This window comes from Streptacidiphilus anmyonensis, assembly GCF_000787855.1.
In the GTDB taxonomy this organism is placed as follows: domain Bacteria; phylum Actinomycetota; class Actinomycetes; order Streptomycetales; family Streptomycetaceae; genus Streptacidiphilus; species Streptacidiphilus anmyonensis.
Map to the genome: position 1 here is coordinate 55,656 of NZ_BBPQ01000018.1, position 50,108 is coordinate 105,763.

Below are 50,108 nucleotides of genomic sequence, written 5' to 3' on the forward strand. Positions count from 1 at the left end.
GCCCACGCTGCAAGCCGTCAGCCCCCCGCCACCTGCACCAGGCGCGGAGCTGATGGCGTGCTGGCCATCCGGGCGATGCCTTCGACCTCGGATTGCAGGCCCGCCTCGATGCGCCCCGACTCGGCCGGTCCGCTGTGGCGTCGCGGTCGCCGTTCCCGTCGACCGCTGTGGGGCTCCGACGCCAAGACCACCAACGAGATGCATCGGACGGACCTGCTCCCCCACAGCCCGACCGACCACCTGGAGCAACTGATGGACGCCTCCGACGTCCTCGTCCTGGACGGCTTCCTCGATGAGGAGACCGTGCCCGGAGACGCGGGCTGCACGACCGCCCGCTTCCGCATCGAGATCGAGCCCACGGACGAGCGCACCGACCAGATGGTGCTGCCGTGCAGCGTCAGCGACCCGGTCCTGGCCCGCCAGGTCGTCACCGACCTGCGGCCCGGCGACCTGCTCCGCGTCACCGGCTACCTGCGGCTCCCCAGCACCCCGGACGACCCGATCTGGCTCCACGTCCTCGCCCTGGAGCTCCGCGCCCCGGCCCCCGACCCCGCCGACCAGGCCGAGCTGCTCACCGCACAGCCCACCATCTCCGAGGACGGACTGATCGAGCGCTACGGCCGCTACCTGCTCTTCCACGACCCCATCGGCGTCAGCCTCGTGTGGACCGAGACCGGCGCCTGGGTCGGCGAGACCGAAGACCTGGACGCCCTGGCCGACCTGATCCGCGCCTTCGAGCACGCGCACCCGGGCACACCCTGACCCGCACCCTCCAGCCCGCCGACGCGACCGTCCCGGCCGCCCGGCACCGCCCACCGAATCCAGAGAGGCTCCCTCATGTTCGCAGCCGTCTTCGTGCTGCTCTACATCGCACACCTCGCCGCGGACTACCCCTTGCAGACCGATGCGCAAAGCGCCCACAAGGCGGGGCCCGGGCTCACCGGATGGCGTGCCAACCTCACCCACGCGTCCATCCACGCCGCCAGCTACCTCGTCTTGCTCTTCGGCGGCGGGGCGCTGCTCCACCTCCACCTGGGCGTAGGCCTGGTACTCGGGGCTGTCGCCTGGGTCAGTGGACTCCACGCGTTCATCGACCGCCGCTGGCCAATCACCTGGTGGATGGACCACACCGGCCAGGCCGGCTTCCGGGCCAACGGCGGCGCCCAGCACGTCGACCAGGTCGCACACCTCGCCCTGGGTATCCTGCCCGCCGCCCTGGCCATGGCCGCACTCACCTGACGGCTGAGACCGCAGCAGGCACAGGCCCCGCACGCCTCCTCCGCGAGGTGTGCGGGGCCTTTTTGCGTTCCTGCCCCCCTCGACCGCCTGGGGGAATCAATGGGTGCCGATGATGTCCTCGTGTCGGCCAGTTCCGTGCGCGATGATGCCCGGGGTACGGCCGCTCGCTTCGCATTGAGAGGGAGTCCACGGATCAGCGCACCAACGAGATAGCCCTGCCGTGCGGCGTTCGCGATCCGATTCTGGTCCGCGAGGTCGACCCCGACTTGGGTCCAGTGCTCAGCCGCAGCTCAAGGTCTCCGCTGTCGGCAGATCCAGCGCGACAATCAGGGCGTCCAAGCGCAGTTGCTGCTCAGCAGTCAAGGCCAGCGCGGAATCGCGGGACACCGCATCCAGAGCTGCGGCCGCGAATCCCCGGGAGACTCGCCCCAGCGCGGCGGCCATCGCCTCTCGGAGAGCATCCGACTCGTTCTCATCGCTGGCGTAGTTGAGTGCGATCCCGTAGCTGTCCACGGCTCTGTCCACCAGGCCCATGAAGGCTCGCGTGCGCTTCATGCAGCCAGCGTCGTAGTCCAGCGCGATGCCTGTGGCTACGCTATCGGCCGCTGAAATGGTGTCGGTGTCCACACGGACTCAACGAGCCCTGACTGGCGCACGTCACCAGCACCCTGGCAGCGGGTCGTCGCGATCCGGCGCTCCGCAAATTGCTGTCCAGGGAGTCTCCAAGGGAAGACGTGCCCGGCATCCGGGGCCGAGGCCCCATGTTCGCGATCCCGCCTAGGGTTCGCTTGAGGTAGGTGTTTCCGTCGGAAACACCGATCCTGATCAAGCAGCGCCATTCCGCCAGGTCGAAACGCTAACCTTCCGGGAAGCGGCTGAGCCCCGGTCAGTGCGCGGGAGTTGAGGTCTTCCGCGACCTGGCCGGGGCTCATGTCGTCACGCTGCTATTCGAGGTCGGGGAAGCCCCAGGCCGTGGCGAGCTTGCGGTAGTCCTCCACCGCGGGGCTGTTCGGTGCCTGGATGGGCAGGGGAAGGTGGTCACGGAAGCTGGTCTTTGCGGTCGCTGAGTACCGGATGTATGGCCAGTCCTTCACCAGCTCCGGGTACAGCTCCTCCATCTCCAGGACGGACTTCCGGTTGTCCGCCTCAGCGCGGCTTCCGGTCTGCACGCCGATCAGTGGAATGCGCTTTACGGTCGGACGGCCCGGGATCGCCTTCGACTTCGAGAACTGCTCCCGCAGGCGGGACAGCTCCTTGATCAGGGAGGGGATTCCCTCTACCGCCTTCGAGCTGGCCAAGCAGGTCGGAATGACTTCGTCGTGCTCGTCCATCATCATCGCGACGGTGCCGACCAGCTTGCCGTAGTTGGCGGGGTTGTCGATGAAGAACATGTCGTCGTCGCCGTCGTACTCGTCGCGCAGGAAGTCCTTGAACCACGAGTAGCGGTGGGCATGCTCGGTCTGTGTCAGCAGCGTGTCGGCGTTCGTCAGGAACTCGGTTGCTGGCATGAGGTACAGGTTCGGAATGTCCATCCACTCCACGAATTCGTTGCCTTCGTGGTCTACGCCCTGGGCCAGCTTGTAGCGCGCCTGAACCCGGACCTCCTCGTAGGAGGCATCGCCGAGGATGAAGTCGAGGATGGTCGGACGGGAGCCGATCTCCTGGGGACCCCAGCCCAGTCCGGAGCTCGCGTTGCACTGCTGGTCCAGATCCCAGACCGTGATCTGGTAGCCGCGCAGCGCCAGCGTGACGGTCATGGAGGTCGTGAACGCGGTCTTGCCGATCCCACCGCGGGCGAGCAGGGACGACCAGATCTGCGGATACGTCCGGCCGGCGGGGCGAAAGCGCGGATCAACAGTCCGCACAAGAGCATCGGTCAAGGGAGCCTCTCTTCATACACAGGGATCGCACCGGGCCTACTGGCCGGATGCCGGAAGACCGAGCTGATGGTTCTCCCAGTCGGTCTTGGGAATGTAGGCGCCGTGCTCGCGCAGGAACTGCACGTACCACTTGTCCTGGGCGTCGTAGGTGGGTCGGCGCCGGTCCGCAGCTCGGATCTCGGCACCAGCGAGAGCGACTGTGAATGTCGCCCGGTCGATCAGCGCTTGGCGCCCCGACTGGAGCACCGCCTGAAAATACGCGCTCGCGGGAGTGAGGTCTAGCTCGGCCACTCCCTCGGCCGTGAGCCACGCATGCGCGGTGTTCTGCGCCGCTGCCTGGTTGAACTGAGCCAGGACGGTCCGCGACACAATGCTCCAACGCACCGGGTCGTCGAGCTCAGCACTCGTGGCGACGAGCGCTCGACATGCCTGCACACGCTCCGAGGCCGCGACGCGCCGGTCGACAGCCGCCTGGTCCTCCGCCGACGCGGGTTTCGCCGCCGACGCGGACTCCGAGGAGTTGCCGCGACCGGATGCTGGCTCCTGTGCCCCAGCAGACGGCGAGCCGTCTGCATCGCCTCCGGCGTCATGCTCGCGCTCAACCGTGGAGTTGTGCTCCTGGGTGGTGGTGTTTCCGCCGGAAACACCCGCAGGAGAAGACCGGTTCGCCTGGTGCGGCAGCTGCGCATCCACCCCCACGCGCTCGCCGGCCAGGACCCGCGTGATGGCCTCCTGCAGCGAGCCTGCCCCGGCAGCCAAGAACCCCAAAACGGCAGCCTGGTCGCCGTGGTCCGGCAGCGCGTCCCCGATCTTCATCGCGCCATCCGGCCCGATCAGCCGCTCCGTCAGTGCCTGCTGGACCTCAGGTGCGTACTCCAGCAGCTTCAGTCGCTTGGAGATGTGGCCGACGCTGCGCCCGGCAACAAGCTGGATCTCCCGGTACGACAGGTCGCGCTTGTCCCTGAGGCGCTGAAACGCGCGCGCCTCCTCAAGCGGGCTCGGATTCTTCCGAAGGAGGTTCTCGCTGGTGATGATCTCCTGCGACTCGCCAACAAGATCATTGCGGACGATCGCGTCGATGGTCTTGAGCTCGGCCTCCCGCGACGCAAGCCAGCGCCGCTCACCGAAGAGGATGACCCACGGCCGTGCCTCGACCGTCGGGACGAGTTCCGCAGTCTCCGGATCGGCCAGGAGCTCCTCGCGCCAGCGGGCCAGATACCGGTCTGATCGCATCACCGAGATGGGCTGCAGCACGCCCTTGGCCTTGATGTGCTCGGCCTCGGCCGACACATCGCCAGGGTCTCGATCGTTGTGCGGATTCGGGGCGATGTGCTCGAGCTCAAGGGTCAGGATGTCGCCGTCCGAAGCGTCCACGGTGTAGATCGCAGTCGAACGCTCGGCCTGAGCAGGAGCAGGAACGCCGGGAGTTGCAGGTTCGACCGCCCCTGGCGCAACGGGCGCCGCGCCTTCGCTCGGCGCAGCAGGCGCCGCCGGCGGCTTCCCCGCCGCCTTCTTTGACGGTCGTGGCATGAGAACAGCCATAGTCTCTCCTCGTCGGCAATCACATCGGCATCGGCGAGACTATCGGCTCGATATCGCACCGCCCGCCATCTCCCTTGGATTTCACCGCCCCGTGACGCCTCGGCGGCGTTTCCGGCGGAAACAGCGCCACGCGCGATGCGCACGGATGCGGCCCGCGTGAGCCCACGAGACGCTGGCGATGCAACCGGCGAACTTCAGAATGAGGTGGCTGGTGCGCGGGGGCGGCATCTCGAGACTGCGACGGTTTCCGCCGGATCTGCAGCATCAGCTCGGCTGTGTCCTCGGGTACGCGTTTCCGCCGGAAACACCGAGCCGCGGCCTCCGAATCTCACCGAGCTCGCCGTCGTCGGATGCGTGCGCGCTGTCCCGAGGCGCTCGGCTGCTGGCATCGACGGGGCGGAGTACGCCTGATGTCTGCGGTTGCTGCTGTTTCCGACGGAAACGGGCAACTCCAAGAGGGCGAGCGCCCGCACTCACTGGGAGACGCAGGCGCTCAGATCTCTGAACATCGGTATTGCAACGAGACGCGCAAAATGCCGCTGTGCGCACCATCTGCGCAGTCAAGACACGTGCGCGCGCGCACCTGCCCCACATGCCCGGCCGACGTCGAGGGACGCCACAGCAGGGCATGCATCGGCACGGCGGACTGTTTCCGCCGGAAACAGGACGAGCAGCTGGTGGTGCGCACATGCCCCGAGGCGGCTCTTGGGCCCGCTGGCTACTCGAGACCGTGTGCCTTCGCCCGCGTGCCGCGAGCCATCTCCGACGGCTCAGCAGTCGCCCCGTTCCCGTGGATCGGCCAGCCGCTCGCCGCCCAGGAGCTGGGACCCGTCCGCTGGTGCGGTGGCGCGCTCGTCCGTCGGCCCCTCTCCGAGGCGCCCTCAAAGGCCGGCCGCGACGACGAGGCCCACGTGGCTTCGGGTCTGTTTCCGCCGGAAACACGCAGCGAGAGAAGCGCGCGGCCGTTGGAGTCGGCAGGTGCGCAGGCCCTGCGCGTCCAGGGCTGCGCAACGCGGTGTGCGCATTCTGTCTTGCGCACGAACGCTGCGCAGGAGCCCGCTCTGCGCAACCGTCTCGCTGGCGAATGCGCAGACGCGCTCGGGCTGAGTCCATGCGCACCTTAAGCGATGAACTCGGTGCGCCTCGCGGATGGCAGGAGTGGATGCGTCCCGCGTTTCGGTCGGAAGCGTTCGGCGACGCGCTGCCCGTGGACCCTTGGCGAGTAGCCTCGCTTGCCCGCGGGCGCTACCGGCTGACCGACGCGCCCGCTTCCAGTGCCGCCGCAGCCTCCGCTGTGTCCGCGGCCTGGCGGGCGCTCACCTCCGCCAAGGCCCTGATCCGTCGGGAGACCTGCGACAGACACGCCGATAGCGACGACACCTGTGCCTCCGTCGGTGCCCCGATCTCGTCGACCTCGGCCAGCACGGCCTCCATCTCGCCGAACCAGAAGTCGATCTCTCCCTCGCCGTCGTCCGTGAGCAAGTCGGCTGCGTGGGCTCTCATCGAGCGCGCAGCCGCCAGAACAGCTCCCGCTCGTGCCAGGGCGACCTGTGTGCGTACCCGCGCCTCCGCCTCCTCTGCCGCGCGCGCAGCGAGCGCGGCGCTGACAGCCTCCGGAGTTCTGCGCACAGGAACCCCGTCAGCCCCAACGGCCTCGTCCGCGCGCATCCGGCGAACCTTGTTGTGCGCACCCGGCACCGACTCGACACCGAGCGGTCTCACCAGCCGTGCCCACTCCACATCCGACGCGCGCGCATCGTCCACCGCCCGAAGCTGGTGCGCGTCGATCTGCTCGCGCAGCCACTGCCACAGCAGCACGCGCTGGACCGCAGCCTCGCCGCGCAGCCTGGCGTCGCCTATGCGGCGAGAGGCGCGCTCCGCGAACACGAGCAGGGCGTACAGCTCTTCCGCGGCCGGCAGGGAGGACGTCTCGCTCAGCTGTTGCTCCAGCAGATCTCGCAGCTGCGTGGACACCTGGGGCACCGCGACGTGGCCGAGCCGCGGCCGCGGCCGGGTCAGGGGAGCGGCCGGGTCGGGGGAAGGGGGGCGGCGCTTCGGCATGCCTTCATGATCGGGCATCCCGGGCTTTCCATAATGGAAATCTCAAGGGACCGGATACGATCACCCCCGCACTCGCCAGCGCCCGCGAGCCGGATTCCCGGCATGCAGGCATCGACACGACAGGCGCGTGTGAAGCTAGGGACTCAGGTCAACAGGACAGGACGAGGGGAACGGGATGAACCGTCGCCAGTTGAGCAGCGGCCAGAAGGCACTGGTGCTGATCGTGGTGATCGGAACGATCGTCATCTCCCTCATCGGGTTCGTCGGGTCCTACGACGCCGTCCTCAAGCTGGCCCAACGCAACGGCTTCGGCTGGTTCTCCTACCTCCTGCCGATCGGCATCGATGTCGGCATCACCGTCTTCCTCGCGCTCGACCTGCTGCTGACGTGGATGCGGATCCCGCTGCCGATCCTGCGTCAGCTGGCCTGGGTGCTCACCGGCGCGACGATCGTCTTCAACGCGGCATCAGCCTGGCCCCGGCCGCTCGCCAGCGGCATGCACGGAGTAGTCCCCCTTCTCTTCGTCGCCGCGATCGAAGCTGCCCGCCACACCGTCGGCCGCCTCGCGCAGATCGAAGCCAACCAGCTCTTCGAGCGCACCCGCCTCGGCCGCTGGATTTTCGCCCCGATCGCGACGATGCGGCTCTTCCGCCGCCGCATGCTGTGGGAGCTGCGTTCCTACGAAGAAGCCCTCGAGCACGAGCGTCGCCGCCTGGTCTACCGAGCCCGACTCCGTGCTTCCTACGGGCGGCTGTGGCGCTACAAGGCTCCGGTGGACATGATCCTGCTTCTCAAGCTGGCGAACCTCGGTGAGGCGCTGCCCGAGTTCAAGCTGGACGTCGTCCCCGTCCTGCCGGGCACTGCGACCATCAGCCTGCCTGCCACGGAGGCCGGAGTGAAGGCCCTGCTGCCGCAGCCCCGTGAGGAACAGCCCTTGTCGAACGCTGCTCCCGCCCCTGCCGCAGCGCCCGAAGCCCACTCCGACGTGTCCGGCCTTCCCGAGGCTCAGCCCGCGCCCGGCGCCGCTCTGGCCGAGCAGCCTGCGCCTGCCCCCGCTCCGGCTGCCGCCCCAGTACAGGCCGTCGTCGAGGTGACACCGACTCCGGCGACCATGCCCGAGCAGCAGGTCGAGCAGGCAGTCCCTGCGGCAGAGCCCACGCCCCTGGTGGAGGCGGCACCACAGCTTCCTGACACCTCAGTGTTCGCACCCCAGCACTCGTCGGGCGCTGCACAGACGTCTCCCGCGCCCTCCCAGGGAAGCGCTGTGGACCAGTACCGCCTCGCCTTCAACGACTACACGCAACGCCACGGAGCCTTCCCCGACGGCGAGCAGCTCGCAAAGTGGCTCTTCGAGCAGTACGGAATCACCGGCCGTTCCGGCGAGGCCCTCAGCCCGGGACACCTTCGCCGCTACCTTCCCCGCTTCAAGTCCGCGTGGGACGCCGACCAGGAAGCGCTACTGAACACCCCTCAGTGAGGCGATGGCCGTGACCCGCGTTCGGCACAACCAGGCACGACCAGGGTTGGCTCGGCCGCAGTTGCCCGAGTGCAGGACTTCCTGAGCCGTGCGACGGTGGGAACGCGGTACGTGCCGCACGCTCGACGAATCGCACGCGGTGAGCGCAGCCCGGGTGGACAGGCTCCGGACACACGAGACGCCCCTGGCCCGAGCCAGGGGCGTCGTGCCGTTCCAGGCGTCGATCAGGCGCTGCCCTTCATGTGCTGCTCGAAGATCGCCTCGATGAGTTCCTCGGTGGCGTGGTCCATCTCGACGTCCAAGGTCCGCAGTTCTTCCTGGAGGCGGGAGATGATGCGATGGACCTCGGCGGTGTTTCCGCAGGCTGCCTCCAGGGCGAGCCAGTCCCGGTAGAGCATCTCGGCCGCCGGTTCGACATCGATCCCGACGGCGATGGCCGCGCGGGCCTGGTCGTAGTGGCCGGTGTCTGTGCGGTACCGGGCGATGGTGTGAGCGGTGTCGACGATGCGGGAGACCATCTCCTGCGCGTCGGGCATGCTCCACCGGGCTGTGCTGCCGGCGAACGGCCGGGCCCGCACCAGGGCGAGGGCCGCTTCGAGGTCATCGACGCCCGCGGGGCCCGCGAGGAGCCCGCGTTCGGCGAGCTTGCAGAACCGCGCCCAGTCGCTGCGCACCCCCGTCATCGTCGGCAAAACGCCGTCCCGCGCGTTGCGGGCGAGCCGCGGTGTGCCGTCCGGGGCGTTCCCCAGCAGGTTGCGCAGGTCGTGGATGCGCTGCGTCACGCTCTTCTCCGTCCATGGTGCGTTGGGGCTCATCGCTTCGGCGAGGTTGTCTCGGGTGCGGTTCGGGCGGAGGTAGAGGAAGGCGGCGACCTCCGCCAGGCGCCTTCCACGGCCACTGCTGCCCAGCCCGGTGACGTCGACCGGTCCGAGCAGGCGGATCTCCGGAGCATGCAAGTCGGCGGGCTCGATGACCGGCGTGGACTGCGTCGGCACGTCCACGGTCAACGCCGTGGCGTCCGCGGCTTCGTCGGCGGCCAGCGCTACCGGGCTGGGAAGCGCCACTCCACCGGACGGGGCCGACGTGAGAAGCACGGGCATCGGCGTGGCCTGTGTGGGGGAGTTGCCGCTCTGCCCGGCGAAGGCAAGGAACGGGGTGACGGTCCCGGTCGGTGCGCCATCTGTCTCGGCCGGACCGGACTCGTCGGCTGCCGCCGTCTGATCGGTGGGCGGCTGCGCGGGGGTGCGGGTGTCGTCGGGGACCCGGGTCCAGGCACCCGTCGCCTTGTTGGCGGGCTGCTCGGTGGTGCGCAGGTCCTCGGTCAGGATCTGGTACTCGGCCTCGGTGACGCGCTGCAGTTGTACGGGCGCCGTGTTGTGAGGGAGTGGCTGTGGCTCGGTGATGGCGCAGTCGAGGCGCAGTGCGTCCGGGAACAACGCGTCGAGTCCCTCCCCGGGCAGGGCGAGGGCGACTGGCGCGTTGGGGGAGCGGGAGACCAGGCCGGCGAGTTCCCACGCCGTCTCCTCGTCGATGTGGTCGCTGGCGACCAGCATCCACGGCATTTCGGCGTCGGGGTCTTGGTGCGCCGTGAGCAGCTGATCGGCCAAGTCCGTCACGGCGTGACCGATCCGGTCCAGGCGACGGATGCGGCCGGTGGCCATCATCTGAGGCAGACCGGCCTCGATGAGGCCGGCACTGAGAACCTGGAGCTCCTGGCCCCACGGGCTGGTGGCGGCGTCCAGGGCGAGTGCGCGGGCGACCTCGCGGACCTGCTGTGTGGTGCCGTCCAGGAGCAGTGTCCGGGCGGCGGCCAGGTCGACCAGGACCAGCGTGCCGTCCGGCTCTTTGCCCAGGGTGGCCAGCATCGGGTACGGGGCTGCCACGTCGTAGGCGGCCGGCGGGTCGAGCAGTTGGGCGGCCGGGTCGAGGTTCCACCAGCCGTCCTCGCCTGAAGTGAATGGTGCGATCGCCGGGCCGTCGGCGCGCAGCTGGATGCGGGTCCGCTCGATCCGCGCGACCTCCAACTGGGGGAGCGGCTCACCGTCGGGCAGGTGGGTGGCCATGGTCCGCAGCGCGAGGTCGAGCAGTTCGGCGGTCGCGGGATCGGCCTGGTTGGCCAGTATCTGCTCCAGGCTGCTGGTCTCGGCGGGGACAGCGATGGTCTCGCCGGGGCGGCGGGATCGCTGCTGCAGGGCGCGCTTGATGCCGTATCCGCCCAGCAGCCCGGCGGCCAGGAGCGCGCTGATCGCTAGGCCGATCCGCAGCTCGCTCCCTGCCTGGGAGTCATCGGCGGAGGCGGGCGTTACCGCTGTAGCGGATGGAGCGGCAGACGAGGTCGCCGCGCCGGGGGTGCTTGGTGCTGCGGTCGGTGTGCCGGGCGTGGCGGGGGAGGCCGGCGCTCGGGAGGGCACGGCCGTCGCGGACGCGGTCGGGGCGCCGACAGGGCCCGTTGCGGGCGTGGACGTCGGTGCCGTAGACGGCGAGGCGGTCGGGGTGCCAGCGGGAGCCGTGGCCGTGGGCGCGGTTGGCGTCGGCGTGGCGGAGTGGCCGCCGTCGCGACCGCCGCCTGCGTGCGCTGCTCCGCCCGGCTGGCCGGGCGTGGGGGCCGTGGCGGGTTGGGGGATGTCCAGTTTCCAGCCCGGCAGGATGAGGTTCGGGTCGGTCAGGTGCTGGCCGCCGGACTGGGTGATGCCGGTGCTGGCCTGGTAGATGGCTGGGTATGCGTCGGCGTTGCCGAGGTCGTCCTGCGCGATCTGCGACAGGGTCTCGCCCGGCCGCACGATGTGCACACGCTCCCTGACACCGTCCGGGCTCGATGTGTCGCCGCGCTCGTCGGCCCCTGGGTCGGTATCGGGGGCGTGGTGCTGGACCTGGTGGACGTCGTGCGTGTGCTGCGAGGTATGCCGGGGCGGGCGGGCGTGGGCGTCGGCGGGCAGGCGCAGGGTCCACCCGGGCACCAGGTGGAGGGTGGTGGGCGTCAGGGTCTGGCCGTCGCTTTGGACGATGCCCTGGTTGAGGGCGGCGATGTCCTTCCAGCGGGTGCCGTCGCCAAGGTAGCGCTCGGCCAGCCCCCACAGCGTCTCGTCGCCGGCGCTGACGTGGTGGACCGGCCCGGCCTGGTCGGCCTCGGCCTGCGCGCCGACAGCAACGGCGACCTGCTGGGGACTGGGGGCGGTGTGGTGGGGCAGGTGCAGCGTGGCCGCGGCCGCGGTGTGCGGGGCTCCTTGGGCCAACGCGGTGCCGGTGGTGGGCAACAACAGGACGGCGGCGGCAACCAGCGTCGCGGCCAGGTGCTGCCCGGCCCCGAGCACGGGCAGCCGCGGGGCGGCGCGGTGGCGCAGCACGGCGATGAGTTCCAGCAGGACCTGGACGGTGAACAGCGCCCAGGCGAGCCAGCCGATCACGGTGAGCGCGCCGAGGAACAGGCTGCCGTTGTCGGGGCCGGTCAGCGCGTCGGTCGTCTGCTGCCAGGTCGGGACCTGATGCGGGTTGGTGCCCCAGGCGAGCAGCGCGAGTGGCACGCCGGCCTCCAGGGCGCTGAGCGCGGCGAGCGCGCCGAGGCCTTTCAGCAGGCGGGGGAGCGGGCCGGAGTCCATCGTCATCCTCCTTGGTAGAGGAGTTGTGCGCTGCCGTGCCCGGTCACGGTGCCGGAGCTGATCAGCGGGAAGAGCGGGGTGTAGGGGGCGGAGACGGTGACCTGGATGGTGTTGCCGTTCACGGTGACGGTGCCGGTGACACCGGCGGCGCGCAGGTAGGCCTGAGCGGCGGTGACGGCCTGCTGGGGCTGAATCTGGAAGCCGTGCCCGGTCAGCGCGGCACCACTGTCCAGCGCCTGGGCGCCGGAGCGGGCGGCTTCCTGGGCGGTGCCGTCGGCCTTCGCGAGAGCCTGAAGCTTGAGGCCGCCGTCGACGACCAGGGACAGGACCGCGAAGCAAGCGACGATGACGATCGCGGTGAACATCGACAGGGATCCCCGGTCGCCGTCCCCATGACGGGGTCGCACGCGCAGGTGGAAGTCAGGCAACGCGCACCCCCGCAGAGCCACCTGAGAAGGGCACCTGACCGGCGGCGCGTTGCCGGTACTGGTCGATGGAGCACGTGAACGAGCCCCGAAGCGTCTTGCTTCCCGGGACCCCGGGGAACAGGCCGGCGAGCTCGACTTGGCAGGTCACGGTAACGGTGACGGCGGCGGGCTGTCCCAGCGGTGCGCTGAACCCGGCGGTCGGCACGGTCACGTCGGTGGAGGCGCAGTGGACCCCCTGGGAGGTCAGGGACTGGTTCGCGACCTGGAGGGCGGCCTGCTGCGCGGCGCCGGGAGAGTTCTGCAGGGACGCCGCGCGGGCGGCGTCACGGGCGGCGTTGTCGACGGTGGAGCCGGCGAGGTAGACGCGCCCAGCCAGGGCCATCAATCCGAACATGGCCAGCAGGAGAGGCGCGAGGATCGCCAGTTCCAGCGACAGCGCGCCGCGGTCGCCCGCCGACGTGCGGGGGGAGCGGCTCATCGGACCAGTTGCTCCTTCGCGGCGGTCGCGGTCTGAGACAGGTGGAACGTCAGGCCCGGGATCCAGGTGGTGACGCTGCCGGTGACGGTGATCGTCACATCGGCGGCGGTCTGCGATCCGCTCACGGCGGGGCCGGTGATGCTGCCGCCGGTGCGGTGCAGCAGATCCCACGTTTGGTTCTCGCCTTCGCCGAGCGTCGCGCCGTGGACACGCGCGGTCTCCACGCCCTGCTGGGCCGCAGTGACGGCGACGTTGCGGGCGTAGAAGTAGAAGCCCGCCTGGACGATCGTGAACAGCAGCAGCATCACCACCGGTGCCAGGATCGCCAGTTCCAGCGACAGCGCGCCCCGGTCTCTGACGTCGCGGCCGACCGTTCGGCGAGGCCGCAGCCCCGGCCACGGTCGTCGGCACCGCCGTTCAGGTGGTCGCTCACTCATGACTGCCGCTCTTCCTCCCCGACAACCCTGCTCCTGGCCCGTGACGGCTCAACCGATCTGGTTGGCCTTCTGGGTGGCCTTGGTCGTGATGATGGCGATGACGATGCCGGCGATGATGACGAGGCCGGCGATGAGCAGAGCGAGCTCGATGGAAAACGCGCCGCGCTCGCGGTCCTCATCCCGGTGCAGGGCACGGACCCGCTCAGCGCGGGCACGGACCGCGGTCATCGCCATGGTGATCAGCGGATCGGACATGAAGGGCCTCCAAGAGGGCTGGTGGTGAAGGACAGTCAGCTGTTGATGACCCGGACCATCGCCGGCAGGGCGATGTAGCAGGTCATGATGAGGACGAGTGCGGCGACGGGGACGACCATCTTTTCCGAGGCCGTGTTCGCGTGGGCCTGCTGGTCGGTCAGCAGCACTCCGCGCAGCGAGCGGGCCTGGGCCTGGAGCGTGGAGTAGACCGACGCGCCTTCCTCACCGGCGATCGCGATGATGTCGGCCGGGTGGCCAAGCTCGGGGACGTCGATCTCCTCGGAGAGTTGCCGCAGCCCTTCCCAGGGGGCGATGCCGGCGAGTTCGGCGCGCAGCAGCGCGTCGCGGATCCGCTCGAACACCCAGCCGTCCCCGACCTGCGCGGCGCGCTTGAGGGCTTCGCTGGGGCCCGCGTCGGCGGCACGCTCGAGGGAGACGAGGTCGAGGTAGGAGGCGATGGCGATGCGGAATTCGGTGCGGGCCTCGGCCGCGCGCTGGCGCGTGTTGACGTCGACGAGGAACCAGCCCACCACCGCGAACACCAGCGAGATGACACCGGGGATGGCGAACGGGAACTGCGCACCGCCGGCGACCGCGACGGCCGCGCCGAGGGAGGGCGCCAGCAGCCCGTACAGGGCGACGCCGATCTTCTTGCCGAGTTGGAGCGCGGGAGACTCGCGCAGGATCGCGAGTTCCTTGCGGGGCAGTCGCACGAGGTTGTCGCTTATCCGCGACAGCGCCCACCCGCCCAGGCGTTCGCGCCAGTCCGTCGACTGCACGGCCTGCTGCGGGGCGAGGAGGTCGATGCGGTTCGCGTCCATGCGGGCGATCACGTCGCCCAGGTCGCCGCGACCGCGCGAGAGACCGGCGACCAGCATGGTGATGCCGCCGCCGACGGCGGCGCCGGCCAGGAGGACGGGGGCGACGGGGATCACTGCGGGACCTCCTGGGTGCGCTCGGCCAGGGACTTGGTGCGGTCCGCGGAGGACAGGAAGCGGGGGGTGGGGCGCATGTTTGCCATGGACCGCATCCACGCGACCATGCCGACGAAGCCGAGCGCGAACCCGATCATCGCGAGCACTCCGAGGGGGCTGGAGTAGGGGGTGACGTAGGAGCCGGAGAACATCGACAGCCCGAACACCACCAGGCAGAACATGACGACCCAGCGCATGTTGGCGCGGGGCTTGGCGCGGTCGGCCTCGACCTTGCGCCGCATCAGTACTTCCTCCTGCAGCGCGCCGGCGAGTTCCTTGAACGCGCGCGAGAGGCCGTCGCCGCGGTCTTGGACGTGGAGCAGCATCATCGCGACGACCATGTCGGCGGTGACGTCGTCCAGGTCGTCGCCGAACGCCCGGTAGGCGGCGCGGGTGGGCCACCCGGCGGCCAGCCGTCCGACCAGCAGCTTGACGTGGGGCTCGATCGAGGTGGGGACCTTCGGGGCGCTCGCCCGGATCGACTGCTCCAGCGACAGCCCGGTGGTGTGGATGTCCGCGAGCCTGCGCACCCACTCCTGAAGGCCCTCCAGGCGGGCGATCCGCTCGGCGTGTTCGCGTCCCGGGTTGAGCAGCCACACCGCGTTCGCCGCCACCAGACCGGACAGCAGGCCGGCCATCGGCCACCCGGTCACCAACCACACCGCGACGGCGACCGCGCACCCGGCTAGGACACGGGTGCGGCGCGCACGCCACCACGCCGCGCGAGCCCGGCCGCCGTCCAGCCCGGCCAGCGCGCGCAGCTTCCGCTGCGTCAGCCCTCGGCGCCGGGCGTGCTCGGGCGTCATCCAGCCGGCGAACCCGGCCACGGCCACCACCAGGCCGGCCACCGCGGCGGCCGCACAGAAGGCAGCGATCCATTCCATCAACGTGATGCTCAAAGCTGTGTCACCGTCTTCAGTTCGTGGCTCCAGGTGCCGAACGGGTGCAGCAGCCATTCGCGCTGGAAGCCCACCCGGACCAGGTCGTCGATGCACGCGGGCATCTGCTGCGGGACCGCCCGCGGCTCACGCCGCCCGCCTTCCTCCTTGGGCGCGAAGATGCGCTGCACGGAGGGACGTCCGCCCTCCCCGAGTCCGGTGATCTCCAAGATCTCGGCGACGAACCGGTGCCGCTTGCCGCCGATCTCGGTCTCGTCCTCCTGGCGCAGGTAGACGATGAACTGGCAGGCCTCGGCGATCAGCCGGTAGGCCAGCTCCACGCTCATGCCGATCCCGGCCTCCAGCGCCAGGGTGGCGACGCGCTCGATCGCCGCGCGGGCACTACGGGCGTGGACGGTGCACATCGACCCGCCCTCGCCTTCGATCATGCCGTGCAGCATCGGCAGGACCTCAACCGAGCGGACCTCACCGACCAGGATCCGGCGCAGCGACATGCGCTGCAGGTGGGGGAACAGGTCGGCGAGGGTGAGCTCGCCGAGCATCCGGCCGGTCGCGTCCTTCTCACCGTTGCCTTCGCGGGCCTCGAACGGCACGACCTGCGGACCAGGGCCCGGCAGTTCGTGCAGCCACAGCTCGTACTCCGACTCCAGCGTGCCGATCCGCTCCCCCGGGGCGATCTCACGGGACATCGACCGCAGCAGGCTGGTCTTGCCCGCGCCCTGCCCGCCGACGACGAAGACGTTCTTCCGGGCCCGCACCAGCGCCTTGAGGAATTCCGCCAGGACGGTGTCGATGGAGCCCCAGGCCACCATCTGGTCCAGCCGGGTGTCCTTGAGGCGGTGCTTGCGGATCACGACCTGGGGGCGGGGTGTGACCAGGTAGCTCGCGGTCAGACGGGAGCCGTCGGCCAGGCGCATCCGCAGCAGCGGGCTGGCCGGCGACAAGGAGCGCTCACCCTGTCCCTGGGTACGGGCCAGCTGGTTGACCAGCTCCACCAGCTCGGCGTCGGAGGCGACGATCGGGGCAAGGCGCGCGATCGGCCGGTCCTGGTAGACCACCTCGACCGGATCGCTGCCGTTGATGCGGATGTCCTCCGCGTCGGGGTCGTCCAGCAGCGGCTGAAGCCGGCCCGCGCGGAACAGGTCGTCGAACACCGCCCGCCGGATCACGTGCTCCTGCTCGGCGTGCAGCGGCGCTCTCTTCGCGCTGTAGTCGGTCGCCCACTTCGCGACGACTTCGACCACCAGCTGCCAGCCGAGCTGCTGCCGGTCCGCCTCGCTGACCTGCTCGTCGCGGACCCGGTCCGACAGTTCCCCAGCCACCCTGTTGCGCAGCTCGGCCAACTCTTCGAACGAGACCGGCAAGACCCCCGCAGACGCCTGTTGTGCTGGAAGCGCAGCGGGCCCCGCCCCCGCGCTTGGTCCACGGGACGGAGCGGGCGGCCGTGGCGCCTGCAATGCGGCCTCGAACGAGGTGCGTAGCCCCGGGATCGACGTTGCCGCTGTCACGCCGTTCAGCGTGGTCCGCGGCTGCGTGTCAGCCACCGAAACCTCCCTGGTACACCGAGGCGTATCCGCCCACGTGCAGCTGCGCCCGGCGCCGCGCGGCCAGTGCAGTGACCGGCTCCCACGCGCTTCGGGCCTGCCGCAGCAGCACCGACTTGAGCGTCAGACCGCGCCGGTCGGGCCCGTGCGCGAGCGCCCGAGCGGTATCCGGGTCCCAGTCGAACTGCGCCAGCATCGGGACCTGAAGCCGGTGGGCGATCTCCGCGGCGGGAGGCTGCTTGTTCTCCTGGACCAGCAGCAGCCCCAGCGCCTCAACTCCGGTGCCGCGCTCGGCGAGGTCCCGCTTGAGGGCTGCGACGACCGGGGCCGCCGCCACCGCCGCGACCAGGGACTGGCGCACCACCAGCAGCACTACATCCGCCCGCCGCAGCACCGCTGCCGGATACCGGGTGCTCGACAACTCCCCAGACTCGATCAGCACCCTTCCTGCGTCGACCACGATGTCGAAGCCGTTCTGCTCCAGCACCGGCCACGCCGGAACCATGTGCTCCCACACCCCGGACATCGCCGAGGCCTGCGCCGGATCGGTCAGCCCCGGCAGCAGCATCCGGTTCCCGACGCTGCTGTCCAACGAGACCAGATGTTCGGCGAACTGGCTCCCCAGATTCCCCGCACGCACCGCGGTCGCGAGCTTGTGGAGCCCGACGGAGGCATCGACCTGGCCGTGCAGGAAGCCGGCCCGAACCGAGCTGCCCGCCGGGTCCAACTCGGCGAGGACCGTCTTCTTCGGCGCGGCCAGCGCCATCGCGAGCGCGCTGACGGTCACCGCGCCCGAGCGGGCGGAGACCAGGGCGACGACCGTCATCCCGCCGACCCCGACTGCAAGGTGATCGCGACCTGGCCGAGCGCCGCCCACACGGCCAGCTGCGGCGCGTCACCCGGGTTCACCGCCAGGTCAACCACACTGTTGCCGTTCGCATCCGGCGACCCGACCGACACCACGCTCGCCAGAATCGTCAACGGTGCGGCGGGCACCTTGCCCTCTCCCTGTGCCGGGGTCTGGACTACCTGCACGGAACTGCCCGGCTCCAGCATCCCCGCCGGCAGCTGCCCCGGCTTGGCCAGCACCCCGACCACCGTCTTGCCCGCCGTCACGTCCGGTCCGGCGGCCACTGATCCGCGGGTGAGCAGCGAACCCTGGGCCAGGTCCGCCGTCGCGGTCTTCCCCAGCACCTGGGAGGCATCCTGCTGGGGGACCGGAGCCAACGCCGGATCGGGCGCGACCTGCGCCACCGTCAGGTCCTGGGCGGTGAGCACCTGCCCCTTCGGCACCGCCCGAGCCAAGGCAAGGACCGGCACGCGGTCACCGGCCTGGTTCACCATCGCGTACGCGCCCAGCGCGCCCACCACGGCCAGGGCCGCGCCGGCGGCGGCCAGCATCGGCCGCCGCGCCCGGCGCGGCACGCTCGTGGTGATCGGTACCGGCCCCAGCCCCTGCTCGACCGGCTGGCGCGGCTTCGTCAAAGCCATCAGCGTCTTCCTGCTTCCTCACGCACGTCGTCTAGTTGTTCAGGTCCCGCAGCTCACCGATGACCACCGACGACGCAGACTTCCGGGTCACCGTGATCTGCCCCGTCTGCCCGGTCGTGGCCTGCCAGTTCACCACCCACGTCGCCGTCGCGCTGATCGCGTACCGGCCGTTCGGCATCGACGCGGACGTCTGCGTGTAGGTGTGGCCGCATGGCGGCTGCGCGCTGCCGAAGGCGGCCTGGTACGCCTCACCTGGCCCGGTGCAGGTCACCGACTGCCCGTCGCCCATGTCCCACACGATCTGCGTCACGCTCCCCGTCGCGGTGACGGTGACGGCGCCGGCTGATGCGGACGCTGTGTTCGGCCCCCAGGTCGTCGCCGAGACGTTGTCCCACAGCCACACCGGCAGCCCGACCACGCCCTTCGCCCCGGGCGGCGGAGCGATCCCGATCGCTGGCCCCTGCAACGCCATCTTGGAGACCGCCTGCTGCGCCAGTGCCTGCACGTTCACGGCGCCGCCGTAACCGGGAGGCGGGTTCTGGAACCAGCGCGCGCCGCCGCCAGGAAGGCCCTTGCCGATTATCAGCGGGCAGTCCGACGAGTAGACGGCGCCGTCACCCGGCTTGTGTCCCTGCCACAGGTCGCTGCTGGCATCCGGCTGGGGATTCATCAGCTGGTAGTAGCAGCCGTCTTGGTTGTCGAACCAGCCGAAGAGGGCGTTGTAGCAGGGGAATGTGTGGCCGGAGAACGAACACTGGCCGCTCCCGCCTCCGCTCCCGCCTCCTGTCCCCCCACCGGAGGAGCCTCCGCTCGGTGGCGGAGAGCTGCTCGCCGAGACGCTGCAATCGGTAACACCAACTGGGCAGGTCACAGTGCCGCCTCCGCCACCTCCACCGTCTGCCCAGACGCTGGGGGTGACGAGAAGTCCCACGCCAGCTATCGCCAGAACCGCCAGCAGGCGTCGCGCTCGGCTCAGCATGCAGCTGTCCTGTCGACTGAGTCGTCGTAGATCCGCCACTGGACGTTGTCGAAGGTGGCTTGGAAGGTCCAGCGGTGGCGGAACACCTTGTCCGCCAGCTGTGCCGGCTCCCCGGTGGTCTTATCGACGGGCCGGTAGTTGGTGCTGTCAATGCAGTCGGTGATCGTCGCACTCTTGGCCGCAAGGTCCAGAGCCGTCACCAACGGGGTGAGCGTCGGCCGCCCTCGCATGACCAACCCCTGGGACTGGTAGTACTGCAGGGAGGCCCGGATGTTCGCATCCGCCTTCCCAATCGCATAGGTGCTGATGGGGAGCCCGTCCAAGGATCCCTGGGTGTAGGCCTGGACTTGCAGATTCCAAAACCCTTGGTAGGCCGTGAGGAGCTTCGCCTTCGCTGTGTCTGTGGCATTCGGCGACGGCGACGCGCTGGACGGGGCCGGGGCGGCGCTGTCGGCGGAAACCGTCGGCTTGGCTGAGCCGCCACAACCGGCCATAAGCAGGCAGGAGGCTACGACCGCAGCGGCGGCCAGGCGTCGGGACCGACGGGTCCGTGTGGACGCGAAGGACCGTTCAGTGGTGCGCACGGTGGGAGTCCCCCTTGCTCTGCGTGGAACGATCTTGAACGGATCGTACTGGCTTTGAGCCATGGCTTGTTCTGAGTTGGTCAAGAGTCGCACGGTGCGAGTGCCCGTCAGCTCTTGTTGTGCAAGTCGAAGGAGGCGCGTCGGGTTCCCCGGATTGCCGGAAATCACCCGGTAAGGTGACAAGCGCTGATGGCACATGACACCTCTTGCGCGCTTTCCATACCGCAGCTGATGCCCCGCCACACCTGATTGCTTCCTCCGACTGGGGACCACCAGGGCGCAGCTTCAACTCCCGCCTCCGCGACCGCGTCAACGTCAACCACGCCGATGGGCACGGTGTCGATCAGGTGCTGCACGCGGGGGTCCGCGCCGGCGGCTTCCCAGAAGGCGTGCCCCAGGACGTTGACGTCTGAGCTGGGAGGGACAGCGATAAGTAGGAGGGGCGCTCTGCCCAGCCACCGACGCCATGGGCCAATCGCTGGGTGATCGCTTTCAGCTGCGGCCAGATGTGAATAGAGGTGCAGCCGCTCGGTGACTGCTGCGGGATCACGCTGCTCCGTCCATAGGTCGACCAGCGCGTTCACGGGTTCAAGGCCCCGTGGTCCGTAGGTGAAGCTCTTCATCGCGGCCGTCGGGCGGACCTCATGGCAGCGTCCAGAGCCGTCCCGGGAGCGCAGCCGAGGTTCGGGCTCCCACTCGAAGGGGGCGTCGCCGAACGCTGCTCGGTGGGCCCGGAGGAACGACAGTGCCAGAGAGGTCACAGCCTCGGCTCGCGCGCCCCGGCCTGGGGCGGCCGCGGTGGTGATCGGATTTCCTGTGCCGAGCCCGAAGGCGCCGGCTTCGGCGCGCGCGACGGCCAGGCCCTCCTCGGTGAGCAGCCACAGGCCATCGAAGCGGGCCACGAGCTGTTGATCGTGGAGAGCCTGAAGTCGGTCGTCCAGGAGTTGCCGGCTTGTCGGGCGCTCCTCGCACAGCAAGGCCAGCAGCTGGTCCGCGTTGGCGGCCTGCCGTCGCAGCAGTCCTGTGAGGATGCGGCTGGTCAGCTTCGTCATCGGACCGGCTCCCAAGCTCCGTCGCCCCGCTTCACGAGCGCGACGGTTCCAGGCAATCCGACTTCGGGATCCCCCGCAGGGGACGTGCCAGCCCAGATCAACGTCACCGTTGCCCGCCCCGGGCCCGTGGCGTGCGCGCTGGCGGCTTGGATGCGGACGCCGCTGTAGCCGGAGGTGCCGGAGGTGGTGAAGTAGCCCGGCCACTGGTCCCGGCTCCGGCCGGTGACGTCGGCGAGCCAGACGGCGCGCCCGAGTTGGTCCAGCCGCTGTTCGACCCGGGGTGGCAGGTTGTGCGGGCTGTGCGCGTCGAGCATTGCCTGGACCAGGTGGTCGCCGCCCGGACCGTCATCCGGTGCCAGCACGTTCGTGGGGAGCGCTGACGGTCTTGCGGCTGCGGTGTCGGTACTGCCCGCCTCCGTGGCCGGGGCGACAGGAGGAGTGGGGGCAGCCGGCGACGACGTTGCGGCTGCGGCAGGTGCGGTCGCGACCGGAGCTTTGGTGGCGGCACCGTGAGCACGCGGCCCGGCTACGGGGCCGCCGCTCAGAAGCAGCAGCCCGGCCGCGGCCAGCGCCGCGCTGAGCGTGAGAATCTGCGAGGTCTTCACAGGATCTGGGTCCCTCCGGCGAACGTGGATGCCTTGATGTCGACGGGCTGCTCGAGGACGCCTTCACCGGGTCTTGGGGCAGCGATCTGCATGCCAGCGCCTGCGTATATGGCGACGTGATAGATGGAGGCGTCGTCGCCGGGGATGTAGCCGTAGAAGATGAGGTCGCCCGGGCGCAGTGCGCCGAGGCCTGCGGAGGCGGGGATGCGGCGGCCGACGCCGGCCTGCTCGGCGGCGGTGCGGGGCAGGGTGATGCCGACCTGGGCGTAGGCGTACAGGGTCAGGCCGGAGCAGTCGAAGCCGGTGATGCGGCTGCCGTCCTGGCCACCGGGGGAGCAGCACTGTCCGCGAGTGGGGCCTGTGGCGTTGCCGCCGCCCCAGGAGTAGGGGACGCCGAACTGCGCCATGGCCGCGCGCAGCACGATCGCCGCCTTCCCGGATGCCGGGATGGTGGAGGTGACAGAAGCGAGGGCGTCGTACTGGGCGATCGCGGCCTCGACCTGTTGGACGTAGGCGTCTGAGTGGTTGTAGGCGAGCAGGGCTGCCGCGAGCTGGGCGGGCTGGGTGAGGTCGCGGCCGTTCCCGCACAGGTACACCGCCGCGGTGAGCGCTGCGTCGAAGGCGTTGTCCGGGTCCGGCGCCGCGCCGGTGCCGCGGGCGTTGACGCCGGTGGACAGCCAGGTGGCGGGCATGAACTGGAACAGGCCGACCGCGCGGGCGTAGTGGCTGCCCGCGTCGAGCTGCAGCTCGGCTGCGGTGGTGTTGACGACCGCGGTGGTGTTGCCGCCGGCGCCGGTGCCGTCCAGGAGCGGCCCGTAGATGAGCGGGGTGATCTCGCCGTCCGCGCTGATCTGGTGTCCGGCGGCCTGGGTGGTCTCCACTTCCGCGACGCCGGCCAGGATCTCCCAGCGCATGCCCTGGCAGGCGGGCACCAGGTCGTGCACCTTCTGGGCGGCCAGGGTGTAGGCCTGGCCGAGGACCGGGGGGAGGCCGGCGACCCCGGCCGCCGACCCGCCGGTCGTGGTGGCGGAGCTGTCGGCGGCCAGGCCGAGTGGCAGCACCATCAGCGACAGGCCGACCAGCGCTACGAAGCCCAGCAACAGCAGCTTCTTCACGTGCCGTCACCACGGGTCTCGCCGCGCGCTTCGCGCTGGGCGTGGCGCAGAGCGTGCAGGATCTCCGCCCGGGCCCGCTCCTCCCTGCTCGCTGTCTGGCTGTAGGAGCGGTCCGGTCGCACCGAGCTCGGGCCGGATGCGGCGGTGCTGGTTCCCGTGCGCAGGACGGCCGCGGTGGCGGTGTTGACTGCGGCACGCTTGGTGGCTTCTGCTGCGGGTCGGCCGTAGACGTCGGCGGCGACGTGCAGGCGCATCCCTGCAGCGGCGGTCGCACGGCCGGTTGCTCGGGCACCGGTGGCGGCGCCGTGAGCGACGGGCCGCCAGTCGCTGGCCCAGAGGTTGACGGCCTCCAGCTTGTAGTGCTGGTACTGGCCCTTGGCTTCGCGGCCGACGGCGCCGATTCCTTGGCGGGTGTGCCGGATCGTGGTGGGCAGCCGGAACGTGGCGCCCCATGCCAGCTTGCTGGCGCCGAGGATGGTCCGGCCGCCCCGGGTTTGGATGAGGCGGTTGTGCAGCCGGGAGCCGGCCGGGAGCCCGCCTCCGAGGCCCGGCTGGATTCGGCGGGCCTCGAACTCCTCCGGGGTCAGCGCCCTGCCCTTCCAGGCGTGGTGGACCCCGCGGACGGCGAGGACGGCCGGGGCGAGGCCGTGGGCGGCTTCGCGGCCGATGTCGCCGATCAGCCGGCCCGGGTGCATGGGTGCGCCGGGGATGTCGGCCAGGGCGCGGGCGCTTGAGAGCAGGCGTAGCCGGACGCCATGCCGCCGCCTGCGCCGCTGGCGGCGAGGGCGCCGGCGATGACCTGGCCGGTGCGGGTGGCGTCGTCGCCGGAGCCGGAGCCGCCGATCCTGGCCCAGCGCAGTCGGTTCGCGAGCCGGGAGCCGGCGGTGGAGGCGCCGGCCATGATGCGGCGGTGGAAGCCGAGTGCGACGACGGCGACCAGGTCGACGAAGAACATCTTCGTGATCAGGTCCTGCCCGCTTCCGGCGAGCAGCGCGGAGCAGGTGAGTCCGAAGACGGGCAGGAAGATGCTGGCGGCGAACAGGACGAGGATTGAGGTGACGAAGGAGCCGAGCCACCGCCACAGCACGCCGCGGCTGGGGCCCGGGAGGATCGCCCACACCAGCGCCGGGTAGTCCAGTGCCGCGAGGAGCGCGTCGGCGGCCTGCGCGGCGAACAGCGCGAGGACCATCGCGACGATCATCAGCAGCAGGACCAGGGCGGCGAAGAGGAGCAGCATCGCGCCGAAGACGCGGTCCCACGATGGTGGGGCGACGTAGGCGGAGATGGCGGGGTCGATGTCCTTGAAGCGGTCGGCCAGGGCCTTGGTCTGGTCGGTGGTCGAGCCGTTGGTCGGGGTTCCGGCCTGGCAGAAGTGCTTGGCCAGGCCGTAGAGCTTGTCGCAGTTCGCGCCGCTGGATCCGGAGCTGGTTGCGTTTCCACTGGAGCCCATCTGGCACAGGATTTTGGTGGCGCCGGACAGCTGGTCGCAGCGACCGGTGCCTTGGAGGCACCAGATCTTCGTGCCGCCGGACAGGCCGTCGCAGCTCGGGGTTGGGCTGGTGGTCTGTTGGCCGAGCTGGCAGGCCTGCGCGGCCATGCCGACCAGGCCCTCGCAGGCGTGCGGGTTGGCGGGGGTGCCGCCGCCGGTGGGGCCGCCGTTCATGGCGACCGAGGCGAGGTAGGTGTCGTAGGCTTTGTCGTCCTTCGGGATGGGGCGGCCGAACTGGAGCAGTTGGTAGGGCTCGACGACGAAGGTGGACGTGAGGGTCTGCTCCAAGGGCCCGGAGATGCTCGCCGGGTCGACCGTCGCCGGCGGGGGCGCGCCCTGGTTGGTGGTGATGGACGCGACCTCGAGGGAAGCTTGGCGGGCCTGGTCCAGCAGCCCACCCGAGCCGAGGACGACGTCCGGGCGCAGCATTCCGGCGGAGGCGACGCCGACGATGAGCAGGGTCAGAGCCAGTTCGCCGAACGCGCGGCCGGTGCGGCCGCGCAGGAACATCACGGAGCAGACCACGACCGCCCAGGCGAGCAGCATGCCGGGCAGGCCGAGCTGGTCGACGACCCAGGTGCGGTACCCGTCCGCGAGGGCCTGCGACTTGGCGGCCATCATCTTGGTGACGGGGAAGCTGTAGGCCCAGTGGATCAGCCAGCACTCCAGGCCGACGATGATTCGCACCAGGGCGAAGCACATCCCCATCAGGTAGGACTGGGCCTCCTGCTGGAAGTCGGTGACGCCGCCCGGATCGGAGACCAACTGGTAGTGGTCCAGCGGCACGCCCTCGGAGGAGGGCACGTTGAACGGCGCGAGCATCCCCCCGTTCGCGCTGCCGCCATCGGTTCCGGCAGCTGCTGCGGCCTGGGCGTTGACGAGAACGAACGAAAGAGCCGTGGCGAGCAGGAGCCCTACCTGCCGGATCCTCCACCAGATGGGGCGCGCGCTGAGAAGGCGCCGGAGCAGACGCTGTGTCATCCCCGCGCTCCGCTCAGCTGCGCCAGCGCCATGCCACTGTCGGTTCCCGGCGGGGTGGTGTGGATCTTCGCTTCGATGCGGGCGAGCGGGGGGATCTCGATGCGCACCCGGCCGATCCGGCCGGCGTTGTCGCGCAGCAGGCACTCGCCCTGCCGATCGCCCTGGACCTCTTCCTGCCGGTCTTGCGTGCCGCCGGGCGACAGGCCGGTCACCGTGTCGAGCAGCTGCGGGTCCGCACCGTCCAGGCCGAGGAAGTCCAGGGAGCGGCGGGCCAGGGCGGAGTCGGTGTGCCGCATCACCACCTTGTAGCCGAGCAGCCCGCGGGTGGTCTCGTCCCCGAGCTCGAGCGGGTCGTGCGAGCCAAGTCCCACGCCGGCCTTGTGCTTGCGGCCGTCGTGGACGATCTCGTGGACCAGGTTCGCGCCCTCGGTGGAGGAGGTCAGCCAGTAGCACTCGTCGACGTTGATCCACCCGAACCGGTCCGGCCGCTTGAACGCCACCTCACGGGCGACCGCCGCGACCAGGTACAGCACCGCGCGCCCGATCAGCGCCTCCAAAGGTTGCTGGGCCAGGAGCTTCGGGTCGGTCAGGGCCTCCTTGGAGGGGAGCAGCAGGCCGGAGGTGGTGAACACGACCATGTCGCCGGTCAGGTCCTGCCACCGAAGCGCCGGCAGGGCGGGGTCGAACACCATCTGCCCGAACCGGTCCTCGGCGACGATGGACAGCATGTCCGCCAGCTGCGCGGCCTCCTGCGCGCGACGGCTCGACTGGTCCTCGCCGGCCAGCGCGCTGAGGTAGTCCAGGACGGCGCGCATGCTCGGTGCGTCGGAGGCAGCCACGTGGTGGACCGCGTGAGACAGCAGCGCCCCGGCGGGGGACATGGCGCCGACACCGAGCTGGAGGGTGAGGTAGCTGATCGCCCACCGCGCCCCGTCCGCGGCCGGGAACAACCGCAGCGGGTCGATGCTGACCGTCGCGGTCGCGGCGTCCACGATCTGCGCCCGGCCCTCGGTCGCCGCTGTGGCGAAGGCGGCCCATTCCCGCAGCGGGGTGCGGTCGATGATGATGGCCTGCCCGCCGCGGTCCACCACCGCGATCGACAACGCCTTCTGCACGATGCTCTTGCCCGACCCGAGCTCACCCACCACCCCCAGCGAGGCGGACCGGTTCCGGCTGGGGGCGCCGGCGAGGTCGATCAGAACGGGCAGCGCGGTGCCGCTGTCGAGGCTGAACCCGGCCAGCGCGCCGCGCTCGTCGCCGAGCTCGATGCTGGTCGCCGCTCCCCGGAGCGCCCAGTCCCCGGACAGTTCGTGCTGACGGAACTCCCGCAACCTGGGTGAGGCGACCGCGCCGGGCAGGGAGAGGGAGAAGAGGGTCTCCTGGCTGCCGACCGGGCGCACGATCTGGTAGTTCAGCCCGGTGAACGCGCCGGCCAGGGTCCGGGCGCGCTGCTCGACCTCGCCGGGGGTGGTGGCCCACACGGTCAGCGCGGTCACCGACTGGATCTCGACCTCGCTGGTGGTCTGCTCCAGGCGGCTGCTCTCCTCACCCAGGTCGCCGGCGGCGTTGTAGATGCTGTCCGGCAACCCGGAGGTCTCCGCCCCGTACTGATCGGCCTGGTCCACCAACTCGCGTTTCTTACGCCGCACCGAGATCTTCGCCTTCTCCGACGCAACCACCGCCAGGTCGATGACGTAGTCGACCGGGAACGGACACACCTCCAGCTGCGCGAGCACATCCGCCGACCCCGCCGCAGCTGCCGCGGGCTGCTCGGCGACCACCAGCTGCGCCTGGTAGGAGGTCCCGGCTTCGCTCTCCACCTCCAGCCACCGCCGCGAGATCAGCGATGTCCCGTCCGCGCGCCGAAGCCCCCGGCCCTGGCTCTTCATGCGGTCCCTGGAGGTGTTGTCGGTCGGGGCGGGACGGCCGCCCTCGGTGAGCCGGACCTGTCCCAGCTCCAGGTAGGACGGAGAACGCAGCGTCCCGCCGATGATGCGGCCGCCGCCGGTCGGGGCGTGCTCGGCCTCCAGCAGCAGCGGCTCCGCCAGCCCGCGGCTGATCGCGTGACGGCACATCCACACGATCTCTGCCGGGCGCGCGGGGCGCAGCGCGGGGCCGGAGGCGAGGGTCGCGGCCAGGTGGCGGGCCTGCTGCCGGTAGGCGGCGACCTCCTGCTCGGTGACCGGCACCGGGGCCAGCCCGAGCAGGTCGGCGACCTCCGTCCACGTCGCCGACAGCTGACCCGCCCAGGCGGCCTGCCGGGTCGGAGCCTTGAGCGGGACGGCCAGCCAGTGCGTGCGCCGGTACATCTCATCCCCGGCGAGCAGCGCGAAGCAGGCCTCCGCGGTCTCCTCCCAGGCGGGGTGCCGGTCCAGGTCGACGCCGTCGACCATCCGGCCCACGACCTCGCCCGCGTCGATGCGCGCGGCCAGCCCGTACCAGCGCGGCGCACCCTCCAGTTGACGGACCATCGACGTCAGGCGGGAGGTCAACTCCGCGCGGGCCCGGGCGGGGGCGTAGCGGCCGGTGGTCGCGGACACGCGGAAGACGGCCCACACGGTGCCGGAGTTTGACCAGAGCAGGTTGTCGACGATGTGACGGATCGGAACACGCATCTCGGGTCAGGACCTCTCGGATGTCCGGGCGCCGGCCTGCTCCAGCAGCAGGTCCAGCGGCGAGCGGGGAACGGCGGGGGCCTTCGCCGTGGCGGCCGGTGCCGTGTTGGGGCGTGACAGGCCAGGGGGGCGCCCGCCTTCGGGCCGGGTGGACGGCAGTGGCCGGCCGGCCGGCGGTCGGCCGCGTCGGCGAAGGGCCGAAGGTGCCCGCAGCGGCTGCCGCGCCGGCGCAAGATCGGTGGGCGGCGCGGTGCCGGTCTCGGTGAGGAAGAAGCCGCCGTCCAGCCGGCTCGTGGCCCGATCGCGGGCGGGGCGGCCGCCGATCCGCCCGCCCCGGGGCTGCACGAGGAGCAGGACCCAGCCCCACACCGCGGCCTCCGGCACGCGGCCGCCGATCCGCGCGCAGCGCGCCGCCCACACCGCGACACCGAGCCCGAAGACCGGCAGCGGCCCGAAGACCGGCCACCACAGCGGGATCGTCTTGCCCAGCACCAGCAGGCCGACCCCGGCGACCACGAGCTGCGCCCTGGTGTAGGGGCCGAGCCACAGCCGGATCTCGCCGAGCTTGCCCAGCACCCACGGGTGCCGGCGGGCCCGGGTGTAGGAGCGCGCAACCGGGACCTCGACGGACGCGGTACTCACCGGCGGGCCTCAGCAGCCGTGGCCGGGAGGGTCTGGATCGGGTGGTGAAGCTGCGCCAGGCCGTGGGTGTCGGACTGGAGCTCGTTGGTGACCACGGTGCCCAGCTGGTCGCGGTCGTTGTAGATGCCCAAGCAGACGACAGCGGCCAATGCGACGCCGATGCCGGCCTTGATACTGAACCGCTGGATGATCTTGACGACGACAACGAAGCCGACGATGGCCTCCAGGGCCGGCTTGGCCCACCCGGCGAACATGGCGATCACGTTGTTGCCCAGGTTCTGCAGGGCGCCGGCCACGTACAGGTGCTCGATCACGAAGGGACTCCGTATATAGGGGAGAAGAAGCAGGGAAAGGGGAGAGGCGGGAGGTGCGGTTACGGCGCTGTCGCTGAAGCCGCCACGGACGGCGCCCCGGTCGTGGCCGGAGCCGGCTGCGCGGACAGGGCGGGGCCGGATTCGAGGGCCGCGACCTCCCAGCGCCCCGCCCGCGCCCGCATCCGCAGCGCGTAGCCCAGCGGCCAGGCGCTGCCGCTCTGGTCGGTCGCCGTGACCTGCACCCAGACCTCGCAGCTGGTGCCGTCCGCAGGAACCTGACCGTCCATCCCCGGCCCGCTGACGCTGACCTGACCCACCTGCACCTGCCCGTACAGGGCCGAGGCCGGCGCCGGGATGCGGGCGCCGGGGGAGAGCAGCGCGCCCACGTCGCCCTGCCCGGTCAGATAGGCCGTGGTGAACGCGCCGACCGCGGAGGTGAGCGGCGTTCCAGCGGCAGCGCTGTCCGGGTACAGCGCCTGCGGCACCCCGGCCGGCGTCGGCGCGGCGACCGCGGCCGGCTGGGCGACGACCGCCAGCGACCCGACCCCGACACCGGCCTGGTCCATCTGGACCGGGACCGCGTAGTACCGCACCGCCGCCTGGCTCGCGGTGTCGCTCTCACACCCCACGACGACCGACCAGTAGCCCGCACTGATCTGTGCGCTGTGCACCGCTGCGCACTGCGCGATGGACACCGCGTTGCTCGGCGAGGTCTGCGCGGTGCGCAGATCGACGTTCGGTGCGAGCGCGCGCAAGGCGGCCAGGTGCGCGTCGTCCGCGTTTCCGTCGGTGCGCAGCCACAGCGAGACGAACAGTTGCGCAAAGCCCGACGGGTCCTGCGCGACGGTCGGCGCGGCCGCGGCGGCAACCGCGTGCGAGGGGGTGCGAGCCGGGACACGAGCGGACGCGCAGGACGCGAACAGGGCCAGCGGGCCGGCGGCGAGTGCGGCCCACACCGTGACGCGGCGTAGCCGTCCCTGGCGCCAGGCCCGGCCGGGATCGACGTCGTCGACGACGTCCTCGGCGAGTTCGTGGGTGGGGGGAGCGGGGGAGTGGGACATCGGGGTCTGCCTCCGGCGGCTGGTCGGGATCTCTGCCCTGACCAAACCCCCGCGAGGTCACCGCTCCGGTTACCAGATCCACCCGCCGAGCATCACGAAACCGCAACGACAGCGAGATAACCAGTGACCAGCCTGCCTCTGGGAGAAGGTAACCAGTGCCTGCCGCCAGCGCCGGGGCTGACGGCACAACAGGGCGCTGACCTGCGCTGGTGACCCTTCTGGTGACCCGGGATTCGCCGGGTAACCAGCACCTCTGCCCCCGCGATCGCGGCTTTCGGATCCGGGTCCACTACCGGTCGCCCCGGTGTCCACCAAGACCCGGATCTGCTCGCGGCCGGCGGCCAACAGAAGTCGCTCCGCCCTACCCGAGGCGAGGTCCGCACGGCGAAATCGGAGTGTTGGTGGAGCCCTTCTCGACCGCTTGCCTACGCCGCGTCGGCATCGCCGGGCGGCGTGAGCGCCCTCGGGCCGACGTGATCCGTTGTCACGATCCGTGGAGGCTCGCCATGTCCAAGCAGAAGAAGTCCAACGCGAAGAAGTCGCCCAGGCGTCCGCGTCCGTGCCCCGCGATCCGGCCCGGAACGCGCTGGGCCGACCCCGTGCGCACCGTCGCCCTCGGCGTCATCACGAAGTGCGCGCAGACCTACGCGCTCGTCCTGATCGCGCACATCGTCGCCCGGCGATAGCGCGCGCACCATCCGATGCGCACTGCGCAGCACCCAGCTGCGCACCCGCAACGCGGCGGAGAACAACGGTGGCCGGTGCGCAGTGCGCACCGGCCACCACCGCTCACGCGCGCGACAGCGTCAACCGTAGATGTTCCGGCACTGCGCGTACAGGTTCCCCGGCAGCCCGCCTTCCTTGGCCAGCGCGTCGCACGGGGACGGGCCGTGCCGACCCGCTGAGTGGTTCGTGCCACCGTGGTGGTGGGATGCGGCCGTGCCGTGCGCTGCGGCGTGGTGCCGGGCCGGCGCTGGCGGGGCAGGGCGCGGCACTGCGTCCTGCGTGGGCCGGGCGGCCTCGGGTGCTCCCGCTGGCGCGGGTGCGGCGCTGACCGAGGGAGCGGGGGAAGCGGCCGGGCTCGTCGAGGCCGTCGAGGGGGAGCCCCCCGGATCTGCCGGACCGGCCGGCGCATGGAACCCCGCCGCCGGCGAGGCAGAAGCCGAGGTGCTCGGGCTCGCGGCGATCGGCTCGGGCCCGGGGCTCATCCAGTGGCGGTGCGCAGCGCACCCGCACACGCCGGACAAGGCGGCCGCTACGAGCAGGGCCGCCGCAGCGGGGCGCAGGCTGGTGCGGATCATCCGCCGGTCCCCGTGAGCTGCACGATGCGCGAGTCATAGCCGGGGCCGATGGCCGCGGTCAGCACGACGTCGGAGTGGTGCGTGAACGCGCTGACGACGACCTGGTGGTTGGGCCCGCATACCCGCGTGACCGTGTCTCCGCCGGCGTAGAGGCCCCAGTGGGATTCGATCAGCTTCAGCTCGACACAGCCGCCGTACGCCGTGACGGTGCCGCGCACGCGGAACCCGCCGTGCGCGCGCGTGACGTCCAGTTGCGCATGACCCGTGACGGACGAATCGCCTGACGCCGCGTCCAACGAGATGGCCTGGTACTGGCTGATGGCGCTGGCGCTTGTCGCGCCGACCGCGAGGACCGAGGCGGTCATCGCGGCGGACAGGAACTTCGTGCTCATGGAACTCATGCGCTGTCCAACGGGCACGAGCAACGGGCCGACACGCTCGGTCTGGAACCCATCCCGATCGTCCTGGAGGCCTGTTCGGGACTGGTTACCCTCACTGGCCCAGGTCACCGTCAAGGTACCCAGTGCAGGTCAAGGGCCTGATTGCGTTCCAGGCGGGCAGCAGCACAGACCGCGCTGCCAACGGGCGTACGACGTGCCGTTATGGCATCGCAACCGGTGGCCGCCGAACTGGTGACCGTAGCGGTGACCCGCGCGGCATGGAGTGGGGGGCACATCCTGGAGGAGGATTCCGTGTCCGGCATTCCCTTGCTGCTGCCCCAGCCCCCCGCGTCCGTCACGGCGGTGACGCTCTACGTGCTCGTCGGGATCGCGGTCTGCGCGCTGGTGACCTTGCCGCTGCCGGCGCACGGTGCGCCTCCGGGCGGCGACCGGTTCGGCATCGAGCCCGTGCGCGCCCTGGGCGCCGTCATCGCGGTGGTCGTGTGCGTGGCCCTGTGGCCGGCCGCCCTGCTCTGGACGACCACCCGGACCTCGGTCACGCGCGCAGCTGCCGCCCGCGCGCACCGGCCAGCCCGTGCGCGCGCACGGCGCAACACCCAGCGCAGCGCTCCGCGCAGTGCGCTGCGCACCCTGGTGCGCAGCGACGACGAGACTGCTGAGCTGCCGGTGTACCTTGCGCAGCCCACCTGCGTGGGGGACGCTGCCGGAGATGCGCAGTGGGTCGAGGCCGCGGCAGCTCGCGTCGTTGACGCGCTGACGGAGCACAGGCTCCTGGACGCGGTCCTCGGCGCCCGCTCACTGGTGTGGGACGTGGAGTTCGCTTTCGGTCCTAACAGCAGCGAGCTCTGGCACGCTACCGAGCTCCTCGCGCACGTGTGCCACGAGATCGGCGACGACGTCCGTGCGGTACGGCTGTACGCGCGCGCTGCCACGGGCTGGGCGCAGAACTTCGGCGCCGGACACCCCGTCGCGCGTGCGGCCTTCAACCGCGCGACCGCGCTGTGGGCGAAGGCCCGCGCGGCAGGCGCGACGGACTCTGTCACCGCGCTGCTCGTCGCCTCCGTCACCCGGTTGTTCGCCCAGGCGGGGATGCCCTGAGCCACTTGGACGCGGACGGGGTGCACGCTGAAGCGTGATCGACGCGCGTTCATGCCGTACTGCCCCGCTGGTGTCAGCAGCTGCGCAGACCGCGCGGCCGGTCAGCCCAGTGGGATCAGGCGTTCGCCGTTCTGCGGACTGGTCGCATCGTGTCGACGGGCCAGCAGGCCCTGCACGGTGCGTTCGGCATTCCAGCGTGCGGCGGCAACGCTCGCGGTCCGCCCGCCCCTGAACCACAGGCGCTGGCCTTCGCTCCCGGTCCAGCCGACGGACCAGTGCCACCGCTCCTGGAGCCGGGCCTGACTCCACAGCGGCCGGCCCTCGTACTCCTCCGGTTCGATTCTGGCCCACACCAGCCGGTCGGTGTTCGGCACGCGAGCGCTCGTGCAGGCGTGCTCCCCGCCCGGGTGCTGCCACAGCAGCGGCGCGGGCAGCGCGTCCAGCGTGGACAGGTGCGCGATCTGCGCGACCAGGTCGGCGACGTCCCACACCAACGCCAGGACCACCGCGCCGCGCAGCTGCTCCGTCCAGTCCGCGGGGGCATCCAGCAGCAGACGGTCGACCTGCTCCTCGATCCGCTCCTCCTCCAGCTGCTCTTCCAGGGCGAAGTCCTCGAGCGACAGCGCGTCGAACTCGCGGGCCTGGGCGGCTTCCTCCACGAACCCCAGCGCCAGGCTCACCATGTCGTGCGCGACCGACAGCGCGACGCCGACCTCCTGCAACTGATCCGGTGCCAGGTGCTCCAGCAGTGCGTGCAACTGCCGGGCCACCGCCTGGGTTGGCTCGCTCAGCTCCGGATAGGTGACGTCGTCGTACGCCGGTCTGCCCCACACATGGCCCAGCTGCCACAGTTCGGTGAGCTCCGCGACCTCGCCCACCGACGCCAGCTGCTCGGCAAACTCCACTGCGGAGGCGACCAACGCCAGGGCGGTCGGGCTGTCGGCTGCCCCGGGGTATCCGGCGAACCGGCACAGCGCCGCTGCCCGATCCTTCACGGGCCCGAGTACCAGCCCGGCGTTGTCGAACCTGCCCATGGTGATCCCCTTCCCGGACGCTTCGCTCCGTTGATCCTGGCAGAGCCGCCTTCCTGCCCGCACCGGGACTGGTGACCCGTCAGTCCCACTGGTGATCCCCGGTTGTTATCGGCTCGTGATGCTCCGCGAGTGGATCTGGTGACCGGAGCGGTGACCTTGCCCGGGTCTGCTTCCCGTGTCGGATCCCACCGATCCCCACGGAAGGCGACTGTGCATCACAACCCCAACGTCTCACCCGCTTTCGCGACACCCCCGGCCAACCGGGAGTGTGCGCGGTGACCGGGCTGACCACCGAGCTGGTCCGGCTGCTCGTCCGCTTCGCGGTCCTGCTGTGGCACGCCCCCGCATGGGTGGCCGCACACCTGCTGCTCTTCGCGGCCTTCGCGCTGCCGCTCGTGGCAGCCGGCTGGTACCTGCGCGAGCGCCTGATCCGGAAGATCCTCGACCACCGCGTGCGGTACGCCCTGACCCCGGGCCGTTCCTTCGACCCCGGACCTGAGGAGATCATCCGCGGATCGGCCGTGCTGCTGCGCGCCGCACGCTCGGGGCCGTGGTGGGCGCCCGCGACCGCGAAGGCGGTCCGGATCCGGATGCGCGCCGACGGCACCGCGGACACGCCTCTCGCCTACAGCGTCGAGGGTCACGTCAGTGCCCGGCACATACTGTCCACCACGCCGTTCGACAAGGTGACGGTCGAGCGCTGCCGCCCGATCCGCGACCGGATGCGCAAGCACACCCTGCGCGCCGAGTTCGTTCTGCGCGGCGACCCCGCCTCCATGCTGCGCGACGTCCCGCTCCAGCCCGACCCGCTCCAGCCGATCGTCGACGCGGTCGCCGCGGTGCGCGCCGACCTCGGCGACCTGGCCGAGGTCATCCTCGACCTTCAGCAGGTCCCGAACTGGCGCCTGCGCCTCAAGCGCTGGCAGATGATCACCGCCGCGCGAGCCCGCGCGCAGGAAGAGGCACGCAAGGCAACCCGCCGCGCCATCGCCGACACCGACGCCATCGAGGACTCCTTCACCTACCAGCTCGCCCACCTCTTCGACACCGCCACCCACGGCCAGCAGGCCCCGACCCGCAGCATGGCCATGCCGATCCGCCCCCACCCCGTCGACACCCGGCAGGTCTGGGGAAGGCTCGCCAACGACGTCGGCCTGGTCCGCATCCAGCTCCTGGTCCGCTGCGCATCCGACCACAAGGGACGCGCCGAACGCGCCCTCAAATCCCTCACCGCGGCCATGGACGTGTACGGCGGACGCTCCCGCCTGCGCGTCGACGGAACCCGGCTGGGACCCTGGCAGTGGAGCGCCAACCACGTGCTGCGCCGCACAGGATTCGACCGCCGGTGGAACACCGGCCGATTCGCACCTCACACGGCATCCTGGCTGGGCATCACCGAACTCGCCGGCCTGCTCAAGCCCCCGACCAAGCACTGCCGACAGCCGCTCACCGCCGCCGCGCTGCCAGTCTACGAGCTCGGCGAGCCGCTGATGCCGCAGGGCTGGTACCGCGCCCCCGACGGCAGTACCCGGCTGGTCGCCTCGCCACTGGCCGAGTCGCTCTTCTCCGTCTCGGTCGGCAAGGCCTACTACGGCAAGACCACCCGCGCCGTCGTCCAGGCCATCGCCGTCGCCCTCGCCGGCTCCGGAGTGTTCTTCGTCGACCCGCACGCCGACTCCTGGAACGCCGCCGCCCCCTTCCTCGCCGACGACTCCCTGCGCCGCCGGGTCTGGAAGATCGACCTGACCGGGCGCGACGACAACGCCCAGCTGCCGTCCTGGAACCCGATCGGCATGGACGCAGGCCAAAAGGCCCACGAAGTCGCCCGAGCAGCCGTCGACTCCTTCGCGCTCGTCCTGGGCTGGAACGACGTCACCGCCCCCCGCGCGTCGACCATCCTCTTCAAGGCCCTCACCGCCCTGACCGAGATCAACCGCCAGGCATGCGAGGCCGAGCGGCCCGACGCGCAGGCGACGCTCTTCCAGGTCCGCACCCTGCTCACCGAGCCGGCCTTCCGCGAAGCCGTCCTGGCCAAACTCCCGGCCAAGGAAACGGCCTGGTGGACCACCACCTTCGCCGCCTACAACGACGAGGCACTCGCCCCCGTCCTGAACCCCCTGGACCGCCTCGCCGCCGACCCGATCGCCCGCGCCCTGCTCGGCACGCCCACCGGCAAGTGGAACGCACGCACCGCGATGGACCGCCGCAAGATCGTGTGGCTGTGCCTGGGCGGCACCGGCCCCATCCAGCGCCTGCTGGTGAACCTGCTCCTGCGCGACCTGTTCCGCGCCGGATTCTCCCGCGGCGACCTGGCGGAGAAGAAGCGCACCCCCTTCCACATCTGGCTGGACGAGCTGATCTCCCTCGACCAGGCCGGGGCCGGCGGCACCGTCGCCGACATCGTCGAACAGCTGCGCAAATTCGGCATCCGCATGCACGTCCTGGTCCAGCTCCTGGAGCGCATCAACCCGGCCACCCGCGCCTCCCTGCTGCAAAACGCCTCCATCCTCTCCAGCACCGCGGGCTCCCTCGAATCGGTCGGCTCCATCACCGAGCAGTGGCACGGCGCCCTCCAAACCGCCGACGTCGCGCAACTGCCCCGCTACCACCACGCCCTGTCCTTCACCCACCAGGGCAAGCAGCGCGGCCCGCTGACCGTCCGCGGCCCCCAACCAGACGAGGTCTTCCGCTCCCTGCGCAGCCCCTCCAAGGTCGGCGCCCTCGAGCGGGCCAGCACCCAGGCGCTCGGCGCCCGCACCGCCGCCTACACCAACCGGATCGCCGACAAGCAAGCCGACGTCGTCCTCACCTTCCTCACCACGCCCCACGACCAGCCCCCCGGCCGCACACGCCGCCTGCGAGCGGCCACCAACCAGACCACCACGACCACCCAGCCGACGGAGTACCAGTGAGCCACCAGAGCCCGGCCTACCTGCTGCTCGCCTGCATCGCGCAACACCGCATGGCGACCACCGCGCAGCTCCACACGCTCACCGCGCCAGGCCTGCAACCGAACACCACCCGCTTCCACCTGCAGACGCTGCGCAACCAACGTCTGGTCGACCAGGTCTTCCTGGGCCGGCCCAGCTCCCAACGCCTTTGGTACCTCACCCCCACCGGGCGCGACCTGGCCCAGCAACTGCCCGAACTGCGCGACCTGGACCTCCCGCCCGTCCCCGCCGAGCCCGCGCTCGCCGCCCGCCTGCGCGCCGCACACACCGTCGCCGTACTCCGCACCCACCTCGCGTTCCTCACCGACGCCCGCGACCGCGGCGACGACTACGGGCCCCTGGACTGGACCCCGGAGGTCTACCACCGGCTGTCCGAGTCCCGCGGCGAGGCCCTCATCCCGGACGCGCTGCTGCGCTACACCGCCAACCACACCGGCGGCCGCACCCAGCTGCGCGCCTTCGTCGAAGTCGACCGCGCCACCATGAGCAGCGAACGCCTCGCCTCCAAGCTCATGACCTACAGCCGGTTCCTCGACCACACCCCCAGCCCGACCCCCGGGCAGCGCCGAAGCACAGCCGGCAGCACACCGGCCCACCCCACCTGGATGCGCCACTACCCGGTCTTCCCCCGCGTCCTGTTCGTGCTCACCGACGCCTCGCCGACCACGCTGGAGAACCGCATCCACGACCTTCGCGCCATGGCGGCCGGCAACCCCCTGGCCCTGCGCCTGGCCCGCAAGGTCCCACTCGGCGCCGCCGTCCTGGAAGACCTCGAGGAACAGGGACCCTCCGCACCGGTATGGACACCGCTGGCCGGAGACGACACCGCCCCGCGGGGGTGGAGCGAACTGTGAGCACCACCGCACCCTTCGCGCGGATCCGCCGCGGCACCATGGCGGCGGACCGCTTCACCCAGATCGCGAACGACCTCTTCCGCGACCCGCGACTGTCGTTCAAGGCCAAGGGCATCTTCGGGCTCCTCGCCAGCCACCGCGACGGCTACGGCACCACACCCCGCCGCCTGGCCGAGCAGTCCACCGACGGCCTGGACGCCATCAAGACCGGCCTGCAGGAACTCGAGCGGCACGGCTACCTGGTACGGCATCAAGAACGCCGCCCGAACGGCACCCTGGGCCCCGTCGAGTACCTCATCACCGACACACCCGAGCCACTGCCGCCCAGCTCGCTACCGGTGACGGAAAACCCGCCCCCGGTCCCGACCAGCGGAAAAACACGAAACCGCAGGTCGCAGCCGGTGACGGATTATCCGCTAGCCCGGTCCTTCGCACATGACGAGTTCGGATGAACTGACGATGCGACCGGTACCTCGGTGGGGTGCCGGTCGTTGAGTCGGTCGTGCCGATATCTCGTTCACGTCGCTCGCGGGTCCACCGTCCTCGGATGACGGTGGAGTTGACCTCCGTGGTGGAGAGGCGTTTGGGCGCTCTGCCTGCCTCTGCCGAGTTCCTGCGCCGGCTGGACGTGGCCGGGATCGTCGACGGGCTGTGCCCGATCCGGGAGGTCGCGCACCTCACCCACGGCCAGGTGATCGAGGTACTGGTCGCGAACCGGCTGTCCGCGCCCGCGCCGCTGGTGCGGGTGGGCGACTGGGCCCGGGAGTGGGCGGTGGAGGAGGTCTTCGGCGTCGAGCCCGGCCTGCTGGGCGATGACCGGCTCGCCCGCGCGCTGGACGCGATCGCACCGCACCTGGACCAGCTCGTCGGCACGGTGGGCGCACAGGCCATCGCGGAGTTCGGCATCGACGTGTCCCGGATCCACTGGGACATGACCTCGATGTCCCTCTTCGGCGCCCACGAGGACCAGGACGAGCAGTTCCCGCAGGTCAAGTACGGTCATCCGAAGGACCGGCGGGTGGATCTGAAGCAGATCCAGGCCGGTCTCGCGGTCACCGGCGACGGCGGGATCCCGGTGTTCCACCGCGTCTACGACGGCGGCGCGGGCGAGGTGGCCCAGGTCGTCGGCGCGATGAACGCCCTGCGCAAGATGGCTGACCGCAAGGACTTCCTGCTCGTCGCCGACTCCAAGCTGGTGTCCCACCCGAACATCACCGCCCTGCTGGACGCAAAGGTCGCCTTCATCGCCCCGGCCCCGGCCGCCAAGATCCCCGACCGCGTCTACGCGGCCTTGAACCTGGACGACGCCCGCGTCGTGGACTACGTCCCGGACCGGGACGCGACCAAACCGGCCGGTCAGCGCGAGGCCTATCGCGTCCTGGAGGACACCCACGTCCTGGCCGGCCGCCGCAAGAGCGACCCCGTCCACACACTGCGCCGGATCCTGGTCCATTCCACCGGCAACGCCCGCGGCCAGCAGGCCGCCCGCGACAAGCGCCTGGCCCGCGCCGCGGAAGACCTGAACAAGGTCCAACGCGGAGCCGGCAGCCACTACTACCCGACCGCCGAGAAGATCACCGCCCGGATCGGCGTGATCGCCCGCACGCGCCGCGTCGCCGACTGCCTGCGCACCACGATCACGACCGACACCGAGGGCCGGCCGACCCTGGCATGGCACTTCGACCAGGACATCCTGGACGCCCAGGCCGCCACCGACGGCTGGTACGCGCTCCTGACCAATCTCGCTCCGGAACAGGCCGACGCCGAGGAAGTGCTGCTGCGTTACAAGGGCCAGGCCGTGGTCGAGCGCCGCTACCACGACTTCAAGTCCGCCAGGCCCTCGGCCCTGAGCAGACGATGCGCGGCCTGTATCCCGACGGCCGAGAGGTCCGCCCACCGGCCGAATGATCTTCTACCACCTGGCCGGCCTGATGATCCGGCCCGGCACCGCCACCAGCCCGCCCGCCGTCCTCATCCACCGAGGAGTCCAGGCGCACCTGCTCGAACTCCTCGGCATCGACGAAACCCGCCCCCGCTGGCTGGAGACCTAAATCCCCATCTGCGAAGTCACCGGCTAGCGGCTGAACCGTCAGCGGCTAATCCGACCCCTAAGAACACCAAGACCAAGAACACCAGCAACAAGAAGACCAACCCGACCCGACCCCCCACCCCCGAGGACTCCGGGGACGACCCGGTCGGGAAGCCGAACACCGCCGAACCGACCACCCCGCCGCAAGCCCCGACGCCAGGGCAGGCCCTGCTGTGGGAAGCCGCCGACCGTATCCCGCACCTCACCCTCACCGGCGCCACCGTGCGCCGCCTGGCCCCGAAAGCCGACGAGCTGCTGCACCGGGGCTGGTCCAGGAGCCGGCTGCTGACCGTGCTGACCGCCGACACCGACGACCTCACCCACCCACGGGGAGCCCTTGCCTGGCGCATCGACGACCTGCTCGCCACACCCGTTCCGCAGGAGACAGTGCACCCGGCAGCCCAGCCACAGCGTCCCGCCGACCAAGGAGTCCACCGCGAATGCCCCGGCAACGACGGCCTGTGCGGCCGCCCGCTCACCGTCGGCGAGACCCTGTGCCGCACCTGCGCCGCACCCGGCACCGCGCCGTAGAAAAGCCGTAGCCCGAGGAAGGGAACACGGTAGAGTGGGTCTACCTCCGGTAAGGGTCCAGCGGTCCCAGTCGGCCGGAGAGTGCGGCCGGGGGAGGAAGCCAACCTCCCACCACGATCCCCCAGGGGAACGTGGAACCGGCCGCTTGCCCTTTCCACGGATGGTGCGGCCGGTTCAGCCGCGCTTGGACTGGCGGCGCGCCTGCGCCAGCGCGGACTGCCACTGCTTCAGCGGGGCGCCGCTCTCGTCGCCAGCCTGCAGCGCGACCGCCGAGACCGGCCCGCCGGCCGCCTCCTCCAGGGCGCGCAGGCAAACGCTGACCCGCGCCCGGTGCCCGTCGGAGGCACCGCGGCGCCGCTCGGCCTCCGCCAGCACCGCGGCGGTGTCCCACCGCCGGCTCGGGCGCGGAGGACCGCTCGCCTCCACGGGCTCGATCGGCTCACCCAGGCTGTCCAGCCGACCCTGCGCGTGAGCGGAGGCGAAACTGGCGGTGTCCGCGAAACCGAGCACCGCGGCCACCTCACGGGACGTCAGCGTCGGCTGACTCACGTCGACACCGGCCGTGTCCTGCGGGACGGAGCGTCCCCTGCCAGGCGCCCGGTTGCCACGCCCCGAGCGTCCGGCGTCCCAGGCCAGCACGACGGACCGACGCCACTGCTTGCGCTTGTACCCGGCCGACGTGACCTCGAGCGCGTCAGGTTCCGGGAAGTACCCCGGCTTGGCGACGTAGGCCGTCACCGTCTGCTCGCGCTTCAGCTGAAGAAGTACCGCGATGTGGGAAGCTCGGACCAGATCGCCCATCCAGGCCTCGACGGCCTCCGCGTCCCACTGCTCGCCCGAGCGCGGAGCAGGGAACCCGGTCTCCGATGCGCGGGCCACGATGGAACGCAGCCGCTCCGGCGACACGCCGTACGCGGCGACGATGCCGTCGAAGTCGATGCCAGCGGCTCGAGGCATGGCCGCCCTCCTCCCAATCGCAGGACTCACATAATAGATAGATGGGGCGCTGGGGTGCAAGGCACAGGTCGGCCCCGGCACGCCCCACGGGGGAAGGGCGCGGCCGGGGCCGAGAAACCGTCCGGCGGGGGCCGGACGGGGTCCGAGAGAACTTCAGCGAGCGGTAACGAGCAGCACCAGCAGCCTTCCAGCCGAGGCGGCGGGAGCGAACTGGTCGATCCGCGCGAACGGACCGCTGATCAGCAGAACCGCCCCCTGGGCCGCCGCGGCGCGCCGCCAGTCGCGAGTCAGCAACGGACAGCCCTCGTACCAGAGCGCACCGTCCGGGGCGGTGATGGAGATGCCACGCCCGTGCTGGACCAGCGACCAGCCCAGGTGGGGGCCGCCGCTAAATGGGCTGGCCACAGCAGACCAACCCGCGGCCGACTCGAGCGGCCGCTCCAGGCCGGGAACCTGCGGAACCACCAGGGCGGGGAGCGATCGCCAGAACTGCGGCCACGGCACGCCGTCGAAACCGCTGGCGAGCGCACCCGCGCGACCAAAGGGGCTGTCGGCCCGCGCCACAGAGTCGGCCATCGCGTCACATCCTGCGGTCGGCATGGTGGGTGGAGCCGTCGAACTCCCCGGTCAGCGGGTGCCGACTGGAGACGGTCAGCGTCACGTGGAACTCGAAGACCTCCTCCGCCGGCCCGGGCATTCGCGCGAACGCGATGGCGTGGATCTGCATCTGCGGGGCCTCGCAGGCCCAGTCCGCCGCTGCCTGAAGCGCGTCCGCCTGTGTCGAGCCGACGCACACTACCAACGTGGCCGGGCTCACCGTGACGTCGCTTCCGCCTCCCGGGTCGCCGGCGAACCGGGCCGCCTCGTCGGCCTCGTGCAGACTGCGGGCCACGTCCTCGAACCGCCCCGGCACGTGGCGGCCCCGCTGGACGATCGCGGAGTAGCTGGGCTGTACGGGCGCGGGCAACTGGTCCTCGCTCACCGGCCGACCCTCGTGCAGGAGCAGTCCGGCTGCTCGCAGGCGCAAACGACGTCGACCTTCGCGCCCTCCCAGCCGTCGGGGTAGTAGCTCAGGCCGCCCGGGCAGGTGTCGTGATTCCCGGTTCGGCAGGGGCGCGTGATGTAGGGCCCGGCGAGCGGATCCCAGGCGCTATAGGTCGCGGCGCTGCTCGGGGAGGACGGGCGGCTTCGGGTCCGGGCGTTGGTCATGGGTGTTGCCCTTCAGGGTCAGACGGAGCCAGGCGACCTGTCCCGTGGGGCTGGAGTGCAGCCCGAAGGTGTCGCCGGTGTTGAGGACCGCGAGCAGGTGCGGCCAGGCGTGTCGCAGGGAGTCGGTGACATCGACCTCGATGAGGAGGGAGCGGGGCTCTTTGCTGACGCGTGCCTCGGTTCCGGCGAGGGCGGTGAGCGTTTCTGCCGCCGAGCGCACTGCTTCGGTGTGGCGTGTTGTGCTCACGGCGGTCACCATCCGATCAACCTGCAACTACATTGGGTAGTGCTAGTTAACTAGATTCTAGCTAGTGGACTAGATTGTCAATCGGTGGAACTCTCCTGCAGACCAAGGGAGCAGCATGGTTGACGGCGCCTCAGCATCCGCGGCTGCCCCCTACCTGCGCGTCGCAGACGCCATGCGCCAGCGGATCACCGACGGAACTTGGCCCGTCGGGCACCGCCTCGCCTCCCGCGCGGCGCTCGGCCAGGAGTTCGGCGACGTCGGGGAGAACGTCATTCGCCGCGCTCAGGAACTGCTCATCGCCCAAGGCCTGCTCGAAGGCCGCGCCGGATCCGGAACCTACGTACGCGCCCCACGCCCGCGCCGCCGGATGCTGCGCAGCTGGGCCCGCGAGCAGTACGCCACCAGCCCGTTCCGCTCCGAGATGGCCTCGCTCGGAATGGCCGGCGACTGGGAGTCCAACAGTGCCGCCAAGCCCCCCGCACCCGCCCACATCGCCGCCCGTCTCGGCATCGCCGAGGACGACCTGTGCGTGCGGACCGACTACGAATTCTTCGCCGACCGCCAGCCCGTCATGCTCTCCACCAGCTGGGAACCGATGGCCATCACCTCCGGCACCGTGGTGGTCCTGCCCGAAGGCGGACCGCTGGCCGGCGCCGGAGTGGTCGCGCGCATGGCGCACATCGGCGTTACCGTCGACCGCGCCGTCGAGGTTCCGCGACCGACGCGACTCAACAAGGACCAGGCCGAGCTGCTCGGCCTGGCGGTTGGAACCCAAGCGACCTTGATCGAGCGCACCTACTACAACGATGCGGGTTCCCCGGTCGAGACCGCTGACGTCCTCATCCCGGATGACGGATGGGAGATCGCCTACGAGATCCCGCTGAGCAACCGCCCGACCTTGTGACCATCGCCCCTACTGCTGGAGACCCGCGCAGAACCCGCTAACAGGGTGATCAAATGGCCGACAGGACCGTAGCCTTGGGCCCATGGTGAGGACCAGCAAACCCAGGTTCTCGGGTCTGATCCTGGACTTCTTCGGGGTCCTGACCGCCAACATGGTCGAGGTGATCTCGTACTTCGAGGACCGGGAAAGGCTCTCCCGCGGAAACCTTCCTGCGTGGCTGGGCCGATCCGAAAGGGCAGGAGCTCTTCCAGCGCCTTGAGCTCGGCTTGATCAGCCAGGCGGACTGGAACATCGGCTTTGCCGAGCTGATCGGCATCGCGCCGGAGAACCTGATGGCCCGATACCTCCACGACGCCTTCCCCGCCTACCCGGTCCTTGCGGTCGCGCGGCAGGCGCGGGCCGCGGGGATCCGGACCGCGGTCCTGTCGAACAGCCTCGGGCGGGAGCCCTACGACCCCTACGCAGGCTTCGACCTGGGCGGCACGTTCGACGCGGTCCTGCTCTCCTCGGAAGCCGGGGTACGCAAGCCCGACCCGGCGATCTTCCGCCTGGCCCTTGAGCGGCTCGACGTGCCGGCCTCGGAGTGCCTGTTGGTGGACGACGGCGAGGAGAACCTCGCGGCCGCGGACGCTCTGGGCATCAAGGTGCTGCTCGGCCTGGACGAGCTGGTGGTGGCGCGGCGCCTGCGTGAGCTCCTGCGCCTACCCGATCTCTAGAGACTCGGACGGCCGGATTCGAGGTGTGTGCCGCGAGTCTCCCGCGGAGCCCCTTCAGTTCAGGCGGACCGAGCCGAGTGTTGTCCGGACGGGAGCTCTGCCGCGCACACCGAATTGCGTGCGGTGTACGGCTGGTCGCTGTGGCTAGTGTGGTGTCATCTGCACGAGGTGGGAGTTCACTGATGAGTTCCGGTACTGGCGCGGCTCCGTCGTTTCGCTTGATCGTGACTGGCGGCGGTACCGGCGGCCATACCTACCCGGCCTTGACCGCGGTCCGTACGCTTCAGGCCCGGCTTGCCGGGGTGGGCCGCTCGCTGGATGTGCTGTGGGTCGGCGTTGCAGGCGGTCTGGAGGAGCGGGTCGCCACCGCCGAGGGCATCGCGTTCCGGTCCGTGGCGACGGGGAAGGTGCGCCGTTCAGCGAACCCGCTGAAACTGGTGTCGCCCGCGAACGTGCGCGACATGAGCCGCGTGCCGCTGGGCGTGGCCCAGGCCCGGTCGATCGTCTCCGAGTTCCGGCCCGACGTGGTGCTGGCGACCGGGGGATACGTGGCCGTTCCGGTGGGATTGGCGGCGAAGATGTGCCGGCGCCCGCTGGTGGTCCACGAGCAGACGGTGCGCCTCGGGCTCGCCAACCGCTCGCTCGCGCGGGCTGCGGCGCGGTTCGCGGTCTCGTCTGAGGCGACGCTGGAGTTGCTGCCCGAGCAGGTGCGGGCGACCGCTGTGGTGACGGGGAACCCGGTCCGGGCCGAGGTGCTGTCGGGTCATGCGGAGAAAGCCGTCGAGTCACTCGGCCTGTGGGGCTTCGAGCGGGCGTTGCCGACGGTGTACGTGACTGGTGGCGCGCAGGGGTCGCAGCAGATCAACGAGTTGGTGCGGGGCATCCTGCCGTGGCTTCTTTCCCGGGCGAACCTGGTTCACCAGTGCGGGCCCGCGAACGTGGAGGGCTTGCGGCCCGCAGCGATGGCCCTCCCGGCGGAGTTGGCGTCCCGCTACTTCCTGACCGGGTATGTGGGCGCCGAGCTGCCGGACGTACTGGCGCTCGCCGACGTGGTGGTCTCGCGCAGCGGCGCGGGCACGATCGCGGAACTGACAGCGCTCGGGAAGCCGGCAGTGCTGGTGCCGCTGGCGTCGTCGGCCGGCAACGAGCAGACCCACAACGCGCAGCATCTCGAAGCCCAGGGCGCCGCGGTGGCGCTGGTCGGCGAGGTGGACGGAGCAGGCCTGCGCGGCGCCCTGGAGCCGCTGCTTGCGGATCCGGGACGCCGCGGACAGGTGGGCCATCGGGCGCAGTTGCTGGGGCGCCCGGATGCCGCGGAGCGGCTGGTCGACGTGCTGCTAGACACTGCCAGCTGACGGGCTTGCGGCACGGGTCCAGTCGGCGCGGTCGCCGAGCAGGTTCACTGCGCTCCGCCTGCCTGCGCCTGCGCGACGGCGTCCGCGAGCGAGGCAGCCACGTGGTGGACTTCGGCCACGGTCAGGTGCTGGTGGAACGGCAGACTCAGGATCTCCTCGCCGACCTGTTCGGTGACCGGCAGCGGCCGGTACCACGGCTTGAACGCTTCCTGGAGATGGTTGGGCGGATAGTGGACGCCGACCGCGATGCCTCGCTCCTTCATCAGCCGGAACACCTGCTCGCGACGCCGCACGCGCACCACGCACAGGTGCGGGACGCTGTGGCTGACGTTCACGTCCACCAGCGTCACGCCGTCGACCGGGCGCAGCGCGTCGCGGTAGGCGCACCACAGCTCCCGCCGGGTCTTCTCCGCTTCGGCGAAGCGGCGCAGCTGGGCGAGACCGATGGCAGCGTTGATCGCGGAGAGCTGGTAGCGCAACCCGAAGCCGTCCACGGTGTAGCCGGTGGTGGCCTGGCGTTCGGCCTGCGACTGCACGACGCCGAGCATCCGCAGGCCCCGCAGCTTCCTGGCCTCGGCAGAGGTGCGCGGGATGACCGCGCCGCCCTGACCGCACGTGAGGTTCTTGATCGGCCCGAACGAGAAGCACGTCAGTGCCCCGGTCGCGCCGACGCGCAGGTGGTTGAGGCGGGAACCGAAAGCGTGGGCCGCGTCCTCGATGACGGCGATGCCGCGCTCATGCAAGGTGTCGTTGGCCGCGCCCAGGTCCACGGCCCGGCCGCCGTACAGCACCGGCAGCACCGCCCGCGTGCGGCCGGTGAGCGCGGCCAGGACCGCGTCCGGTTCCACGCACAGGGTGTCCGGGTTGACCTCCACGAAGCGGGGAATAGCGCCGACGGCGCGGACCGCCTGGACGGTGGCACAGAACGTCATGGACGGCACGACCACCTCGTCCCCCGCGCCAACGCCGGCGGCCAGCAGAGCGCAGTGCAGCGCGGCGGTGCCGGAGGTGACGGCAACGGCGTCCGGGACGCCGAGGTACCGGGCGATCTCCTGCTCGAACTGCTCGGTGACGGCGGTGTGCCCGTACTGGCCGTCGGCCAGCACCTGGCTCACCGCTTCCAGTTCCGTCCCGTACAGGTAGGGGCTGGCGTTGCGTGCGGTGTCGGGCCGCGAGGGGGTGGTCACGATGCCTCCCCGGTCGGTCGGATGATCGGTCGGAGCAGTGACGGCATCCGGGCTTGGCGTACAGCTCGATACCGGTGATGCCGGGCACGTTGCGGGCATCGGCGACCCCCTCCCACGTGGTGAGTTCGCCTTGCACGTCGAGGGGGGAGCCGAGGAGTTCCACGGCGGCGTGCGTGTTGCGCGTCGGCGTCAGATAGTCGTCGAACGGCTGCCCGAGGGCGAGTGCGATGAGGGCGCCCACGACGTTGACGCCCAGGGCGGCCTCGTGCAGGCGCGGGATGCTGTCTCCGCTCAGGCGCGGGTTGGCTTCGACGATGCGGCCCTGGCCGTCCTCGCCGAGGACGAGGTCGAAGTTCGCGGGCCCGTCGGTGATGCCCAGCGCACCGCACAGCCGCTCGGCGACTCCCTCAAGGTGGCGGTGCTCCGCCGGGGAGAGTTGCGCCGTGCTGATCCGCCGCACGACGCTCTTGCCGGGCACGAGGGCTTGGTCCTTGATGCAGGTCATGGCCGACTTGCCGTCGCGCAGGAAGAGGTCGATGGTCAGCTGCCGGCCCTGGACGAACTCCTCGGCGATCACGGTCCGGGAGGCGGAGTAGTTGCGAGCGCGGGCGATGGCATCGGGGAGGCCGTCGGGGTGGATGACGCGGGTGATGCCCTTGCTGCCCGATCCGTCCACCGGCTTGACCACGACCGGGAAGCGCAACCGTGCCGCCTTGGCGGCGACCTCGCCCGGGTCGTTCGATGCGGCCCACCCGTACCCGGCGATGCCGCAGGCCGCGACGACCTGGTGGAAGGCGGCCTTGTCCAGGCCCGCCAGGGCGGCCTCGGGGTACACGTACGGCATGCCGTAGCGCAGGCCCAGGACGCGCCAGGTGGGCAGCGCAGCGTCGGTCGCGCCGACCACGATTCCTGCGGGCCGCGTGTCGCCCAGCGCCTCGGCGATGGCATCGGCGTCTCGCGTGGAGACCGTCATGGCCGCGTCGGCGAAGGGGAACGCGGGGGCGTCCGACCGCATGTCGACGCCGACGGTCGGGATTCCTCGGCGTGCGGCCTCCTGGTAGAGGGGGATGTGCTCCTCCGATGCGCCGAGCACGAGCAGCGGGTTCAGCGGCCAGTTTCCAGGCATGCTGCTTGCCTCCTATTCGAGGTTGAGGGCGACGTGCGGTCCCGCGGCGGCGCGGTTGCGCAGCAGCGGCGCCCAGCGGTCGGGGTTTCGGCGGTACCAGTCGACGGTCTCGGCGAGGCCCTCCTGGAGGTTGCGCTGCGGCTTGTAGCCGAGCCCCTCGGCCTTGGTGCACTCCATGGCGTAGCGCAGGTCATTGGCCTGCCGGTCCGGCACGTAGGTGACGCGGCTCCAGTCCGCCTCGCACGCCGTCAGCAGCAGCGCGGTCAGTTCGCGGTTCGTCAGGTCGGTGCCGGAGCCGAGGTTGTAGACCTCGCCGGGCAGGCCACCTCGGAGCACCAGCTCGACGCCGGCGCAGTTGTCCTCGACGTGCAGCCAGTTCCGCACGTGCTGGCCGTGGCCGTGGATGGTGACCTTGTCGCCGTCCAGGAGGCTGGACACGAACCGGGGGATGACCTTCTCGGGGTGCTGGTTCGGCCCGTAGTTGTTCGAGGAACGGGTGACGCACACCGGCAGGCCGAAGGTGATGCTGTACGAGAGCGCGAGGAGGTCGCTGGCAGCCTTCGACGCGGCGTAGGGGACGGTGGGGCGCAGCGGCGCGTCCTCGGCCGCGGCCCCGACCAGCAGCGGACCGTAGACCTCGTCGGTGGACACGTGGACGAACTTCGCGATGTCCGCCTTCGACGCGGCATCCAGCAGCCTCTGCGTCCCGAGCACGTTCGTCGCCGCGAACGCCCCGGCCTGGTAGAAGGAGTGGTCGACGTGGGACTCGGCGGCGAAGTGCACCACCTGGTCGTGCTCGGCCATCAGCGTGGTCACGAGCTCCGGGTCGAGGATGTTGCCGTGGACGAAGGACAGCTTCGGCGAGTCCAGCGCGGGCCGCAGGTTGTCCAGGTTCCCCGCATAGGTCAGCGCGTCGAGGACCGTGATGTGCTCGACGTCCGCCGCGGCGACCATGCGCTTGACGAAGTGTGAGCCGATGAAGCCGGCACCGCCGGTGACGAGCAGCCGCATAAGGGCACCCCCATCCTGGAGGATCAAGCGCCCGCCCCTCACCCCTTCGTGGGACCGGTCCGCCGTGAATCCAGGACACCGCGGCACCGCGCCGGCGGGCAGGCACACAAAGGGGGCCCACAGATCACAGAACCGGCTACACACCCGCCACCTGCGGCCCTACTCTCGAACCCCGGACCCCGCCTGCCAGGAGGGTGCTCATGGCCACCGCGTCTCGATCGCGCGGGCCCAACACGGCCCTGGACCGGCTGCTGACCGCCAGCGGCTGGACCCGCAAGTCCTTCGCGCCGAGAGTGAACCAGCTGTGCGAGCAGCGCGGTCACCGCAGGGCCTACACCCATACGAGTGTCGCGAACTGGGTCGTCCGGGGAATGATCCCCGACCCGCCGGCACCGGACGCGATAGCCGTTGCGCTGGGCGAACGCCTCGGACGACCCGTCAGCCTGGCGGAAATCAGCATGTGCAGCGTCCCCGACGACAGCCCCGAGATGGGGTTGGATTTCCCCAGAGACCCAGCCGACGCCGTGCGCGGCGCCGCGAGCTTCTGGAGCACCGTGCACCGACGCGAATTCCTCGGCGGCGCCTTCGCCGTCGCGGCCTACACCACACCGGTCACCCGCTGGCTCGTACAGCCCGACGCCCGCCTGCACGGTCACCGCGGCGGCCGGCAAGTCGGCCGCGCCGATCTCGACGAGCTGTGGGCGGCGTCCAGCGACGCCCGCTCCTGGGACTCGCGCTACGGCGGCGGCAGCTGGAAGTCCAGCTCGGTCGCCGAGTGCCTGCGCTTGCGCGCGACACCGCTGCTGTCGGGCACCTACCTGGACCAGATCGGCACGGAGCTGTTCTGCGTGACCGCCGAGCTGGCCCGCGTGGTCGGCTGGTCCGCGCTCGACATGGGCCAGCACGACGCCGCGCAGCGGCATTTCATCCAGGCCCTCGCGCTCGCGCGCGCCGCCGGCGACACGGGGGTCGGCTGCCATGTGCTGACAACGATGGCTCTCCAGGCGCTGCTGCGCGGCTTCCCGGGGGAGGCGATCGACATGACCCAGGGCGCCTTCGAGCGGGCCCGGTCGTCGGCGTGCCCGCGGGTTCTGGCGTTCGCGAAGATGGTCGAGGCGCGGGCCCATGGCCGGGCTGGGGATCCGCGGGCCGCGGCGCGGGCGCTCGCCGAGGCGGAGACGCAGCTGGGCCGCGGCTGGCCCGATCCGGACCCGGAGTGGATCAGTTACATGACCCACACCCGGCTCTCCAGCGACGCGGTGGAGGTATGGCGGGACCTGGGCAAGCCGAAGGTGGCGTTCGGCTGGAACAAGCACGCTGACGCGATGCCGGCGGGGTCGTTCGCCCGCTCGGTGGGTCTGCGCCTGACCGTGCTCGGGACAACGCACCTGCAGGCGGG

General features: G+C 70.9%; 46 protein-coding genes and 1 pseudogene. 13 read left to right on the forward strand and 34 right to left on the reverse strand.

The annotated features are described in order from the left end of the window. Nucleotides 1-108: 108 nt before the first annotated feature. Together TR50_RS18365 and TR50_RS18370 are read left to right on the forward strand one after the other, a co-directional pair. The gene (locus TR50_RS18365) at nt 109-762 is read left to right on the forward strand and encodes a hypothetical protein (RefSeq protein WP_236654468.1); all 654 of its coding nucleotides are present in this window, start codon (nt 109-111) and stop codon (nt 760-762) included. Between the two features lie 75 nt (nt 763-837). Further along, nucleotides 838-1,239 carry a DUF3307 domain-containing protein gene (locus TR50_RS18370; RefSeq protein ID WP_042422238.1) on the forward strand — a complete coding sequence of 134 codons (402 nt, stop codon included), beginning with the start codon at nt 838-840 and terminating at the stop codon, nt 1,237-1,239. Nucleotides 1,240-1,518: 279 nt separating this feature from the next. On the opposite strand, the gene TR50_RS18375 is transcribed toward TR50_RS18370, so the two are convergent. The 4 genes from TR50_RS18375 to TR50_RS42645 form a co-directional block, all read right to left on the reverse strand. After that, entirely contained in the window at nt 1,519-1,866 is a 348-nt protein-coding gene (locus TR50_RS18375) for a hypothetical protein (RefSeq protein ID WP_042422240.1), read from the reverse strand. 317 nt (nt 1,867-2,183) lie between these two features. Further along, a complete protein-coding gene (locus TR50_RS18380; protein WP_152648467.1) occupies nt 2,184-3,119 on the reverse strand; it encodes a ParA family protein in 936 nt (311 codons plus the stop codon). 36 nt (nt 3,120-3,155) lie between these two features. Then, on the reverse strand, nt 3,156-4,661 hold the full coding sequence (locus tag TR50_RS42640) for a ParB/RepB/Spo0J family partition protein (protein WP_152648468.1): 1,506 nt from the start codon (nt 4,659-4,661) through the stop codon (nt 3,156-3,158). 1,245 nt (nt 4,662-5,906) lie between these two features. Then, on the reverse strand, nt 5,907-6,635 hold the full coding sequence (locus TR50_RS42645; RefSeq protein ID WP_152648469.1) for a hypothetical protein: 729 nt from the start codon (nt 6,633-6,635) through the stop codon (nt 5,907-5,909). A gap of 262 nt (nt 6,636-6,897) precedes the next feature. On the opposite strand from TR50_RS42645, the gene TR50_RS18395 reads away from it, so the two are divergent. Continuing rightward, nucleotides 6,898-8,199 (forward strand): DUF2637 domain-containing protein, encoded by a 1,302-nt coding sequence (locus TR50_RS18395; protein WP_042422246.1) that lies wholly within the window; start codon nt 6,898-6,900, stop codon nt 8,197-8,199. Between the two features lie 224 nt (nt 8,200-8,423). Here TR50_RS18395 and TR50_RS50005 read toward each other — a convergent pair whose 3' ends face one another. The 21 genes from TR50_RS50005 to TR50_RS18500 all read right to left on the reverse strand — a co-directional run bounded on the left by TR50_RS50005 (nt 8,424) and on the right by TR50_RS18500 (nt 29,738). Continuing rightward, nucleotides 8,424-11,795 carry an AfsR/SARP family transcriptional regulator gene (locus TR50_RS50005; RefSeq protein ID WP_042422248.1) on the reverse strand — a complete coding sequence of 1,124 codons (3,372 nt, stop codon included), beginning with the start codon at nt 11,793-11,795 and terminating at the stop codon, nt 8,424-8,426. A gap of 2 nt (nt 11,796-11,797) precedes the next feature. Next, on the reverse strand, nt 11,798-12,160 hold the full coding sequence (locus TR50_RS18405; RefSeq protein WP_042422250.1) for a hypothetical protein: 363 nt from the start codon (nt 12,158-12,160) through the stop codon (nt 11,798-11,800). A 55-nt stretch (nt 12,161-12,215) separates the two neighbouring features. Further along, on the reverse strand, nt 12,216-12,701 hold the full coding sequence (locus tag TR50_RS18410) for a TadE/TadG family type IV pilus assembly protein (RefSeq protein ID WP_042422253.1): 486 nt from the start codon (nt 12,699-12,701) through the stop codon (nt 12,216-12,218). Next, nucleotides 12,698-13,138 (reverse strand): TadE/TadG family type IV pilus assembly protein, encoded by a 441-nt coding sequence (locus TR50_RS18415; protein ID WP_084700512.1) that lies wholly within the window; start codon nt 13,136-13,138, stop codon nt 12,698-12,700. Before TR50_RS18415 ends, TR50_RS18410 begins: the two co-directional genes overlap by 4 nt. A 48-nt stretch (nt 13,139-13,186) precedes the next feature. Further along, nucleotides 13,187-13,393, reverse strand: coding sequence for a hypothetical protein (locus TR50_RS18420; protein ID WP_042422255.1), 207 nt, complete (start codon nt 13,391-13,393; stop codon nt 13,187-13,189). 35 nt (nt 13,394-13,428) lie between these two features. Further along, nucleotides 13,429-14,328 carry a type II secretion system F family protein gene (locus TR50_RS18425; protein WP_052441079.1) on the reverse strand — a complete coding sequence of 300 codons (900 nt, stop codon included), beginning with the start codon at nt 14,326-14,328 and terminating at the stop codon, nt 13,429-13,431. After that, the gene (locus tag TR50_RS18430) at nt 14,325-15,251 is read right to left on the reverse strand and encodes a type II secretion system F family protein (protein WP_052441080.1); all 927 of its coding nucleotides are present in this window, start codon (nt 15,249-15,251) and stop codon (nt 14,325-14,327) included. Before TR50_RS18430 ends, TR50_RS18425 begins: the two co-directional genes overlap by 4 nt. Before the next feature lie 11 nt (nt 15,252-15,262). Beyond that, nucleotides 15,263-16,588, reverse strand: a complete 1,326-nt coding sequence (locus tag TR50_RS18435) for a TadA family conjugal transfer-associated ATPase (protein ID WP_160311130.1) — start codon at nt 16,586-16,588, stop codon at nt 15,263-15,265. A gap of 214 nt (nt 16,589-16,802) precedes the next feature. Beyond that, complete coding sequence (locus TR50_RS18440) at nt 16,803-17,636, reverse strand: hypothetical protein (protein WP_042422262.1); 834 nt, start codon at nt 17,634-17,636, stop codon at nt 16,803-16,805. Beyond that, nucleotides 17,633-18,295 (reverse strand): SAF domain-containing protein, encoded by a 663-nt coding sequence (locus TR50_RS18445; RefSeq protein ID WP_236654469.1) that lies wholly within the window; start codon nt 18,293-18,295, stop codon nt 17,633-17,635. Before TR50_RS18445 ends, TR50_RS18440 begins: the two co-directional genes overlap by 4 nt. A gap of 37 nt (nt 18,296-18,332) precedes the next feature. Next, the gene (locus TR50_RS18450; protein WP_052441082.1) at nt 18,333-18,971 is read right to left on the reverse strand and encodes a hypothetical protein; all 639 of its coding nucleotides are present in this window, start codon (nt 18,969-18,971) and stop codon (nt 18,333-18,335) included. A gap of 302 nt (nt 18,972-19,273) precedes the next feature. Beyond that, the gene (locus TR50_RS45560) at nt 19,274-19,948 is read right to left on the reverse strand and encodes a hypothetical protein (RefSeq protein ID WP_152648471.1); all 675 of its coding nucleotides are present in this window, start codon (nt 19,946-19,948) and stop codon (nt 19,274-19,276) included. Between the two features lie 80 nt (nt 19,949-20,028). Continuing rightward, entirely contained in the window at nt 20,029-20,916 is an 888-nt protein-coding gene (locus TR50_RS18460) for a hypothetical protein (protein WP_042422269.1), read from the reverse strand. After that, on the reverse strand, nt 20,913-21,521 hold the full coding sequence (locus TR50_RS45565) for a hypothetical protein (RefSeq protein ID WP_152648472.1): 609 nt from the start codon (nt 21,519-21,521) through the stop codon (nt 20,913-20,915). The genes TR50_RS18460 and TR50_RS45565 overlap by 4 nt, the downstream gene beginning before the upstream one ends. Continuing rightward, nucleotides 21,518-22,636, reverse strand: coding sequence for a C40 family peptidase (locus TR50_RS18470; protein ID WP_063775097.1), 1,119 nt, complete (start codon nt 22,634-22,636; stop codon nt 21,518-21,520). Before TR50_RS18470 ends, TR50_RS45565 begins: the two co-directional genes overlap by 4 nt. Further along, entirely contained in the window at nt 22,633-23,331 is a 699-nt protein-coding gene (locus tag TR50_RS18475; protein WP_042422272.1) for a hypothetical protein, read from the reverse strand. Before TR50_RS18475 ends, TR50_RS18470 begins: the two co-directional genes overlap by 4 nt. Next, nucleotides 23,313-25,106, reverse strand: a complete 1,794-nt coding sequence (locus TR50_RS18480) for a hypothetical protein (protein WP_152648473.1) — start codon at nt 25,104-25,106, stop codon at nt 23,313-23,315. The genes TR50_RS18475 and TR50_RS18480 overlap by 19 nt, the downstream gene beginning before the upstream one ends. Further along, nucleotides 25,103-27,721 carry an ATP-binding protein gene (locus TR50_RS18485; protein WP_042422276.1) on the reverse strand — a complete coding sequence of 873 codons (2,619 nt, stop codon included), beginning with the start codon at nt 27,719-27,721 and terminating at the stop codon, nt 25,103-25,105. The genes TR50_RS18480 and TR50_RS18485 overlap by 4 nt, the downstream gene beginning before the upstream one ends. Before the next feature lie 6 nt (nt 27,722-27,727). Continuing rightward, complete coding sequence (locus TR50_RS42650; RefSeq protein ID WP_052441083.1) at nt 27,728-28,363, reverse strand: hypothetical protein; 636 nt, start codon at nt 28,361-28,363, stop codon at nt 27,728-27,730. Next, nucleotides 28,360-28,677 (reverse strand): hypothetical protein, encoded by a 318-nt coding sequence (locus TR50_RS18495; RefSeq protein WP_042422279.1) that lies wholly within the window; start codon nt 28,675-28,677, stop codon nt 28,360-28,362. The genes TR50_RS42650 and TR50_RS18495 overlap by 4 nt, the downstream gene beginning before the upstream one ends. A gap of 59 nt (nt 28,678-28,736) precedes the next feature. After that, nucleotides 28,737-29,738 (reverse strand): conjugal transfer protein, encoded by a 1,002-nt coding sequence (locus TR50_RS18500; protein WP_052441084.1) that lies wholly within the window; start codon nt 29,736-29,738, stop codon nt 28,737-28,739. A gap of 506 nt (nt 29,739-30,244) precedes the next feature. On the opposite strand from TR50_RS18500, the gene TR50_RS18505 reads away from it, so the two are divergent. Continuing rightward, entirely contained in the window at nt 30,245-30,424 is a 180-nt protein-coding gene (locus TR50_RS18505; protein ID WP_042422280.1) for a hypothetical protein, read from the forward strand. Nucleotides 30,425-31,035: 611 nt separating this feature from the next. On the opposite strand, the gene TR50_RS18510 is transcribed toward TR50_RS18505, so the two are convergent. Then, nucleotides 31,036-31,554, reverse strand: a complete 519-nt coding sequence (locus tag TR50_RS18510) for a hypothetical protein (protein ID WP_152648474.1) — start codon at nt 31,552-31,554, stop codon at nt 31,036-31,038. Between the two features lie 177 nt (nt 31,555-31,731). Here TR50_RS18510 and TR50_RS18515 point away from each other — a divergent pair, with 177 nt between their 5' ends. Then, on the forward strand, nt 31,732-32,538 hold the full coding sequence (locus tag TR50_RS18515; protein ID WP_042422285.1) for a hypothetical protein: 807 nt from the start codon (nt 31,732-31,734) through the stop codon (nt 32,536-32,538). Nucleotides 32,539-32,639: 101 nt separating this feature from the next. Here TR50_RS18515 and TR50_RS18520 read toward each other — a convergent pair whose 3' ends face one another. After that, nucleotides 32,640-33,572, reverse strand: a complete 933-nt coding sequence (locus tag TR50_RS18520) for a hypothetical protein (RefSeq protein ID WP_042422287.1) — start codon at nt 33,570-33,572, stop codon at nt 32,640-32,642. A gap of 275 nt (nt 33,573-33,847) precedes the next feature. On the opposite strand from TR50_RS18520, the gene TR50_RS18525 reads away from it, so the two are divergent. The 4 genes from TR50_RS18525 to TR50_RS48915 all read left to right on the forward strand — a co-directional run bounded on the left by TR50_RS18525 (nt 33,848) and on the right by TR50_RS48915 (nt 39,997). Beyond that, nucleotides 33,848-36,484 carry a type IV secretory system conjugative DNA transfer family protein gene (locus TR50_RS18525; protein WP_052441085.1) on the forward strand — a complete coding sequence of 879 codons (2,637 nt, stop codon included), beginning with the start codon at nt 33,848-33,850 and terminating at the stop codon, nt 36,482-36,484. Beyond that, on the forward strand, nt 36,481-37,377 hold the full coding sequence (locus tag TR50_RS18530; RefSeq protein ID WP_042422289.1) for a replication-relaxation family protein: 897 nt from the start codon (nt 36,481-36,483) through the stop codon (nt 37,375-37,377). Before TR50_RS18525 ends, TR50_RS18530 begins: the two co-directional genes overlap by 4 nt. Then, nucleotides 37,374-37,829, forward strand: coding sequence for a helix-turn-helix domain-containing protein (locus TR50_RS47920; RefSeq protein WP_052441086.1), 456 nt, complete (start codon nt 37,374-37,376; stop codon nt 37,827-37,829). The genes TR50_RS18530 and TR50_RS47920 overlap by 4 nt, the downstream gene beginning before the upstream one ends. Before the next feature lie 95 nt (nt 37,830-37,924). Continuing rightward, entirely contained in the window at nt 37,925-39,997 is a 2,073-nt protein-coding gene (locus TR50_RS48915; protein WP_236654470.1) for an IS1634 family transposase, read from the forward strand. Nucleotides 39,998-40,171: 174 nt separating this feature from the next. On the opposite strand, the gene TR50_RS18545 is transcribed toward TR50_RS48915, so the two are convergent. From TR50_RS18545 to TR50_RS18560, 4 genes are all read right to left on the reverse strand, one after another. After that, nucleotides 40,172-40,954, reverse strand: coding sequence for a hypothetical protein (locus TR50_RS18545; RefSeq protein WP_042422291.1), 783 nt, complete (start codon nt 40,952-40,954; stop codon nt 40,172-40,174). A 153-nt stretch (nt 40,955-41,107) separates the two neighbouring features. Next, complete coding sequence (locus TR50_RS18550) at nt 41,108-41,530, reverse strand: hypothetical protein (protein WP_042422298.1); 423 nt, start codon at nt 41,528-41,530, stop codon at nt 41,108-41,110. Nucleotides 41,531-41,534: 4 nt separating this feature from the next. Then, nucleotides 41,535-41,936, reverse strand: coding sequence for a hypothetical protein (locus tag TR50_RS18555; RefSeq protein WP_042422300.1), 402 nt, complete (start codon nt 41,934-41,936; stop codon nt 41,535-41,537). Nucleotides 41,937-42,104: 168 nt separating this feature from the next. Continuing rightward, nucleotides 42,105-42,410, reverse strand: a complete 306-nt coding sequence (locus tag TR50_RS18560) for a hypothetical protein (RefSeq protein ID WP_152648475.1) — start codon at nt 42,408-42,410, stop codon at nt 42,105-42,107. Nucleotides 42,411-42,525: 115 nt separating this feature from the next. Between TR50_RS18560 and TR50_RS18565 the strand changes: the two genes are divergently transcribed. The 3 genes from TR50_RS18565 to TR50_RS18575 all read left to right on the forward strand — a co-directional run bounded on the left by TR50_RS18565 (nt 42,526) and on the right by TR50_RS18575 (nt 45,385). Beyond that, entirely contained in the window at nt 42,526-43,314 is a 789-nt protein-coding gene (locus tag TR50_RS18565; protein ID WP_042422304.1) for a GntR family transcriptional regulator, read from the forward strand. A gap of 266 nt (nt 43,315-43,580) precedes the next feature. Beyond that, nucleotides 43,581-44,030 carry an HAD-IA family hydrolase gene (locus tag TR50_RS18570; RefSeq protein WP_052441087.1) on the forward strand — a complete coding sequence of 150 codons (450 nt, stop codon included), beginning with the start codon at nt 43,581-43,583 and terminating at the stop codon, nt 44,028-44,030. Nucleotides 44,031-44,212: 182 nt separating this feature from the next. Next, complete coding sequence (locus TR50_RS18575) at nt 44,213-45,385, forward strand: UDP-N-acetylglucosamine--N-acetylmuramyl-(pentapeptide) pyrophosphoryl-undecaprenol N-acetylglucosamine transferase (RefSeq protein ID WP_042422306.1); 1,173 nt, start codon at nt 44,213-44,215, stop codon at nt 45,383-45,385. 44 nt (nt 45,386-45,429) lie between these two features. On the opposite strand, the gene TR50_RS18580 is transcribed toward TR50_RS18575, so the two are convergent. The 3 genes and pseudogenes from TR50_RS18580 to rfbB form a co-directional block, all read right to left on the reverse strand. Next, nucleotides 45,430-46,572 carry a DegT/DnrJ/EryC1/StrS family aminotransferase gene (locus TR50_RS18580; protein WP_042422308.1) on the reverse strand — a complete coding sequence of 381 codons (1,143 nt, stop codon included), beginning with the start codon at nt 46,570-46,572 and terminating at the stop codon, nt 45,430-45,432. A gap of 211 nt (nt 46,573-46,783) precedes the next feature. Further along, nucleotides 46,784-47,698 (reverse strand): annotated as a pseudogene (locus tag TR50_RS48920) (ATP-grasp domain-containing protein); the annotation flags it as partial. Between the two features lie 12 nt (nt 47,699-47,710). Beyond that, complete coding sequence (rfbB, locus tag TR50_RS18590; RefSeq protein ID WP_042422312.1) at nt 47,711-48,709, reverse strand: dTDP-glucose 4,6-dehydratase; 999 nt, start codon at nt 48,707-48,709, stop codon at nt 47,711-47,713. Nucleotides 48,710-48,909: 200 nt separating this feature from the next. Between rfbB and TR50_RS46765 the strand changes: the two genes are divergently transcribed. After that, the coding region (locus TR50_RS46765) for an NsdA family TPR-like regulatory protein (RefSeq protein WP_042422384.1) at nt 48,910-50,108 on the forward strand (1,199 nt) is incomplete at its 3' end.

Coding starts and splice junctions, on each gene's coding strand:
- TR50_RS18365 (WP_236654468.1), top strand. CDS start 109: ATGCGCCCCGACTCGGCCGGTCCGCTGTGGCGTCGCGGTCGCCGTTCC.
- TR50_RS18370 (WP_042422238.1), top strand. CDS start 838: ATGTTCGCAGCCGTCTTCGTGCTGCTCTACATCGCACACCTCGCCGCG.
- TR50_RS42640 (WP_152648468.1), bottom strand. CDS start 4,661: ATGGCTGTTCTCATGCCACGACCGTCAAAGAAGGCGGCGGGGAAGCCG.
- TR50_RS18395 (WP_042422246.1), top strand. CDS start 6,898: ATGAACCGTCGCCAGTTGAGCAGCGGCCAGAAGGCACTGGTGCTGATC.
- TR50_RS50005 (WP_042422248.1), bottom strand. CDS start 11,795: ATGGACTCCGGCCCGCTCCCCCGCCTGCTGAAAGGCCTCGGCGCGCTC.
- TR50_RS18405 (WP_042422250.1), bottom strand. CDS start 12,160: ATGTTCACCGCGATCGTCATCGTCGCTTGCTTCGCGGTCCTGTCCCTG.
- TR50_RS18410 (WP_042422253.1), bottom strand. CDS start 12,701: ATGAGCCGCTCCCCCCGCACGTCGGCGGGCGACCGCGGCGCGCTGTCG.
- TR50_RS18415 (WP_084700512.1), bottom strand. CDS start 13,138: ATGAGTGAGCGACCACCTGAACGGCGGTGCCGACGACCGTGGCCGGGG.
- TR50_RS18420 (WP_042422255.1), bottom strand. CDS start 13,393: ATGTCCGATCCGCTGATCACCATGGCGATGACCGCGGTCCGTGCCCGC.
- TR50_RS18430 (WP_052441080.1), bottom strand. CDS start 15,251: ATGGAATGGATCGCTGCCTTCTGTGCGGCCGCCGCGGTGGCCGGCCTG.
- TR50_RS18440 (WP_042422262.1), bottom strand. CDS start 17,636: ATGACGGTCGTCGCCCTGGTCTCCGCCCGCTCGGGCGCGGTGACCGTC.
- TR50_RS18450 (WP_052441082.1), bottom strand. CDS start 18,971: ATGAATCCCCAGCCGGATGCCAGCAGCGACCTGTGGCAGGGACACAAG.
- TR50_RS18460 (WP_042422269.1), bottom strand. CDS start 20,916: ATGACGAAGCTGACCAGCCGCATCCTCACAGGACTGCTGCGACGGCAG.
- TR50_RS18475 (WP_042422272.1), bottom strand. CDS start 23,331: ATGCACCCGGGCCGGCTGATCGGCGACATCGGCCGCGAAGCCGCCCAC.
- TR50_RS18480 (WP_152648473.1), bottom strand. CDS start 25,106: ATGACACAGCGTCTGCTCCGGCGCCTTCTCAGCGCGCGCCCCATCTGG.
- TR50_RS18485 (WP_042422276.1), bottom strand. CDS start 27,721: ATGCGTGTTCCGATCCGTCACATCGTCGACAACCTGCTCTGGTCAAAC.
- TR50_RS18500 (WP_052441084.1), bottom strand. CDS start 29,738: ATGTCCCACTCCCCCGCTCCCCCCACCCACGAACTCGCCGAGGACGTC.
- TR50_RS18505 (WP_042422280.1), top strand. CDS start 30,245: ATGTCCAAGCAGAAGAAGTCCAACGCGAAGAAGTCGCCCAGGCGTCCG.
- TR50_RS18520 (WP_042422287.1), bottom strand. CDS start 33,572: ATGGGCAGGTTCGACAACGCCGGGCTGGTACTCGGGCCCGTGAAGGAT.
- TR50_RS48915 (WP_236654470.1), top strand. CDS start 37,925: ATGACGGTGGAGTTGACCTCCGTGGTGGAGAGGCGTTTGGGCGCTCTG.
- TR50_RS18545 (WP_042422291.1), bottom strand. CDS start 40,954: ATGCCTCGAGCCGCTGGCATCGACTTCGACGGCATCGTCGCCGCGTAC.
- TR50_RS18550 (WP_042422298.1), bottom strand. CDS start 41,530: ATGGCCGACTCTGTGGCGCGGGCCGACAGCCCCTTTGGTCGCGCGGGT.
- TR50_RS18565 (WP_042422304.1), top strand. CDS start 42,526: ATGGTTGACGGCGCCTCAGCATCCGCGGCTGCCCCCTACCTGCGCGTC.
- TR50_RS18575 (WP_042422306.1), top strand. CDS start 44,213: ATGAGTTCCGGTACTGGCGCGGCTCCGTCGTTTCGCTTGATCGTGACT.
- rfbB (WP_042422312.1), bottom strand. CDS start 48,709: ATGCGGCTGCTCGTCACCGGCGGTGCCGGCTTCATCGGCTCACACTTC.